The following is a 57671-nucleotide window of genomic DNA, read 5'->3' on the forward strand; positions in this document are numbered from 1 at the left end:
ACCTTTTTTCGAATTTTCTTATTTTTAGAAAAATATAGTTAATTCTGCATATTCAGTATTTTATCTGACTATTTCTTTTTTTACTCCATCATCAAAATCTTTTTCGGCTGATATCGTACAATCTGGTATACCATAACCATAGAAGAAGCCAGCACAACCCCCATTCCACAAAGATACAATATTATAATCTGCTGTGTCTTAATTGCAGCCTGCACACCGTTCGAAAGATCTACAGCTATTTTTATCACATTCGCCAAAGGATAAGAAAAAATTACCCCCGCTGTAATTGCCAGCAATACCGGGCAAAAAGATTCCATCAACATCTGCAGCATAATCCGCATCTTTGTTTCTCCAACAGAAAGAAGAATGCCAATCTCAAACATGCGATCCCGCAAATTCATAAGAATCAAAAAACTTAATGTGATAGTTCCAAGGATTACGGAAACTATCACCATGAGATTCGAAATCCCTGCCAGGCTCTTCAGGCTGTCGGCCACCGCTTTATAAGCTGAAACATTTACCGTATAGTCCATATCATATTCTTCTTTGATATATTCCGGCATTTTTTTCGCATCTTCAGCAAACGCTCTTCCTTCTTCCGGGTCCTTCAACTGCAATGTAATTTCTTTTACATTATCATTTTCATTCATCTCATAAACTGGTGTATCCAGGGTATAGATAGCATTTGCTGGGTTATTATATACCACATTTCCACTGTAAGCTGCCTCGTTCGTACTGTAAATACCACTGATTTTAAATGTATACCGCTCCTTTGTGTATGGTGAAAGAACAGCTATGGTATCTCCTATTCCCAGTCCATTCCGTTCCGCAATCCCATCACTGACTACCGCTTCTTCTGCATTCTGCGGTACATGTCCCGAAATCAGTGTAACTACAGAAGAAACAGAACTAAAATACTCGACAGGATCAGATGATCCCTCCACATAAATATTTTCTGTTCCATTTTCTTCCTGTCCGTCCATAATTTCAGCTGTAAAGTTATCCGCCAGAGCAGCTGTCACCGTATTACAGCTGCCAAACCGAATTCTTTCATCAGCGCAGAGTTCCAAATATTTTTGATGTGAAATCGAATTCACACCGCGCGGCTCTTCACTGTATATCTGACGCTCATTCGATACAAGCACGCTTCCTCCGATGCTCGTCCGAATCTCCCATATCCGTTCCCGACTTGCCGCGCGGATACATAAGCCAAACAGGATCAGGATGGATAAAATCAGGAAACTTAAAAACATCAGAATTGTATTTTTTTTATGATAAGAAATACTGCGAAATGCTCTTTTGATCCAGTTCATAAAAACTTTCCCTCCCCCTCATGTTTAATCCTGCAATTTTTTCTTTTCCAGCCGTACCACCACATCTGCCTCCGCGGCAAATGCTTCCGAATGTGTAACTGCTATTACACATTTCTTATCTTCATGAGCCAGCTCTTTGAAAATTTTCACAATGCCAGCCGCCGTATCAACGTCCAGATTTCCCGTCGGCTCATCCGCAAGAATCACCTCTGCATTTGTCGAAATCGCACGCGCAATCGCTACGCGCTGCTGTTCGCCTCCTGAAAGTTTATTGATATTGCGGTTCATCTGATCTTCTGTAATTCCCATTCGTGTCAGAAGTTCCCGCGCCCGTTCTTTTTTGTTTTTAATCGGATTTGACGTAATTTCCATTGCCGCCAGCACATTCTCCAGCGGGGTCAGATAAGGCAGCAGATTATACGCCTGAAACACAATTCCAATCTTGCTGTTTCGATATCTTGTATAGCCAATTTCCCGGATATCTTTTCCTTCAAAGCACACGCAGCCGCTCTTAGGTTCTTCCAGCGCACCCGCCAAAGTCAGCGTCGTTGTTTTCCCCGATCCAGAAGGACCAACAATCGTGTAAAGAGTACCCTTCTCAAATGAATAGCTGGCTTTATCCAAAATATCAATTCTCTTTCCGCCGCTCTCGTAAAAATAGCTTACCTCTTTTAATTCCAGTTCTGCCATATTGTTCCTTTCTACTATAATCTAGTCGCCTCTACATTTTTCCAGTTCTCACTTCCGTAAGAAACCCATCTTTTACCAAATATACTTTATCAAATTTTTCCAGTTTATCATAATGATGTGTAATAAAAATCACAGATTTTTCCGGCATTTCTTCTGTTATAATTTTATAAAGATATTCATTGGCTTCTACATCAAATCCACTGGACGCTTCATCAAAAAGCATAACCGGCGCATCTTTCAATAGTGCCCGTGCAACCACAAGCTTTTGTCTTTCTCCTCCTGAAAGAAATGCTCCATCATCTCCTATTTGTGTTTTTTCTTTTTCTGGAAAACGTTGCAAGTATTTTTTCACGCCACTTTTCCTTAGTACCTCATTCAGTTTTTGTCTGTCTGCTTTCCCCTCCAAATCTATATTCTGCACAATGTCCCCCAAAAACAACGCTGATTTCTGACTCACAACAGAAAAAAGGCTTCGGTATTCTGATAATTTTAGCACTTTTATATTTTCACCATTACATAAAATTTCTCCTTCTTCCGGTTCATAAAATCGTAATAGTAATTCCAAAATTGTTGATTTTCCACTTCCATTTTTTCCAATAATAGCCACTTTTTCTCCCGGCTCAAGTTTAAAAGATACTTTCTTTAACACTTCCCTATCCTTTGTATACTGAAATCTCACATTTTTAAATTCTAATATTGGCGAAATCTCTTTTTCCACTCTTTTACTTCCACTTCGTTCCTCTTCCATATTCAAAAATGTATAAAGTCGTTCAGCGGACGGTTTGACACTTGCAAAATGCATACGCAGATCAATTAAACTATTTACCGGTCTTGTAACATAACTAGAATAAGAAACAAAAGCAAAAACTGAACCTATGGAAATTTTTCCCACGAACACCAAATATCCACCAACTAAATAAATAAGAATTGTTACACCCCACTCTAAAACAGCATCCCCAAAAATATTCCATGTCTCAATCATGGTTCCTTTCATTTCAACCGCTAACGATTTACAAATCTGTTTTAAAAATTCGCATTTTCTTAATTCATATAGATTCCACAATTTAATTTCTTCCACAGTATTAATTGTATCGCCAAGCCATCCTCCAAATTGTTGCTCAACTTGAATATACATTTTCATGTTTTTCTCACGCTTTTTAGCAAGACATTTTACTAACACGTATTTCACTGGAATTACTATCACTACAATGCATAACAGTTCAGGACTCAACAGCATAAGTCCAGCAATTCCACTAATTACACGAAAAACATACGAAAAGCTCATCACTACATATCTATCTGTCATAGACGCAACCTGAGATACATCGCATTGTAACATTTGCACTATTTCCATACTATTTTTCATTTGAAAATAATGTTTTTTTAAATGCAATAATTTTCGAAATACATTGCAATACAAGTTCTTATAGAATGAATTATGTATTTCTGCAAAAGTTTTTGCCTGCACAACTTCAATCATTAAATATACCAGCACACAAACAAATAAACCGGCTACTCCATTAACAATTTGGGGCATATTTTTTTCGAGTATTCCGATGTCTGTGATCTGTTTTATCAATAATGGTTGCAGAAATACAGTTACTGTAGAAACAATAGTGCTTATACTCAAAATACCTATTTCTTTTTTATATTTGAGTAACTCTTTTAAAAAATATAAACATTTATTATTCTCTATTATTTTCTTCATTGTTCACAAATATAATATTTTTAATCCTTTAAGCAAACACTGATTCCTATTAGTCCAACCATACACACCCCAAGAAATATGTCCATCCAGACTATTTTCCCACTTTGCTTTTCTCCACTCGAAGGAGCCTTAAAAAATACTTTTTCAAAGCCTGTATCATTTTTATCAAAATATTTTTGTCCTATAACCTCTTCTTTCGTTTCATTCCCCTTCTTCTCAAGCCAATACTGGATCGAAATTTCCTGCATTTCTTCACCACCATATTCGGCTCTTTGATTATCTTTTGCAAGTTCTTCCGCTATTTTTCCGCCAAAAATCTTCATCGCACTATCTTGACTTTCTTCATAGGGTTTTCCAGCTCCCAAAAATAAAAATTGTCCTACTTTCTCCACGCTATCTGGAATCCGTATTTTTGACAAAGAAGAGCAATACATAAAGGCATTATCACCAATGCTCTCTAAACCATCATAAAAATAAATCTGTGTGATTCTAGTTCCCTGAAATGCGCTTTTTCCTACCTTTTTTAGTGTTTTTGGCATTACAATGCTGATAAACCCAGCAGTTGTATCACTGTACTGACCATCTTCCGCAAAGGCAGATTCCCCGATTTCAACAATGCCTTCGGATATCTGCACTGCCCGAAGATCCGTTTTTCTCAAAAAGCAGGAATCTCCGATTCTCGTCACTTCTTTCCCACCTACTTCTTTCGGTGTGACAATCACGCTTTCCGTCCCGATATAGTTTCGTAAAGTTACAGTTTCATCTTCTTCCACGCTATACTGGTAATCTCCCTCTTGGAGCCAGTCTGCCTGTAGCGAAACCTGTGTCGTTCCAGATTCCACTGCAAAAACGTCTTCCCGCCATACCAGCACCAGAACCATCGCTACGATCATTATCATTCTTTTTTTCTTCATGAACACCTACTTTCTGTCCAGCAATATAGATGCCGGGCTTTCTCTAGTTATTTTGCCGACTTGCAGAATTAATATCAAAAGGAAAAGATCTAAAATACCAAGAATCATCCCCGTCATGATTTTCCAGTTCCACTCAATGGACAAATCCGTATCAACAGTTACTCCCGTTGATTCATACGCAGCTATTTCGCTTGTCGGGAGCGCGTTTTTAATATTTCCCGACAGATCTTCATTTTCCTGCTCCACTTTCTCAGCCTGATTCGAAATCATCCGATCTGCGAAATACTCTGCTGTTGGTGTCGCACACAGCGCCGCAAAAACCAGGGCAATCAAAACCGGAACCAAATTCTCCAAAACGAACTGTCCTAAAATCCTTTTTCTGTGTTCCCCCATCGAAAGTAAAATTCCAATCTCACGTTTTCGCCCTTTGACTGACAGGCTGGTCAGAATGCCGAACAGTAAAATTCCGGCAGTCACAAATCCTACGATCATATATCCTATCAGACGATTCAATTTTTCAACAGGTTTCGCAACCATCTCATACCATTCCTTGTTTCGAATCAACTGATAGGACCATTCTCCAGATTCCAAATCCTGCTGTGATATTACCATTGGCTTTACGCTGGAACGTATTCCATTTTCATCGGTCTGTACAACATCATCCACACTTCCTATTTTTATTTTGTTTTTTGTTTCTTCTATGAATGGTTCAACTGATTTTGTATCTTTCAAATAGACCGTAACTGTATTAAATCCCACATTTTGAATTTTTAATGCTTTCATAGAATACTCGCAGAAAATATCCAGTGGAATAAAAATTAAATTATTGTGCCAGTCATTCACAACGGAATCGGACTGATAAACCTCTGGAGTTCTGTAAATGCCTCGAATTTTGAAACTAATTTCTTCCGGGGCACTTACTTTATAGTATTCGATCGTTCCCTGCTCCATTTTATATTTAACAGTATCGCCCACATGGAGATGATTTTTTTCGGCGTATTTTTCTCCTACCACAGCTTCGTATTTGCCCCGTTCTCCGTAGCTCAGTCCGCTTCCTTCCACAATCCTGTAACCCTTTGCCAGAAAATAGGTATCGTATGCGCAGTCCAGTGTTCCAACAGCCGTCATCGTATACATGCCTGAATCTTTCAGATAACCTTTTAGGCGCTGTTGTGTCTCCTCGCTGATATATGTTTCCGTATCCACCGGATCAAGCCAATATGTTCCCGCTTCCATGGTGTACCCCTGAACATAATTGCTGTCAATGAACTTTTCTACGATTGCGGACGGGATCGCATATACAGTACATGATTTTCCAGCTTCTCCCTCGGCCGGCCCGCGCAGAGTAATAGAGTTGGCCAATGTTTCCTGTGCTCTTTTCACTTTATTTCCACTTGCAATTCCAATCATCAGCATAGAAAATATCGCCAGGAAAAGTACTAAAAACAGTATGATATACATCAATGTTTTCGCAGGAGTACTTCTTAATTTTCTGCTTGCTCTTTTCAACATATTCTTTCTTCCCCCTATATATTTCAAAATGCGACAAGCTTATGTTTAATTTTCAAGTGTCCAAATAATCCTATCGCTCAATTTTTCTATTTGAGAATCACTTTTAATATCAACAACTGATATTTTTTTCAAATGCTCAAAATCCCTTTCCTTGTCAATTAATTTTAAAAAACACATCTTTTTTTGTTCAAAACTCGCATCCATATCAATTGCAAATTCTGATATTCCAATATCATTAATTGTAATATCATATCTTTTTTGAACCTCATCTTTAACATGACTAATAAACGCTTCTTCATAGCGCATATATGGTAGCATCAAAACACTATAATCTGGTTCTATTGCACACATAAACAATTGTGTAGTAATGCCAAAATCATTAGAATATTGTGGATTAAACGAGAGACATGCTCCTGGTATCCCAACAATTACAATATCATAATCTTGTTCTAACCGCTTTACAGCCGCATTTATATTTATAATTATCTCTTCATTCCTATTTTTCCCATTTAAATATTTCTTTTCAAAGCAAAATGTATCTTTCCCAATTAATCCATTTAATCCAGAAACAATTGCTGCAACTTTATATCCTTTTTGTTTCAAACATTTTTGCAGTTCTAATTCCATTTTCAATTTTCCACTATTTTGTGTCAAACCCAAAACGCAAATAACCGGAATATTTATCTTTCTTACTCTTAAATCGTCACACTTTTTTTGAATTTTTAATTTTTTAGCAACAACGACATTTTCATAATGCTGATCTATCTCTAAACTGTTCCTGATATTATTAATAGAAACTATCGTTATGGATTTCTGCTTTGCTGTTTTCACCACGCTCTTTATATATTCAGGCGATGCATCGTGCCAACTTTCAAGAAGAATTAACACTTCACATTCTTTTATAATATTACCTATTCCCTCCTCTATTATTATCTCACTACCATCACAACGTTGAATTTTTTTCCCGCAAAGTCCCCATGCTTTTATTGAAGCAATATGTATAATTTCACCATATCTACATTCATGTATGTTCTCAAATAGTGTTATACTTTCTTGATCTACCGGAAATATACCTACTCTTTTTAACATTTTCCTTCATACTCCTCAAATTTATAACCAAGTTCTTTTAAAGTACAGTAATTTTTCATTGCCTCTTCAAATCCCCCTCTAACCTTCCAGCAATGTTTTTCTATTTCTTTATTTGAAATATTTTTAGTGTCATCTGCACATGCTATACAAATTGTGCAATGTTGATATGCCCAACAATCCTTACACCGGTCTTGCGAATATCGTTCTATATTTAGCAAATTTAACACTTTGTTTTTATCTATTCCTTTTTTTATATCACCTATTTTGGAAACTTCTGATATTTCACTCACTCGCTCACACGGATATATATTTCCTTCTGCTGTTACAAAAATTTTTTTCGCGCCTGGAATACAGGGACCACTATGATGATTTACCTTTGAAATCTCTTCTTGCATTTTTTCCTCATGTTGTTTAATTTCTCTCATTTCATTATCAAATTCTTCTTTTACTGCTCTAGCCACAAATTTTTCATTAATTCGTTTTAATTTTGAAAGAAAACATTTAAAATATTCATATTCCTGTTCTTCAACAAATTCTCCGCTAAATTCACATTGTTTATCCGTATAATTATCATTCAAAACAGATATTCTACTCAAATTTTTCGAAATCAGCCTATCTTTATCCAAAAACTCATATATTGTTCTTAACTCATTTTGGGGATCTAACACTGTGTTGAAAGACACATTTTTTTTATAATATTTTCTGTCCATACTATATATCATTTTCATGCTATCTCTCAATTTTTCAAATGATCCTCTATTACTTCCTGCAAATATTCTATTTTTATCGTGCACTTCTTTAGGTCCATCCAAACTAAACATAATTTGTATATTATTTTTAATAAAATACTGAACAATTTCTGGTGTAAACAACGTTCCATTAGTGGTCAAATTAAAATGTACCGTTCTTTGGCAATATTCTCTCTTCACATACTCAACTACTTCTTTTATCAATCTGAACATTAATAATGGCTCTCCGCCATAAAATGATATATATATGTCTTCGCTAGACATCGAATGCCCATACAAATAATCTACTGCTTCTTTTGCAGTTTCCCAGCTCATTTCTTTTTGACTATGATTTCTATTTTTGTAATCACCAGAATAAACACAATAACTGCAACGCAAATTACATTTTTGTGTCACTTGCAAAACTAACTGATTCATTCTATTTTCTAAATAAGATTCTAAAAAGTCCGTAGCAAAATGTTTTACCTCTTCTACCCGCGTTCTTTTCAAATATCCTTCATTTATTAGCTTTTCTATTTCTCTTTCCGCTTTTTCATCCCAAATATTGTTTTCCAAAAAATTATATGTTTCGAAAGACACCTGAATAATTTTATCAGTATTCACATCATATACATAATATTCTTTTGCAGTTTTGAAACAATGAATAAATGGTTTATGCATGTTCTTTTCCTCTTGTTTTATATGCTATTTCTTTGTTAATCAATTTTATTATGTCATCAAATGTATCAAATTTTCCAGCCACAATATCTTTTTCCTTAAAATGAATATCAAATTCTTTTTCTAACTCCACATATACATTTATCAAATCTCTTGCGCTGAATTTTAGATCATTTCCTAAAAGCTTTTGATTTTTCCAGTCTTTTTTCTGTTCTAAATTTCTATATTTCTTTAATATATCTTTCACTTTTTCTTCTATCATTTCTATTCTCTTTCATCAAATCTACTATTGTCAGCATTTTTACTCTACAACAAACATATCAACATTTTAACAAACGCTATTTCAAAGGATCTATAATACTTCTAGCCATATTCTTAAACGATTTTTTATAATGCTTAAATCAACTTTTAAACTTATCCTCTAAGTCAAGCGGATATTCGCAATCCGCTTCGCTACTTGCTCATAACCGAATAGCTGCTCCGCAGCTTATCAGAAGGAGCTTGCACTCCTCCTGATACAAGCAAGTCCCCACCCACTGCTTATTGCTTTTCGCAATGGAAGCAGGGGACTTACTTGATTCGGTTAAAATGAGGACTACCACTAATTAACACTGTAGCAGCTCTCATCTTTCTTACATTTTAGTGATTAGCATTAGATCCAAATACACTTGTGTATAACTGATTCTGCGCCTGAGCTTTCTGAACATAGGCAGACCCACACGTAGAAAAGCATGTGCATGAACACGGTCCATTTGCATAAACACTCACATTATTTCTTCCCTTATGTTCTTTCTTTTTAAGCGTTTTCTTCATTTGAATACCTCCCTTCGAGCATAATTTTATTACCCATTGCGATCGCAAAAGTAATCCAGTAAATTTTAGTCGTCTAAAAGTTGCATTATTATCCATTTATATGCGTTATAACAATTTTCAAACTGCATTTGCTCCATCCTTGTTTTCACATTCCATCCTTTTTTATCAAAAACCTCAAAATCTATCAAACTATTACTTTCAAATATATTTTTATCCGTTTGAATAATAAGCACATCTGGATTGTATATTGTATTTACTGCCATTATTAACGTCTCTGTCACATTCCCATGCGTATAAAATTCTAATGGAATTTCTGCCACGCAAGACTCTTTTAGGTTCTTTTCTGATGTTAATACTATACACTCATAGTCTTCCTTCCCAAAACACTCATATAACAACTTTGCCCCAATAACAGTACGTGTTAAAATTATCGGAATTGACCACGCTTTATTATTCACAATCCCATTCCATTCCAATTCTTTTTCATAGATACATTTGTTTATATGATTCATAATAAATTTTTTTGCATCTTGGTATGAACCTTTTTTATTTTTCCTTAAATAACATATCAAAAGCACAGTAATAATCGGAGCTGCAAAACTATTTGATTTGTATTCTTTCCCAACAATCTTCTTTAAAACGTCATCAAAATTTAACTGTATCGAATTCATTTCCGAAAAAGGAAATGATTTAGACACCGAAATTTCTTTTTCCTGCAATTTAGCAATATAATTTCTTACCCCGAAAACCCCATCAAAGCATGCCGGCCATGTAGGAAAGTTTGTATTTGATAGCGCTGCACATAATATCATTTTATTAGAAACCATTTGTTTTATAATATTTTCTATCTTTTTTGCATCTATATAATTTGTTGTTCCAACACTCATATGCACAAGTTTTATCTTTTCTTTTAAGCACCATTCTAACGCCGCTTTGAATGAATCAATGCTACCTCTTTCCCCTGTTTCCATAATTTTTATAGAGATAAATTCTACCTCTGGGCAAAAATATTTGATGATACTATAACACTTATCGCCATGTGTTAGTTTATATCTCTTTCTAAACAGATTATCTTTTTTTTCAGAATTGCACAAAACAACTTTTTTATTCTCATCAACATAGTATTCATTCTCACTCAGAAACAGCCCCCCTGCTGTCCCGTCATCTATAATTACATATTTTCCATCGTTTTTTTTATTTTTCATATGCAAATAGTCTTGTTCAGCTTTTCTTTTTCGTCTACATACTTACATTATATCTATATTTCTTCTTTTTTCAATGTGCTTTTTGTACATATTTTCAGTTTTTATTCATTATAAATTCACATAAATATTTTTTTCACAAAAACATGTAATTTTTTTTATATAAATACGTATATTTATAGATATTTCTTTTCATATCAGTTCAACCCCCATATTTTCCACAACTCTCAACTTTTTCCACTAATATCCTATTTGTTCTTTCATTTCCATTCTTATCCCCTTCTATCTAGCAGATTCTTCCGCTCTCAACTTCAGAGAAAAAGCGGTCGGCGTGTGGGCGGCGGATGCGGTGGGAGGGGAGAAACGTGCCGGGGCGCGGGGCATTGATTTGGGTGGGAGCGGAACCTGACGCGGACGGGACGGAACGGGGGAGATGAAATCCGGCTCACAAAGCCGGATTTCAAGAGACACTGAGTCGGGAAAACATCAGTTTTCCTGACGAATTGTCTCGGTGCTCCCCCGTTCCGTCCCATCCACGCCAAGGTCTCCGCCCCACCCAAATCACAGCCCCGCACCCCGGCACGTTTCTCCCCTCCCACCGCATCCGCCGCCCACACGACGTCCGCTTTTCCTCGTCCCCCCTCCCACCAAAAAACGGCCCCACAAGGAACCGTTTTTTCTCATCTTATAATACATTCTTCAACAGCATCAGCACCGGATTATTCTCCCGAATCCATGCCAGCGCCATATCGCCCTGGATCTGCTTCATGCATACATTCCCCCAGTGTGTCGCCTGAAAGCAGTACACCACCGCAAAGAAAATCCAGATCCACAGCACCGCACGCACGACACCAAGTCCTGCTCCTCCCATGCGGTTCAAAAAGCTGATCCCCGGAATCTCCGCAATCAATTCCACAATTTTCACCGCAATCGTCACGAAACCAACGGCCAGCACCAGTGTCAGAAAGAAAGCGATTCCTTTCATAATCTTTTCCGATACCGCCTTCGCCGCGTAGGATGCCAGACTGTGCAGCTGTTCCTCCTGGTACTCCCGCACCGCGCCGCTTCCGAGGATCTGGTTCACCAGCTCCTCCGGCACGCCCATGCTCTCCAGCCATTTCTTCTGCACATCCTGGTTTTCCCCCGACGGAAATTCATTGTTTTCAAATGTCTCTAAACATTTCTTCTCCACATACTGCGGCAGCGTTGTCCGCTCATTCAGCACATCCGTTACATACGGATTCATCCAGATCGCCAGTCCTGTCACCAGAATCAGGGACACCATGGACAGCACTGTCCGGACCAGCCCCTTTCGATATCCAGCCAGTGCGGAAAGAATACACACCGCAAGTAATACGTATCTCAGCCAATTCATGTTTTTCTTCTCCTATTTCAGCCGGATCATCGAAACGCCGTCCTCCTCCGCGAGCAGATACCGGTTCTGCCCCATGCCGAGGATCTCGTGAATCTGTGTTTCGCTGACCACGCCGCTGTACTTCTTTCTTCCATTTAAGGTATATACACACAGTTCCTGCCGGTTCGTCAGCAGAATCTGTTTTTCTTCTATCTGAAGGTTCTGGTAATAGAAATCCAGATTTTCATCCGCAAGCTGTTTTCCTTTCAGATTGTAGATTTTCATCCGGTACGGATGATCGTCACTCTCCCCGCGCAGAATCAGAACCACGCGGTCGTCTGCATACGCGCAGCTTAAAATTTCTCCATCTTCTGATACGCTCACTGTCTCTTTCGGCTTGTTCGTTCCTTCATAGATGCGGAAGCCGTTGTCAAAGAAGGCAACCCATGAGGATGTTCCCGCGGTTTCGATCTGCGGGCACAGCATATCGGTATAGCTCGATGAACTTGCAAGGTTGTCCACCAGATCCTCGCCCCTGCTCCCGAAATTGTAGAAAGCGACCTGTGATTTCATCTTGCCGCCGTCTTCGTAAGCGTAGGAAACCGCCATCCAGAGTCCGTCCGAAGAAAGCGAGAGATCCATCGGATAGCCCGGACTGTCCATATTCGGGTGGGAGGAGGCGATCTCCGTTCCATCGGTATTATAGTATTTGATCCAGCTCTCCCCGTTGTTTTCCAGAATCGCCGCAACGACGCCCTGGCCTGCAACGGATGCTTTCACGATCGGATACGACGCGGTAATTTCGCCGGCCTTTCCATCGGCATCGTATACAACAATTTTCGTTCCGTTTTTATCATAAATGGCAATTGCATCGCCGCAGGATATCATCTGCGGATTTTCCATGGTATAATGATCGCTCCAGAGGGTCTGATTTTTCCGGTCGCGCAGTTCGATGCCGTCGATGCCGTAGCGCACGATCTTATTTCCGGATTTCTGAAACATATACGTATCGGTGTCTTCGGTCTCTGTTGCCTGCAGCGTGTCGTATCCCTGAAAAGTACGCAGCTGAATCCATACCCCTGTACCGATTCCGGCTGCGAGAATGGCTCCCGCAAGGATTCCGACGGTGATCCGGCGTCTGCGTTTTCTTTTTCTGTTTTCTGCTTTATACTCCTCAAGATCCCGGACTTTTGCTCCGTTCTCCTGTTCTTCTCTGTTTTTTCCGTCCATTTTCATTCCCCTTATGTTCTTTTCGGACTTATTTTCTGCCGCCCTTTCGGCCGCAGTTTGATTCCGCTCTAGTGTACCATATTTTTCTCTATTTTGGGAGGTATATTTTCTGCCCCGCATATATGAGATCTTCCACCGCGATCTGGTTCAGTTCGCAGATATCTTTCACTCTGCTCATCGTTCCGTAATATCTCTCACTGATTTTCGAGAGGCTGTCCCCCTTCTGTACGGTGTACTCCTGCCAGACCTGCGCGGCGGTTTCTGCCGTCTCACTGCCGGAAGCAGTTCCCGGGGCGGACGATGGCTCTGCTCCCGGTGCTGGATCTGTCTGCGCCGTACCGGTATTGTTCTCCGCTGCACCAGTCTGCTCCCCGCCGGATGTGCTTTGCGCTCCGCTGCCTGCCGGATCCGTTCCGGATAAATTCTGCTCCTCACTTACTGCCGCGCTCCCGCTCTCATTTTCCGTTTCCAGTTCCGTTCCTGTGCTTTCCGGTGTCGAAGTATTTTCCCCTGTGTTTCCCTCTTCCGCCGCTGATGCTTCCGCTGCACTCTCCGCCGTCTGTGTCTTCTCTCCCTGTACGTTTCCCGCCACTGCTACCGTCTGCTCCTTTGTTTTCCCCGGAAACGGCAGCGCATCTCCGTATTTCTGCGTCACCGTCACAAGAAGCGCCGCAGCCGCGCATGCTGTCATCGCATAGAGGATCGGCTTTCTGTGATCGTGTTCCGGCTCCTCCCCGCTCTTCTCCTCAATCATCTTCCGAAAATCGCTGACAGCGCGGTCGGGCACGCTCTCTCCGTTTTCGATCGACCGGTTCTGATTCTGATCGATCAGATACGACTGCATCGGCTCATTCTTTTCATAATAAATGTAAAAGCCTCCCGTGCTCCGCAGGGTGCCGCCCTCGTACGTATAGAAGGTTTCCTCTTTTTCCTGTCCGTTGACGCGGAACAGCGTCTTGTCATTTCCGCCGAAGTGGTTCAGATGCGCTCGGATGATCTGTTCATTCAGATCCTCCCCGTATCCCGGAAGAGAAAGTGCCCAGCCGAGGATCTGCTGGTTTTTGAAATATTTTTCCATCACATCGTGGACCTCCGTCCATACTGCATCATCGAAGACCAGGTGATCCGGCGCCGGCTCCATCGTATGAATCGCGGCCGCGCTGCGGATAAAAAAGTAGGAAATTCCGTCCGCCCACTTAAATTCGCCGAACAGCATAGCGGCACGTCCCTCCGGTGCGGAAAAATATTTTTTCAGAAAGGTTCCGACATAATCTTCCAGATAAATCCGCTCCCTGCCGTTCGTATCACCGACCTGGCGGATATTTTTCGGCAGATGAAAGTATCCTTCGTTGCCGTTCGCCTGCTCTTTGTTTTCTTTATAGACAATCTCAATCATGCTTTTCACCCCTTTTTGCCTACTTTATCACGGATGTTCCGCGAAAAAGATCGTTTTGGGGCAGGGCTGTCACGGTTTTTTCCGACTGTTTTCCCGTTTTTCTGCACCGGAGGGCATGTCATGTTTTTTTCATTACAGGAATAGTTTATACCATATACGGTTAAACTGTGGATGATTCTTCTGAAAGGCAGGTACCGGTCATGTTTCGAAAAAAAGACGCCGAAGTTTACTACATCAATGAGCGAAGCCGCAGCGCCAGCGAAGAGCTGGCGTCGCTGTTTTCTTACTGCATTCAAAAGGACGGACGCATGTTCCGTGAACTGGTATTTCTCTGCATCGGAAGCGACCGGATCACTGGGGATTCCTTAGGACCGCTGATCGGGTACCAGCTTTCGCCGTACTGCAGCCGCATTTTTCATGTCTACGGAACGCTGGATGACCCGGTGCACGCCCTGAATCTACCGGACCGGATTTCGTACATCCATTCCCGCCACCCGGAGGCACTGCTCGTTGCGATCGATGCTTCGCTTGGTTCGCGGCGTCATCAGGGATACATCACGATCGGAAACGGGGCAATCCGGCCGGGCGCGGGGGCAGGGAAGACGCTGCCCGAGGTCGGAGATATTTTTATCACAGGCATTGTGAATGTATCGGGCAGTTTTGAACAGCTTCTTCTGCAGACAACCCGGCTTGCCACGATTTTCCATATGGCGGAATCCATCTCGCAGGGAATCCTGCTCGCCTGCCGGGAACTTGAGGCGGCCGGGACAAGCGAACTTCTGCTTTAAGAAAAACTGCAGACAACAAAACAGGCAGAGACTGCACCGTTTTCCGGTGTGGCCTCTGCCTGTTTTCTTTTGTCATTTATTTCGAAAAATCTTATTTACAGAACTCTTTTACCTGCTCGTAAACGCCCTCGCCGTCGAGTTTGTATTTTGCAAGAAGAGCGACTGCCGGGCCGGACTCTCCGAAGACGTCCTGTACACCGATTTTCTTCACCGGAACCGGGCATTTCTCTGCCAGTGCGTCGCAGACTGCGCTTCCAAGTCCTCCGATCACCGAGTGCTCTTCTACGGTTACGACTTTGCCGGTCTCTTTTGCTGCTGCAACGATCAGCTCCTCATCCAGCGGTTTGATGGTGTGGATGTTGATGATCTTGGCATCAATGCCGTCTGCTGCAAGTTTCTCTGCTGCTTCCAGAGCGGAGCTTACGCAAAGGCCTGTTGCAACGATGGTGACATCCTTGCCTTCACGGAGAACAACGCCTTTTCCGAGCTCAAATTTGTAATCCGGTCTGTCGTTGATCACCGGCACTGCCAGACGTCCGAAACGAAGGTAAACCGGTCCGTTGTATTCATAAGCTGCTTTCACGCAGGCTTTTGCCTCTACATCATCTGCCGGGTTCAGGATGACCATGCCCGGGATGGTTCTCATCAGGGCGATATCCTCGTTGCACTGATGTGTTGCGCCGTCTTCTCCTACGGAAATTCCGGCATGGGTAGCACCGATTTTTACGTTCAGATGCGGGTATCCGATGGAGTTGCGCACCTGCTCAAACGCACGGCCTGCGGCAAACATTGCGAAGGTGCTTGCGAACGGAACGATGCCTGTGGTGGAAAGGCCGGCAGCGATTCCCATCATATTACATTCTGCGATACCACAGTCGATGTGACGGTCCGGATATGCTTTTTTGAACACACCGGTCTTGGTTGCTGCTGCAAGGTCAGCGTCGAGTACGATCAGATTGTCATGCTCTGCGCCAAGTTCAACCAGTGCATTACCGTAACTTTCTCTTGTTGCGATTTTCTTTACTTCTGACATAACGCTTCACCTGCCTTTTCCAGTTCTGCCATAGCAATTGCGTACTCTTCATCGTTCGGAGCTTTTCCGTGCCAGCCTACCTGGTTCTCCATGAAGGAAACGCCTTTTCCTTTTACGGTCTTTGTGATGATGGCGGTCGGCATGCCTGTTACGGTGCGCGCCTCATCAAATGCAGCTTTCAGCTGATCGAAATCGTTGCCGTCCGCTACGTTGATTACGTGGAAGTTGAATGCCTCGAATTTTTTGTCGATCGGGTACGGGCTGTTGACATCTGCTACGTTTCCGTCGATCTGAAGTCCGTTGTTGTCTACGATCACAACGAGGTTGTCCAGATGTTTTGCTCCGGCAAACATGGCTGCCTCCCAGACCTGACCTTCCTGGATTTCACCATCGCCAAGAAGTGTATAAACACGAAATGCTTTGTTCTGCAGTTTTGCACCGAGTGCCATTCCGACTGCTGCGGAGATTCCCTGTCCGAGGGAACCGCTTGACATATCAATACCCGGGATATGTTTCATATCCGGATGTCCCTGCAGGTAAGAGCCAAGGTGGCGAAGGGTCAGCAGGTCTTCTTTCGGGAAGTAACCTTTTTCAGCCAGTGCTGCGTAGAGTCCCGGCGCTGTGTGGCCTTTCGAAAGTACAAAACGATCGCGGTCCGGATCTTTTGGATTTTTCGGGTCCACGTTCATTTCTTCAAAATACAGATACGTGAAAATATCGGCTGCAGACAGAGATCCGCCCGGATGGCCGGCCTTTGCTGCATGAACGCCGCTGACGATCCCTTTGCGGATCTCATTGGCCGTCTTCTGAAGTTCTAACTTGTTCATGTCTTTTCTCCTTGTTTAGTTGAATCGGAATCAAAAGCTGGAAATATCGCTATTGTTCACTTTGTTCACAATACCATATTTCCAGCTTTTATGCAATCATGTTTAGGTCTTATTCGCCGAATACAGCTTTGTAGTCAGCCTGGAATTTTGCGATTCCGGCGTCGGTCAGAGGATGTTTGGTCATCTGTACGATTACGTTGTATGGAACAGTTGCAATGTCTGCACCAGCCAGTGCGCAGTCGGTTACGTGGATCGGGTTGCGGACGCTTGCTGCGATGATCTCGGTGTCGATGCCGGCTACGTCGAAGATCTCAACGATTTCACGGATCAGATCAACGCCGCGGGTGCTGATGTCATCGAGTCTTCCAAGGAATGGGGAAACATAAGTTGCACCTGCTCTTGCAGCCAGAAGTGCCTGGTTTGCGGAGAAGATCAGGGTTACGTTTGTCTTGATGCCCTCTGCGCTCAGAACTTTAACAGCTTTGAGTCCTTCTACGGTCATCGGGATTTTAACAACCATGTTTGGATGGATGGCTGCGATCTCACGGCCTTCTTTGATCATGCCTTCTGCATCTGTTGTGGTAGCTTTTACCTCGCCGCTGATCGGTCCGTCTACGATCTCGGTGATCTCTTTGATGACCTCTTTGAAGTCACGTCCTTCTTTTGCGATCAGGGACGGGTTGGTGGTAACGCCGCAGATAACGCCCATGTCGTTTGCTTTTTTAATGTCCTCTACTTTTGCTGTGTCGATGAAAAATCTCATGTTGTTTTTCCTCCCATATTCATACTTTCGTAAGGTTTCGGGGCCTGTTGTTTTCCGCAGAACGGCTCCGTTTTTCTGTTATCTCCAGTATAGATATGTTTGGTTTTTCCGTCAAGTCGGCCTCATTTTTATTAATTAATTTTATTATTTATAAATACTATTTTATAAATTACTCTGGCGGATTTTTTCTCATTTTTTCCGGTTTTTCCTTTTCTTTGTGTTTTCCCGGTTTGCGCCGGAGCTGTTTTATTCAAAATTATTAATAATAATTTCAGCCGTCCTATTTATTTTTTAATTTTTCGCTTCTTGCATACGAAGTGCTGCGCCGCACGATCAGTTTCGGCTCATACTCGACATGATACGTGCTTAAGGGTTCATTGCCGTCCTGGCTTTCCCGAAGAGACTGGATTTTCCGCAGGATGATATCGCACGCATCGCGGCCCTTCAATGGCACATAGTGGTCGATCGTCGTCAGGGAAATCGAGCGGAAGCTGGAATAAACGGTGTTGTCACATCCCACTACGGAAATATCCGCCGGAATGCGCAGTTTGCTCTCGAGCACGGCGTCCATGATCCCGAACGCGATCATATCATTCATGCCGACGATTGCCGTAAGGTTCTTGTCCTCCCGCAGCAGTTCCTTCGTCAGATAATAGCCCATCTTGTACTCAGAATCCATGCTCGGGATCACCTCGTCGAGGTCCTCATCCGCCGATTTGACGATCACGCCGTCGCCGTATCCTGCCTCCTCAAACTCGCGCACAAAGCCCTCCACGCGTTTCAGGCGCTGGCCCTGTTTGGAAGTCAGCGGAGGTGAAACAAACGCCACATGCCGGTGTCCCAGTTCCAGCAGGTGGCGTGCCATCAGCCTGCCGGGTTTTGCATTGTTCAGCTCGACCGCATCAATTTCCAGCAGCTCTTCTCGGTTGTTGATGATGACAAGCGGAATCTCCGCGGCCAGCTCCTCCACTTTTTCCTTGCAGTTTCTGCTCGGATTGCAGGTGTAGATAATGCCGCGCGGACGCACACTCTTCATCATCCGAAGATAATTCTCTTCGATTTTCAGGTCCCTCTGCGTATTGCAGACAAATACCCCGTAATTCTTCTCTTTTGCAACTTCTTCGATGCCGTGCAGCAGCATCACATAGTAAGGATTCGTCAGCGTCGGACAGAAGACGACGATCAGCTTGTTGCCGTTCGACTCTCTTCTCATCTTCCGCCGCGGAATCTGGTAGCCCAGCTCTTTTGCCGCCGCCTCCACTTTTTCTACTGTTTCCCGCGAGAACGAAACGTTTTCCCGCCGGTTCAGGATCATGGAGACCGTCGCCTGGGATACGCCTGAGGCTGCTGCGACATCACTGGATGTCACTTTTTTTCTGCCCATAATTACAGCTCCGTTCTGCCCTCTAACGCACGCAGAAGGGTGACTTCATCAATATTTTCCAGATCGCCGCCCACCGGAACGCCGCTTGCAATCCGCGTCACCTTGATGCCGGTCGGCTTGATCAGCTTGCTGATGTACATGGCCGTTGTCTCGCCCTCCAGGCTGGAGTTCGTGGCAACGATAACCTCCGAGACATCGCCCTGGAGGCGCTGCATCAGCTCTTTTAACCGGATGTCGTCCGGCCCAATCCCCAGCATCGGGGAGATGGCCCCGTGCAGGACGTGGTAAACGCCGTCGTATTTTCCGGTTTTTTCATATGCCGCAAGATCCTGCGTCGTCTCCACCACCATGATCACGCTGTGGTCGCGCTTGACATTTGCGCAGATCGGGCACAGCTCTTTGTCGGTCAGGGTCTGGCAGCACTTGCAGTACTGGACGTGGGATTTTGCTTCTGTGATCGAATCGGCCAGCCGTTTTGCCTGGTCGGCCGGCATATTCATAATATGAAAGGCCAGCCGCTGTGCGGTTTTCACACCGATGCCAGGCAGATGGGACAGCTGCTCGATCAACTGATTGATGTATCCGCTGTAGTAATCCATCAGAACGGGAATCCTCCGCCCATGCTGCCGAGTCCGCCGGCAAGTTTGCCCATAGCTTTGGCTGCCTCGTCCTCAACTTTGCGCAGTGCTTCGTTGGTTGCTGCCATGATCAGATCCTCGAGCATTTCTACGTCGTCCGGATCTACGGCATCTTCGCTGATTTTAACTTTGGTTACTTCTTTTTTACCGGAAATGGTTACTTCTACGGCTCCGCCGCCTGCTGTCGCAGTGAACTCTTTCTCCTCCAGTGCTTTCTGGTTCTCTTCCATCTGCTTCTGCATTTTCTGAGCCTGCTTCATCAGATTGTTCATGTTGCCCGGCATTCCTCCCGGGAATCCTCCTCTTTTTGCCATGGGTAATATCCTCCTGAAAAATTTGTTTTTAATCTATTCTTCCCCGTCGTCGAAGTCGCTCTCGTCGTCCTCCTCGACCGGGATTCCATGAATCGCCTGCGTCAGTGCATCATCCACGGAAATCGTGGAGAGCGCGGCGTTTGCATGCTGGTCTGCTAAAATGAGCTGGACCTCTACGGTTTTTCCAGTCATCTGTTCAATAATGGTGCGGATCTCATCGGCTGCCTCCGGCCGCTCAACGTAGATGGATGCGAGCTGGTCTGCAAACTCAACAAACAGTTTGGCGTCGCCCGTCTCGCTGTTGTATTTCGGAACGGCGCCCTGCAGAAACTGGCGGAACATGCCGCTTGTCTGGCCGACAATTGCCTTCCAGGACGCGCTGATGCGCTGTAAATCCGCTGGTGCGGCTTTCACTGGTGCCGGTGCACTCTGCGGTGTTTCTGCCGCCGCATAGCCGTCTCCGGCCGCTCCGGAGCCTCCTGCACTGCCGTTTCCTGCTCCCGGTGCATTTGTCACCATCATCGGGATTCCGCGCTCCATTTTTTCTTCGAGAATCCTAAGACGCTCCAGCACGGATTCGAGGTTCTGCTCCATCTGCGGTTTGCAGAGTTTGACGAGCGCCACCTCAACGAGCACGCGCTTCTGCGCCGCATAGCGGAGCTGGCCGGAGAGCTCGGATAAAACGCGGATATAGTGGATCAGCGTCTCATCGTCTACCATCGTGCTCTCTTCTTTTAAGAGCTTCAGGTTTTCTGTAGAGACGTCGAGCAGTTCTTCGGTTTCATCTGCGCTTTTTACCAACAGCAGATTCCGCAGATACCACGTAAAGTCGGTAACGAACTGTCCCAGCTCTTTTCCGCGGTTTAAAAGGGTTTCCAGCGTGCGGATGCTTCCCGTTACATCCCCGGCGAGGATCGTACGGAGCATCTGGCTGAAGATTTCGGTATCAACAGTTCCGAGAACCTCAAGGACTTTATCGTACGTCAGCTTCTGCCCGAGGTAGAAGGCGATGCACTGGTCCAGGAGGCTTAACGCGTCTCGCATGGAGCCGTCGCCCGCCTTTGCGACGTAGCGGATGGCTTTTTCTTCGACGTCCACGCCCTCTTTTTCCATCAGTTCACTAAGACGCGCCGCGATGGTATCGATCGTGATGCGGCGGAAATCGTACCGCTGGCATCTGGAAAGGATCGTCACCGGGATTTTGTTTGCCTCTGTGGTCGCCAGAATGAAGATGACATAGGACGGCGGCTCCTCCAGGGTTTTTAAGAGTGCATTGAACGCTCCGGTAGAAAGCATATGCACCTCGTCGATGATATAGACTTTATACCGTCCCTGTGTCGGCCGGTAGGCTACCTCCTCACGGATTTCACGGATGTTGTCGACACCGTTGTTCGATGCCGCGTCGATCTCGATGACGTTCGTGGAAACGCCCGCCAGAATCGCCTTACACGTCGGACATTCGTTGCACGGGCTTCCGTCCACGGGATGTTCGCAGTTGACCGAGCGGGCGAGAATCTTGGCGATCGTCGTTTTTCCTGTTCCGCGGGTTCCGCAGAACAGGTACGCATGACCGATGCGGTCCGCGCGGATCTGATTTTTTAATGTTGTTACAATGTGATCCTGTCCTTTTACATCCTCAAAGGTGGAAGGACGGAATTTTCGGTACAGAGCAGTATAGCTCATAAAATTTTTCTCCTTTTATTGCATCGGCATGGAAGCCTGCCGCCGGCAGTTTCTTTTGGACAGCAGTGCAGCAGAAGAACGGAGACCTTGTTCTTCTTGCTTTAAGGCCTCCGTTCTTTTTCCTTGCCTTTTTCGGGAACGCATCAATCGCCGAAGCTGATTCCCATCCGTTTTGCCTGCAGGACTTCCTGTGCATTCGGATCTACGGTCTTTAATTTTCCGGCGCACTCGCCCAGCGGAATTTTCTTTACTTTTCCGTTGACCATTCCGACCATGTAGCCGTACTGTTTGTCCAGAATAAGCTGTGCTGCCTCGGATCCGAGTCTTGTGGAAAGGACACGGTCATACGGACACGGGCTGCCGCCTCGCTGCATGTGGCCCGGTACGGTGACGCGGATTTCCATGCCTGTCTTTGCCTCGATCTCTTCTGCGATCTTGTAGGATACGGACGGGTATTTCTTTGCGATTTCTTCCTGACGTTTTTTCAGCTCTTTCTTCGGAAGTGCTGCGTCTTCTTTTGCAATTGCACCCTCGGCAACGGCAAGAATGGTGAATCCACTTCCGCGCTCTTTTCGTCTGTTGATAGCCTCGCATACTTTTTCAATATCGTATGGAATTTCCGGAATCAGGATAACGTCTGCGCCGCTTGCGATTCCGGCATACAGAGTCAGCCAGCCTACTTTATGACCCATAACCTCTACGATAAAAACTCTCTGGTGAGAGGAGGCTGTTGTATGGATGCAGTCGATCGCATCGGATGCAATATTGACGGCACTGTAGAAACCGAAGGTCATATCCGTTCCGTAGATATCATTATCGATGGTTTTCGGAAGATGGATAATATTCAGTCCTTCCTCTCTCAAGAGGTTTGCTGTTTTCTGGGTTCCGTTTCCGCCAAGAATGACAAGGCAGTCCAGAAGGAGCTTGTGGTAGGTATGCTTCATTGCTTCCACTTTGTCCAGACCGTTTGCATCCGGGGTACGCATCAGCTTAAACGGCTGACGTGAGGTTCCGAGAATAGTTCCTCCCTGTGTTAATATACCGGAAAAATCTTTTGCACTGAGCATGCGGTAATCGCTGTAGATGAGGCCTTTATAGCCGTTCATGAATCCGTATACTTCGAGATCTTTTACATTGTTTGCAAGGCCTTTTACGACTCCGCGCATGGTCGCATTTAATGCCTGGCAGTCTCCGCCGCTTGTTAACAGACCAATTCTTAACATATGACTTTTCCCATCCTGTTCTTTATTAGATTTTCACGACTGCTTCTTGTTTCTTGGCAGTATTATGGAATGTTTACATTATACCCTATTTTTTTCGTTCTCACAATAGTTCGGGGGAAGAAAGCGCGGGAGTTTCTATTTTTTGTACGAAAAAAGGAAGTCTGGGGTTCAGGCTTCCTTGGATTTTCTTTTTTATGCGCGCCGCACTTCGAACTCTCACCACGAACGTTACTCCTACAGCCTACTCGGCCCAGGCACCCTCACGGCACACAGGAGATTCCACTTAGTGCTGCTGCATTCCTGCCCTGACACGGTTCATGGAGTCCTGTTGCGTAAGACCCAGACGTCAACGTCACTTATAGAAGGCAGCTTCGCAATGAAAGAGCCCTCGGATTGGCATCACCCCCGCTGTAGCGGATTGCGGGTACAGGGCACCGCTATCTCCCCGGCTGCGCATTGTTTAGTATACGGGATTTCGGAGGGGATGTCAAGGAATTTGTGAATTGAAATATTGGTATAGCACGAGTATAATTTATAGTAAGGCCAGAAAATAACGCAAAAATTCAGTACCGCAGAGTGTGAACGACTGCTTTTTTCATTATTTTCAAGATTTGCTATCGATAATTTTTTGAAAATGATACATTTTTTTCTTATAGAAGGAGGATGGACGAATGATACGAGTTACGGTCTGGAATGAGTTTCAGCATGAGCGAACGCAGGAGAAAGTGAAAGAGATTTATCCGGACGGGATTCACACCTGTATTGCAAAGTTTCTGAGACAAGAGGAGGAGCTTTCGGTTCGGACGGCTGTGTTTGACGAGAAGGAGCATGGGCTGACGGAAGAAGTGCTGGCAAATACCGATGTGCTGGTGTTCTGGAATCATATGCTGCAGGAGGAGTTCTCGGACGATGTGGCCGAGCGGGTTCGGCGTCATGTGCTGGCCGGAATGGGGCTGGTAGTTCTGCATTCAGGGCATTATTCCAAGATTATGCGGAAGCTTCTCGGAACAAGTATGACGCTTCGGTGGCGGCATGGGGATCGTGAGAGACTGTTCTGTACGTGTCCGACCCATCCGATCGCGCAGGGAATTCCGGCATGGGTGGATATTCCGGAGGAAGAGATGTATGGGGAGTTTTTTGATATTCCCAAACCGGATGATGTGGTATTTACGGGATGGTTTGCAGGCGGTGAGGTGTTCCGCAGCGGATGCACCTTTACACGTGGGCTGGGCAAAATTTTCTATTTTCAGCCGGGACACGAGGAATACCCCATTTACCATATGCCGGTGATTCAGAAGATTATCAAAAATGGGGTACGCTGGTGCGTTCCTGTAGTACGAAGACCGGCACCACTGGATAATGCATGGGTGAATCCATCTACGGAGGAAGTGTATCTTTCTTCACACCAAAAATAGCAGCTGCAGTTTACCGATATCTGTATCCCGTTTGATTTTTTCAAAACAGGGGTCTGATTTCACGATCAAAAATGTTCTGCAATACGCGGATGGAATCTGTGTACACATTGCATAAATCAGGAGGAAATGTTATATGAGAAAGCTTTCCGTTTTTTACGAACACATTCTACAGGCGTGTGAGCAGTCCGGTAAGACGATTCCGGAAGTGCTCGCGTTCTGCAGGGAGCAGGGAATTTCGGCTGTTGAGATGAACTACAGTCTGTTTGCATCAGAAAGAGAGGTCATTGCCCCGATGCTTTCCGATGCGGGGCTGGTGATCAGCTGTATGCATGAAACCTTTGATTTTTCCCATGATACGGATCTTGGCAGAGCACAGCAGATGCTCGATACTGCGGCATCGCAGCAAGTTTCGCGTGTCCTGTTTGTTGCAGGCGCGCTTGAAACTGCCGAAGCGGCAGAGCTTGCAGCCTGCAGCAGCACCTATGAGACAACGAGTACTTTTATGGCCAAAAACAAATCGATTCAAAATATGGTACATGCGCTTTCCTCACTCGCCGAATATGCGGCTTTACGTGGCGTTTCGATTACCTTAGAGGACTTTGACGGTTTTTTACAGCCGTTTGCACGCACATATCCGCTGCTCTGGTTTATGGAGCACGTGCCGGGGCTGCGGTATACGCTTGATATCGGAAATTTTGCTTTCAGTGATGAGGATGTTTCGTATGCTGCCTGGCTTCTGAAGGATTATATTGTCCATGTTCACTGTAAGGATCGTGCCGAAAGTCCGCTCGTTCACGGACGTTTCTGCCGCGGCCTTGGCCAGACACCGGCCGGAACGGGATATCTGCCGATGGCAAAGCTTCTTACAGATTTAGAAGCGTGCGATTACGACGGTTATCTCGCCATCGAGCATTTCGATGCACCGGATCAGTTATCGTTCATCGAACAGTCCGCAGCGTTTCTGCGCCAGTGGGTTTCCGAATAATTCCGCCTCTTTCATAAGCGCTCTGATTTTCGGAAAATTTCGTATTTCCGGGGAGAAATTCAGCAAGGAAAATATGTCGAAAAAATTCTTTACTATCTTTGGTTTTTTCGTATCTTTTCCTTGCTTTCCAGGGAAAACATGGTAAACTAAATTTGAAGCTTTTTGAGAAGGCATGATTCGAAAAGCAAATCTAAAACAAGAGGGTTTTAAAGTAATGGGAGAAATTATTATTCCGCAGGGTTACAAATCTGCATTAAACCTCCACGATACACAGGTGGCAATTAAAACAGTAAAGGATTATTTCCAGCATGAGCTGACACATCGTCTGCATCTGCTCCGTGTAACAGCTCCACTTTTTGTACAGCCGGAAACCGGCTTGAATGACAATCTGAATGGCGTAGAACACCCGGTTTCTTTTGAGTTAAAGGATCAGGGTACCAAGAAAACCGCTGAAATTGTTCAGTCTCTGGCAAAATGGAAACGGTATGCACTTCACAAATACGGCTTCTCTGAGGGAGAAGGCATCTACACCGATATGAACGCCATCCGCCAGGACGAGGTGACCGACAACATTCACTCCGTTTACGTGGATCAGTGGGACTGGGAAAAAATCATGTCCCCGGAAGAACGCAATCTTGATTTCTTAAAGAGTACCGTAAAAGATATCTATGAGGCACTGAAAAACACGGAAAAACATATGGCAGACCAGTACGACTACATCGAAACCATTCTGCCGGATGAAATTTTCTTTATCACTTCCCAGGAACTTGAGGATCGCTATCCGGATCTGACTCCAAAGGAAAGAGAGTATACAATCACCAAAGAAAAAGGTGCTGTCTTTATTATGCAGATCGGCGGCGTGCTTGCTTCCGGAGAGCGTCAGGACGGACGTTCCCCGGACTACGACGACTGGTCCTTAAACGGCGACCTGATCGTTTATTATCCAGTGCTTGACATCGCTCTTGAGCTCTCCTCCATGGGTATCCGCGTCAACGCAGATGCTCTCCGCGCTCAGTTAAAGGAATGCGGATGCCAGTCCCGCGCGAAGCTTCCCTTCCAGAAATCCATTCTGAACGGCACTCTCCCGCAGACAATCGGCGGCGGTATCGGACAGTCCCGTATCTGTATGTTTTTCCTGCGCAAAGCGCACATCGGAGAGGTACAGTGCTCGGTATGGCCGATGGAGACACGAGAGGTGATGGATGTGATGAATATTCAGCTTCTGTAAGATTGGTTTCGAATAGACTATTACTGTAAAAGGGATACGTTTCCTGTCCGCCCGTTTTCAGGGTATGACAGAAACGTATCCCTTTTATATTTTCCTGCATTGCTGCTGCATTTCGTCCTTACATCAAATCTTTTTCTGCTTTTCGCGGTTTCAGAACCGTTCTTCCAAAAGCTCAAGCAGTTCCTCTCTCTGAAAGGATGCTGTCTTAATTTCATCACCGGAGAGGATCTCTTCCGCCAGCTCTTTTTTCATCTGCTGAAGCTTGATGATTTTTTCCTCGATGGTTCCTTTTGCAATCAATTTGTATACCGTCACAACATTTTTCTGCCCAATACGATGTGCACGGTCTGTCGCCTGATTTTCAACAGCAACATTCCACCATGGATCGTAATGGATGACGATATCCGCGCCGGTCAGGTTCAGGCCGGTTCCACCTGCTTTCAGGGAAATACAGAATACAGACGTGTCATCCCGGTTGAACTGTTCCACCATTTGTGCACGCCGCTCTTTTTTCGTGCTTCCCTGCAGGACAAAGCAGCTGATGCTTTCTTCCTGCAGACGCGCGGTCAGGATCTCGATCATCGAAGTGAACTGGGAAAACAGCAGGATTTTGTGGCCGGATTCCACGGCACTCTGAATCAGCTCGATGCAGAGATCGAGTTTTGCCGAACCGCCTTCGTAATTTTCGTAAACAAGCGCAGGATCACAGCAGAGCTGACGCAGCCGCGTCAGTTCAGAGAGCACCTGGAACCTGGAATCGGCAAATTCTTCCTCTGTCTGGTTCTGCAGTATAAGCGCCAGCCGCTGGGCATGTGCATGATACAGCTCCTTCTGCTTCTGTTCCATGCAGGCAGCCATATTTTTCTCAATTTTGTCCGGCAGATCCTTCAGCACTTCCTTCTTCAGACGGCGCAGAATAAACGGACGGATCATCTTTTGCAGACGTTCTAATCTTTCTTCGTCGCCGTTCCGCACAATCGGAAGTTCAAACTGCTCGCGGAATTTCTGATATCCATAGAGAAATCCCGGCATCAGATAATCAAAGATGCTCCATAGTTCACTTAACTGGTTTTCTACCGGTGTTCCGGTTAATGCCAGGCGGAACGATGCATGGATCGTTTTCACGGCTTTTGCTCCCTGCGTTGCGTGATTTTTGATGAACTGCGCCTCATCAATGATCTCGCAGAAGAACGGGAGATCCTGATACAGTTCGATATCGCGGCGGAGCAAATCGTACGAGGTAATCAAAATATCCTGCATACCGGCATTTTGGATCATCTCTTTCCTCTGTTCCTGTGTGCCGGCGACGAGTCTCGTCTGCAGCTCCGGAGCAAAGCGGGCACATTCGCTCTCCCAGTTATAGACGAGAGATGCCGGTGCAACGATCAAAGAGCGACGATTTGCATTTTCGGGTGCTTCCTGCATTTCAGATAAGAGAAAGGCGATGGTCTGCAGCGTCTTTCCAAGTCCCATATCATCCGCCAGAATACCGCCAAAGCCGTTCTGGCATAAGGTTTTCAGCCACCAGAATCCTGTTTTCTGATATTCACGGAGCTGTGCCTGCAGATTGTCCGGAAGTTCAAAATCGTTCTCCTCTGCAGTTTTCATATTTCGGATCAGCATACGGAACTCGCGGTTTTTCTCAACCTGAAGATCATCCTGCTCTTTTAAACGGGTATCGAGGTAGAGTGCTCGGTATTTCGGAATTGTGATCTCGCCTCTCTTCAGCTTTGCCTCGGAGATCTGCAGATTTTCCCGCAGTTCCGAGAGAACGCGGATACCGTCCTCGTCCATATCCATAAATTCACCGGTCCTCAGGCGGTAAAATTTCTTTTTCCGGTCATATTTTGAAAGAATCTCTGCCAGTTCCTCCATGCCAAAATTGCCCGGATTCAAATGAAGTTCCAGTACATTTTCTGCGAGGGATACACCGACAGAAACTTTCGGGGCCGGGATGACACGGATCGCTTTTAACCGGTCAGAAACAAAAATTTCGCCCAGTTTCTGCAGATCTTCCATACCGCTGCTTAAAAACTCATACATCTCATCGGCTCCCTGGAGAAGCATCTGATGTTTCCGCGCATCATAGGCGCTGAAACAGGATCGAACGAGCTGGTTTGCCGCTGCTTCTTTCCGTACATCACGGCCATGGGAAAGCTGATGGATATCGTTTGCATCTGCAAAAACATTGTATTTTTTCTCGCCATAGACAGCCAGAAGTTCGCAGGTAATCATATCATGCTGCGGCGCATCCAGATAAATCTGAAATTCCACCTGCGGCGGAAGATACTGCTGTAATTCCAGCTTTTCTTCTTTTTTTACCTTAAAATGTTCCTCCAACACCGGGAGAAGTCCCTGGCAGAAGGTCGGGATATCTTCTTTTGCAATTTCACAGACTCCGTCCGGACATCGCTCCATATATTCCAGGAATTCGCAGACTTCTGCTATCTCTTCCCTTGGGATTCGGTAAATTGTATTTTTTTCTGAAAGAAAATACAAATATTTTCTGCCATAAAAAATGGGATCCGCGTACATCTGTACCTTTAGGCCATCTGCTTTCCGTAAAAGCTTCATTTCATACTGTGGCATCCCCTCCTGGCAGTGCCACAGTTTTTCTTCTCTCCAGTTCGTACGACAAAAGAACTCCTGGCTGCCAACAGCCTCAAAAAATTCATCCATATTCTGCACAGAAATCATCACATAACGGTCATCAAAGCAGGACGCATAGCTGCCGGTACCTATCTGATAGCATGAGCCGCGTTCCATGGTATATGCGCTCAGAAATTCTACCATCGGACGGCTTTCTTCTTCAAAAGCATCCATACAGTGCAAAAAAGAAAGCTGTGCACCGTAGCTGACCGTTTCCATATTTTTTACAGCTGCTGTCATTTTTGAAACACTTTTTAATACATACATCCTTTTGCTTCCGATTTTAAATTCTGCCCGAAAGGAATCGTCAAACTGGCTCTCCAGATGAATTTCCAGTTTAACCTGACCTGCTTTTGCTTTCGGCAGAAAAGCAACCTGATCCCGCATCGCATAATGTGAAAGCAGTTCAGAAAAACCGGGGCTCGTCTCTGCTTTTGGTGTTGGTTTTACTACTTTTCTGACAATTTTATGTTCTCCCTGGAATTCTTCCATTCCTTTTTTCACGCCGACAGCACGAAGAAGCTGCTCCAGTTCCTGATGTTCTTCGTCATTTCTCACTTTTTCTTCCAGTTTTTTTCTCTCTTTTTTCCGCCATTCAAGATAGTACAGCAAAACAGCGACACAATGTTTGCACAATCCCCAGTACTGCTCATGTGCCGGACAATCACAATCATCTTCCATAATTTCAGACATTTCTTCATCTACAGAAACGCTGACACAATACATATTTTTTCCGCTTCCGTCTACGACAGCTGTAATTTTATGCAGTTGATATCCGAAAATATCCTCCATTTCCTGTACCTGAAAAGCATGCACTTTCTGTTCTTCATAGATCTTTTTTCCACGGTTATATGATACAGAATTCGTCTCCTGTTTGATGTCCGCCTTTGTAATCATGCTGGTAAAATCCTTTCTGTTCTATCTTTTCCCATCATTCACAATTCGTATTTTACAGATTCTGGTTTTGATCACATCCGACAAGCTTCTCGGAAAGCTCTTTTAAAGTATTTTCCTGATATCCCGCTTTTCCTGTTTTCCTTACCAGTTCCGCCGTTTCTCTTAATAACGGGTGCCAAATGTGTTCCAGTTTTTTTCTGCCATTCTCTCCAAATACTTCTTTTGAAAGACTGTTCCGGTAATCCTCTGGTGACATTCCAAAGAATTGGATTCTGTTTCCGAACCGCTGCCAGAGTCTGTCGGCAATTCCAATCCCATCCGGGTCAAGACCTCCACTGTAGTAAATGGGAATCCCACTCTGTACGATCAACGAAATCAGTTTTAATGCTGCATACCGCGGCTGTCCCGACGTACACAGCAGCGACACATTCTTTCCCTGCACCTGTTCCATAAGATAGCTGAATACCATTTCGTTTTCCACAATGTATACACACGTTCCGACAGGCTGTACTTCTGTAATACCCTTCAGATTTTCCATGGTAAGCACATACGGTTCCCTGCATCGGCAAAAGGCTTCATATGCAGGATGCCATATCTCCTGTTTTTTCAAACGAATTCCAAACGCATGTACCAGGGAAGAAATGTTATCCGGTACAATTCCCACGCACTGCAGCAGTTCTCTCCATTGCACTCGGTACTGATAAATAAGAGGTTTCATCAATTGCCTCCAAGTAGTCCATCTTTTTTCCTTTCTTCTTCTCTTTTATTTCAACTAATAAAAATTATATCATATCCTGCTATATATGATAAGTTTCTTTTGGTTAAAAACAGAAAAACCCCGGCCGCCTTACGGCGCCGGGGTCTCTTACGTTTGAGCACAAGTATCTTTCGATACAATTATATTTTATTTCCCGCAGTGCTTTCCTCGATTTCGCTTCGCTCCATCTCGGTCGGGCTGTCGCCCTATAAATTCTCCGACTAATGCCCTTGTGTGAGCAAGCTCCCACCGGTCATTACTCTCCGAATTTGCACTGCTCATAGATAACCGAAATTAGTCGATCAGAGTAGCAACACGGCCTGATCCAACGGTACGGCCACCCTCACGGATAGCGAAGGTAAGACCCTGATCCATAGCGATCGGGTGGATCAGTTCGATGGTCATCTCTACGTTATCGCCAGGCATGCACATCTCAGTTCCTTCCGGAAGAGTGATAACACCTGTTACGTCAGTTGTACGGAAGTAGAACTGCGGACGATAGTTGTTGAAGAATGGAGTATGACGGCCACCCTCGTCTTTTGTCAGAACGTATACCTGAGCGGTAAATTTGGTATGGCAGTGAACGGTACCTGGTTTAGCCAGAACCTGTCCTCTTTCGATCTCTGTTCTCTGAACACCACGAAGCAGAGCACCGATGTTATCACCAGCCTGAGCCTCATCGAGGAGTTTACGGAACATCTCGATACCAGTTACAACAGTTTTCTTGGTCTCTTCTTTCAGACCTGCGATTTCAACTTCCTCATTCAGATGAAGAACACCAGCCTCAACACGGCCAGTAGCAACAGTACCACGACCAGTGATGGTGAATACATCCTCTACAGGCATGATGAAGTCTTTATCTGTGTCACGCTGCGGATCCGGGATCCAGCTATCTACTGCATCCATAAGCTCCATGATTTTATCTCCCCATGGGCCAGCCGGATCTTCCAGAGCTTTCAGAGCAGAACCCTGGATGATCGGAGTGTCATCTCCCGGGAAGTCATACTCGTTCAGCAGCTCACGGATCTCCATGTCTACCAGCTCAAGCAGCTCTTCGTCGTCTACCATATCGCATTTGTTCATGAATACAACGATGTAAGGTACACCTACCTGACGGGACAGAAGGATGTGCTCTTTTGTCTGAGCCATAACACCGTCTGTAGCAGCTACTACAAGGATAGCTCCGTCCATCTGTGCAGCACCAGTGATCATGTTCTTTACATAGTCAGCATGGCCTGGGCAGTCAACGTGTGCATAGTGTCTTTTCTCTGTCTGATACTCAACGTGTGCAGTAGAGATTGTGATACCACGCTCTCTCTCTTCCGGAGCTTTATCGATATCTTCGAAGTTCTCAGCAGTGTTTCCTTCTACTCTGGTAGAAAGTACTTTTGTGATAGCTGCGGTCAGAGTTGTTTTACCATGGTCAACGTGGCCGATGGTACCAATGTTACAATGCGGTTTTGTTCTTTCAAATTTAGCTTTAGCCATTTTAAAATGTCCTCCTTAAAATTGCGCCCAGTGGGCTTTTTTGAGACTAAATTGGTGGCAGGAACCCACCTGAATCGTAAACCTGCTAAGTCTGATTATATTGCATTTCCGTCTTATTTGCAAGGGAAATCTCAGAAAAATAATACTTTTAGGCTGTGCAGCCTTTGACAGCTGCACACCCGATTATTTTTCTTACATTATTTTGCTTTTGCAGACAGAACTTTTTCCTGTACGTTTTTCGGAACCTGCTCGTATTTATCAAAGAACATGGAGTAGTTACCACGTCCCTGAGTTTTAGAACGAAGGTCTGTTGCGTAACCGAACATTTCAGCCAGCGGTACGAATCCACGGATCATCTTTCCGCCGCCGATGTCATCCATACCCTCGATACGACCACGACGGGAGTTGATATCACCGATAACATCACCCATGTAATCTTCCGGAGTGGAAACTTCGACTTTCATGATAGGCTCAAGAAGAACCGGAGCACCCTTCTGCATAGCTTCCTTGAATGCCAGAGAACCAGCAATGTGGAATGCCATCTCAGAAGAATCGACCTCATGATAAGATCCGTCGTATACATTTGCATGAACACCGACTACCGGGAAGCCTCCCAGGATACCGGCTTTCATAGCCTCTTCGATACCTTCGCCTACAGCCGGGATATACTCTTTCGGAATAGCTCCACCGACAACGGTAGACTCGAATTTGTAAATCTCTTCGCCGTTTGCATCCATAGGCTCGAATTTAACTTTACAGTGACCATACTGTCCACGTCCACCAGACTGTTTTGCATATTTGCTGTCGATGTCTGCCGGTTTGGTAATGGTCTCTTTGTATGCAACCTGCGGAGCACCTACGTTAGCCTCTACTTTGAACTCACGAAGCAGACGGTCAACGATGATTTCCAGATGCAGCTCACCCATACCAGCGATGATGGTCTGACCAGTTTCCTGATTGGTGTGTGCACGGAAGGTCGGATCCTCCTCAGCCAGTTTTGCAAGGGACTCGCCCAGTTTGCCCTGGCCTGCTTTTGTCTTAGGCTCGATAGCCAGCTCGATAACCGGCTCCGGGAACTCCATAGACTCAAGGATTACCGGATGCTGCTCGTCGCAGATGGTATCACCTGTTGTGGTGAACTTGAATCCGATTGCAGCTGCAATGTCACCGGAGTAAACTTTATCCAGCTCCATACGTTTGTTTGCATGCATCTGAAGGATACGTCCAACACGCTCTTTTTTATCTTTTGTTGCATTCAGTACGTAAGAACCGGAGTTCATGGTTCCTGAATACACACGGAAGTATGCCAGCTTACCAACGAATGGGTCTGTCATAATCTTGAATGCCAGTGCGGAGAACGGCTCGTCATCGGAAGAATGTCTTACGATCGGGTTTCCGTCCAGATCGGTACCCTCGATTGGCGGGATATCGGTCGGAGCCGGCATGTACTCAAGAATAGCGTCCAGGAGTTTCTGAACACCTTTGTTTCTGTATGCAGAACCGCAGCATACCGGTACAGCTGTACACTCGCAGGTAGCTTTACGCAGAACTGCTTTCATCTCGTCTACAGACGGGATATCATCATCCAGATAACGCATCATCAGCTCATCATCCAGCTCGCAGATTTTCTCTACCAGCTCGGTGTGATACAGCTCAGCGTCGTCTTTCATATCTTCCGGGATATCAACGATGGAGATATCATCGCCCTTATCGTCGTTGTAGATGTAAGCTTTCATCTCGAACAGATCGATAATTCCCTTGAATTCATCTTCCTTACCAATTGGAAGCTGAAGGCAGATAGCATTTTTACCAAGTCTGGTCTTGATCTGATCTACAGCGTTGTAGAAGTCAGCACCAAGGATGTCCATCTTGTTGATGAATGCCATACGCGGTACGTTGTAGGTATCAGCCTGACGCCATACGTTCTCAGACTGAGGCTCTACACCACCTTTTGCACAGAACACGCCGACAGCGCCGTCCAGTACACGAAGAGAACGCTCTACCTCTACGGTAAAGTCAACGTGGCCTGGGGTATCAATGATGTTGATACGGTGCTCAAGAGCGCCCGGTTTCGGCTTGCAGTTCTCTTCCAGAGTCCAGTGGCAGGTTGTAGCAGCTGAAGTAATTGTGATACCACGCTCCTGCTCCTGTTCCATCCAGTCCATGGTAGCAGTTCCTTCGTGAGTATCACCAATCTTGTAGTTAACACCGGTATAGTACAGGATACGCTCGGTCAGGGTTGTTTTACCTGCATCGATGTGAGCCATAATACCAATGTTTCTGGTTCTCTCTAATGGATATTCTCTTCCAGCCAACGGATTTTCCTCCTCTTAGAATCTGTAGTGAGCAAATGCCTTGTTAGCCTCTGCCATCTTATGAACTTCTTCTTTCTTCTTCACAGAAGCACCTGTGTTGTTAGATGCATCCAGAATCTCGTTTGCCAGTCTGTCTTCCATGGTACGCTCGCCTCTCTTACGAGAATAAGCGGTCAGCCAACGAAGGCCAAGAGCCTGACGTCTGTCCGGTCTTACCTCGATCGGTACCTGATAAGTAGCACCACCGATACGTCTTGCTTTTACTTCAAGAACCGGCATGATATTGTTCATTGCTTCTTCAAATACTTCGATTGCTGGTTTTCCAGCTTTTTCTTCTACTTTAGCAAATGCGCCGTATACGATTTTCTGGGCAACGCCTCTCTTACCATCCAGCATGATGTTGTTGATCAGCTTGGTTACCACTTTGTTATTGTATAACGGATCTGCTAAAACATCTCTTTTCTGAGTATGTCCTTTACGTGGCACGTTACTTCCCTCCTTAACCATCATTCGATTAAATCATCGGTACTCACACTTATTTGCAGTATGTCCGCGCGTGTAAATTCTCTATAAATCCGCAGCCGTGGGGATTTATGGAATAACGCACAACATTTCGCTTTTTTGTGATACTAGATATATCTCGAACTCGTTTTACTTAATTATTTCTTTTTCGGTCTCTTAGCACCGTATTTAGAACGGGCCTGTTTTCTGTTAGCAACACCTGCAGTATCAAGTGTACCACGGATGATGTGGTATCTGGTACCTGGCAGGTCCTTAACTCTTCCTCCACGGATCAGAACAACGCTGTGCTCCTGAAGGTTGTGACCTTCTCCTGGGATGTAACTTGTTACTTCGATTCCGTTGGAAAGACGAACTCTGGCGATTTTACGAAGAGCTGAGTTAGGTTTTTTCGGTGTAGCAGTTTTAACAGCTGTGCACACACCTCTCTTCTGAGGAGAAGACATATCTGTGGATTTCTTTCTCAGAGAATTGTAGCTTTTCTGCAGTGCCGGCGCGGTAGATTTCTTTACGGAAGTCTCACGGCCTTTTCTTACTAACTGGTTGAATGTTGGCATTCCATTTCACCTCCTGATAGATTTCTCCGTGTGTCCCACGGGGTTTCATACGGCTGCTTTAGTTCAACATAATTGCTTTGCAGCTTTTGCGCGCACAAAAAACAGTCTTTTACGCACGCTCGTTTATTATAGCGTCTGTCCTTTCAAAAGTCAAGGGGGAAATTCGCAAAAAATCGCGTATTTACGCGGCTTCTGCGGATTTCCCCCATTGATGCATTACTGTGCAAAAGTATTTTTTCTTCCTATTATAATCTCACCAGATTATTTTCTGACATTTTCTGTTTTTCGTTAAAGCGGACGGTTCCTGAAGGCCGGACACGCATCACACCGCTTCGGCTTCTCCTCGCTCTGTGCATTGCCCCAGAGGTCACGCGCTTTCTCTTCGGCACACCCTTTGCACCAGGGAAACATGCGGACATTGCTGATGTAAAAGTTCTCAAAGTTTGTCTCGTCGTTGTTGATGTCAAACTGCTGCTTTCTCGACAGCTCTTCCGTATGTTCTGCAATCCAGGCCTTCTGCCCTTCGGTCGCCGGATACCCCGGTCCGCCGAGGACGTAATCCATATCGGCATGGAGATTTTCCGGTTCGCCTGGTTTGTGGAATCCTACAAATAAAATATAACCGCGACGTAAAAGCTCCTGGATCGGCTCGTCCGTCTGGCCGTCCTGACCTAAAATCGCCCGCGCGGTCTGCGCATGAAAATTTTCTGTTTTGGGATAGAATTTCCCAGTTGGTGCTAAAAATCCATCTGCCATTTTCTTTTCTCCCATGTTCTCATTTGCTGTATGCTTTTCTATACCATAACCGATTTTTTCAAAACAGGCAAGGTTTGTTTTACTGGATTTTTTTTTTTATCTGTGCTATACTCTTTCCCGTGCATTTATGCAATCGGATTTTCCCGTCTTTTTGCGGGTGTCCGGACTGGTTCGTGAACTTCCCAGTATAAAAAACCAAGTATCTCAAAATTTTCATCAAAGGAGATTGGAAAATGAATGCAAGAAAACTGGTCATCGACTGTGATCCGGGCATCGACGATTCTCTCGCCCTGATGCTTGCCGCGGCTTCGAAAGAGCTGGATCTTGTCGGCATCACCACAGTCAGCGGAAATGTACCCGCTTCTATGGGCGCTAAAAATGCCCTCAAAATTCTTTCTATGATTGGAAAACCAGATGTCCCGGTTTATGTCGGCGAGGAGACGCCTCTGGTCCGCGACTACGTGGACGCGATGGACACCCACGGCATGGACGGTCTCGGCGAATCGGGCTGGCCGGATGCCGAAGGCCTTACGCCCAACAAGGACGCTGTTTCTTTCCTGATCGAAACCTTAAAAGCAACCCCTGATGTTACCATTCTTGCCCTCGGACCGATGACGAACCTTGCAAAAGTCATCTCCCGCGCACCGGAGTGCCTGACAAACCTGACGGCTCTTGTCTCCATGGGCGGAAGCTATAAGAGCCATGGAAACTGCTCCCCGGTTGCCGAGTACAATTACTGGTGCGACCCGGATGCCGCAGCCGAAGTATTCCGCGCGTTTTCCGAGCTGCCGCAGCTTGCAGGCAAAAAGCTTCATATGATCGGGCTGGATGTCACACGAAAAATTGTCCTGACGCCGAATCTTGTGGAATATATGAAATGCGTAAATCCAGGAGTCGGAACCCGCATTGAGGAGCTGACACGCTTCTACTTTGATTTCCACTGGAAACAGGAAAAGGTCGTCGGATGCGTGATCAACGATCCGCTCGCGGCCGCTTATCTTGTGGATCCGTCTCTCTGCAGCGGTTTTGATGCGTATACGCAGGTAGAAACCGGAGGCCTCTGCATCGGACAGACGGTTGTGGATGCCATGAATTTTTATCAGAAAGCACCGAACAGCCACATTCTGACGCAGGTCGATGTGCGCCGTTTCTTCCTGATGTTCTTTGAGCGCGTTCTCGGCGTGCCGCAGGAGGAATCCGCACCGGTTCTCGACCAGATTCTCACCGCACCGCCGGTCTTCCCACATGAGACGATGTTTCAGAAGGGAGGCGAGGCATGATGAATACTAACCGTACGTTAAAGCTCACGACACTCGCGCTCTGCGGTGTCATCAATATTCTCGGCGGTACCATTGCTCTGCTGCTGCGTCTTCCGGTTTATCTGGACTCCATCGGAACAGTTCTGGCAGCCGCTCTGTTCGGACCTGCTGCAGGCCTCGTTCCGGGACTGATCTCCGGACTCATTTCCGGCATGACGAGTGATATCTATGCGTTTTACTATATTCCGGTGCAGCTTGTCATCGGTCTCGTTGCCGGCCTTGTATTCCGCAGACTCCGCCCGTCCCATACGGCAGGATCCCGCAGCGAGAGTCTTTCCCTCCGCTCCATGGGCTGGAAGCTGTTTCCGGCAGCGCTTGTGATCTCACTTCCGGGTACTGTGGTAAGTTCCACAATCACCGCGGTTGTTTTCGGTGGAATTACTTCCTCCGGCTCCACTGTGCTGGTGCAGCTGCTTCACAGCCTCGGTATGAATCTGACTCTCTCTGTCTGCGTTGTACAGGCCATGACAGACTTTGTGGATCGAATGATTGTCCTTGCGGTCGTCCTCGTGATTCTGCCCGCCGTTTCTTCTGCTTTCGGCAGTCTTTCTATGAGAAGCAGAAAATAATCTGTACCAATAGCACAAAGAATCCTGCAAAAAATTCACTTTCTTTTTTGCAGGATTCTCATATTTTGGCATAACAAGAACTCCGAAAAAAGGGGAGGCTGCATCAGGAGCCATCCCTTTTCCGGAGTTTTTTATTTCTTCTTTAATAAAATCATTCACATGCGCGGATCCATACCTGCATTTCGCCCTCACCTCGGTTGTTCCACATATAATATGGAATCAGCTTCAGTTTCGTCTTTTCCTCTTCCTCTTTCTGATACAGATGATACAACGGCTGTTTTTCCGCATCGCCCAGCTTCATGCGACGTCCCTCGGCCGTTACGCGCACAAAATGCTCGCCCAGCTCATCGGCTGCTTCTGCGGTTTTTTCACCATTCACACAGAGTTTTGTCAAATGCAGATTCTTTCCGTTGTCTGCTTCTTCCATACAGTAAACAACCGGTCCTCGTTTTACGGCAACACGGCCGGCGTCCTCGCGTACAAGCGGATTGGATGCCAAAAACTGGATTTCCATCGGGAAGTTCAGGCGGATCGTCTCACCCTTCGCCCATACTTTTGTCACATACAGATACCCGTCTTTTTCTTCCACTTCTGCGCCTTTTGGAATCTCTTTTTCATAAGAAGCACACCATCCCGGGATGCGGAATGCAAAGGTGTACGGCTCTTTGGTATCGCTCTCGCAGGTCACGGAAACATGGCCGTCCCACGGGAATTCGGAAGTGATGGATGCTTTTACTTTTTCTCCTTCCACTGTTCCACCCATGTACAAGTGGACAAACAGGGTTGTGTCGTTTTCCGTGTATGCGTAAGATGCAACTGAGCTTACCGTTCTTGCCAGGTTCGGAGGGCAGCAGGCACAGCCGAACCATTTCTGACGGATCGGTTTTACATGGAATTTCCGCTCATCCTTGTGACATGCCTCCGGCAGTACCTCCAGCGGATTGACATAGAAGAAGCTCTTTCCGTCGAGCGCCATTCCGGAGAGAACGCCATTGTAGAGGGCTAATTCCATCACATCCGCGTACTCTGCTTTTGCCTGAATCTCCAGCATGCGGCGAGCAAAGAACACAAGACCGATGGATGCACAGGTCTCTGCGTAAGCGGTATCGTTTGGCAGGTCATAGTTGAAAGAGAATGCCTCTCCTATATGAGTGGCACCGATTCCGCCGGTGACGTACATTTTCTGATGCACCATGTTGTTCCAGAGAGTTTCACAGGCTTTCAGCAGGCTCTCATCCTGCGTTGCCCTTGCCACATCCGCCATGCCGGAATAGAGATATACGGCGCGTACGGAGTGCCCCTGCACCTCATCCTGCTGACGCACCGGGCGGTTTGCCTGATTGTAGCTATATCGTTCCTCGCCCTCCGGGCAGGTCAGACCGCGCTCGATATCGTAATAGTATGGTTTTGTTCCGCGTTCATCGATGAAGTATTTCGCAAGATCAAGATACTTCTGCTCGCCGGTCAGATCATAGAGACGCATCAGAGCCATCTCTGCAATTTCGTGACCAGGATAACCTGCTTTTTTACCCTCGCCGTGACCGAGTTTGCTGGCAATAAAGTCCGCGAAACGCTCTGCTGCTTTTAAGAGATGGTCTTTTCCGGTCGCCTGATAATAGGCTACGGCGCCTTCCGTCAGATGACCGAAGCAGTACAGCTCATGGTTGTCCTTAAGGTTTGTAAAAATCATATCCTGATCGTTGATCAGATAGTAGGTATCGAGGTATCCGTCTTCTCTCTGTGCTGCGCAGACAGCTTCAATTGCTTCATCTGCCGTTTTTTCCAGCTCCGGATCGGGATGCTGTGTCAAGGAGTACGCAACTGCCTCCACCCATTTGGTAAAATCGGTATCCTGGAACAGGAAGCCATAAAATCTTCCGTCCATTTTGCCATCCTTCGGCAGTGTCTCAAAAGTATCCAGCGGATATTTGATCTGAACAAATTTGTCTCCTTTTGCTTTCCGCTCTTTTTCAACTTCACCGGCGCGGCGGTAGTTCCGCATACAGAAGCTCGGTGCTGCTCCCGGAACATTGTCATTTAAGGCATTCCACTGATACGGAATTACTTCGGTGCGGACAAGCTCCATCTCTTTTTTCCAGAATGCATCGGTAACCTGGACTTTTGCCAGGGATAATGGTTTGCTGAAGTTTTTCTGATCCATTTTTTCGGTCTCCTTTTTCATTTTCTTCCGCCGCCTCCTGGTTTGAAAAAGATATTTTCCTTGCTTTCAGATATGGGAAGCGTTACACTTCTTTTGACGGCTGTTTTCCTGTTTTTCTATAGTTTTATTTTAGCAAAACGGACCGCCGTTTAAAATACAAGAATGTTTGAAAAGGTTTGAAAAAGTCATATGATCTCTGTTTTATTTCCAGATGCCGCCTGTTTTACCTACGACCTCTGCGGCAAATTCCAGTCCCCGTCCCCGGAGTGGATGCACCTGACACGGAATCTCGTCAATTTTGAACTGATGGTTGTGACGGAAGGAACGCTTTTTATCGCGGACGAACGCCGCTCTTACGAGGTTCACCCCGGCGAATATCTTCTTTTGCCGCCGACCGTCCATCAGCATGGCTCGAAAAAGGGAAGCTGCTCTTTCTACTGGCTCCATTTTATCCCTGGTATCCCCTCCGCACCGATCATCGCTCCTTCTGACCCGACCGCCGGATCGGTTCTGGATGAGTTTCATGCTGCACCGCCATCCTCCTACCGTCTTGAGGACCTCGCTCCCGCCCAGCTTCCATCCAACTACCCCGAAACGTTATGCATCCCGCGCCAGGGAACGCTTTCCTCCCCGAACCGCGTCATCATCCTCATGAAGCAGCTCCAGGACACTTCCCTGCGTTTCCACAATACGTTCCTCAACAACAGCCTGACTGCCGCTGTTCTCGGCGAAATCAACTGTCAGAGTCCCTTCTACCGCACCTACACTTCCGAAACGCAGCGGACGCAGATCCTGCAGGACATCATCAGCTACATCCAGTACCACAGCAGCGAGTCCCTCAAAGTCACCGAACTCGCCCGTTATTTCGGCTACAACGACAAATACCTCTCTTCCCTCTTCCACGAGGGCACCGGAATGACACTGAAGCAGTTCATCCTGAAATCCAAAATGGACAGCGCTATGGCCGAGCTGACGGACACAAATCACACGGTCTCTCAGATTGCTTATAATGTGGGATTTCAGGATGCGCATAATTTTTCCACGGCTTTCCGAAAACTCACCGGGATGACGCCGGGACAGTACCGGAAGAGTTATGGGAACCGGAAACTTTCTTTTGAATAGGACGGGAGGATACGACCCCCAGGCACAGCGGAGCGTCCGCCCCCCGCGGTGCTGTTTCGGAGGGGAAGAGGCTGTAAGAGGCCGAAAATTTGCTAAAACCGGAACCGGGCTCCGCAAACTCCCTTCGGTCAAACAGTGCTGCGCCCGGTCCCAACGCAAATTTCCGCCCTCTAACATCCTTACCCCTCCTGCAAATGCACCGCGGGGGGGCGGACGCTCCGCTGCGCCTGGGGACCCATCTACGTTTTGGCGGACGGAAGTGATTTACTCAATGGATGGATTCACTTATTCTTTAGAAATTTACTGTTTCTTTTAGAAAATAGACATACTTTGCTCACATTTCTTCCCTATACTATAACTTAGATAGTTGATGAACCACTCAAAACTATCTCCCCCCTCATTATGAAAGAGCAGCCCGCATATCCGCGGGCTGTTCTTATTTTTTGTCTTTTTGCACCCCACGTAACGTAAATGCCGCCTGCGGTCGGGGAAAACATCCCGACCGCAGGCGGCCTCACAATCTACCGTGGAATCACATTACTCTTCCGCAGCTTCAATTGCTGCAGTCTCAATAATAAATTTCACGCTTCCATCCATTCCATTTGCCTTACCACTGTAAGAAGTATAAGCGCATTTATCCGAATTCAGCGCCTGAATCCGATCCAGTACATCTCCCAGATCATCCTCAAAGGTACTCTTCAGCTTGCTGGTACCCTCTTCTTCAAACTTCTTCGTACCGTCAGCCAGTTCTTTCGCACCATCGGACAGCTCGTCAATACCATCAACAACCTTGCTGCTTCCCGATTTCAGATCAGAAGCTCCGTTTGCCAGAGAAGAAGTTCCATTTGCCAGTGTAGAAGCTCCGCTCGCCAGAGTAGATGCTCCGCTTGCCAGCGTAGAAGCTCCGCTGTTCAGTTCAGAAGCTCCGCTTGCCAGGGAAGAAGTTCCGTTTGCCAGTGTGGAGGCTCCGCTTACCAGCTGGGATGCTCCGCTTGCTACCTGAGAAGCACCGCTTCTTAAGCTTCCGCTGTTTGCAGAAAGTTTTGCAGATCCATCGCTTAACTGGCTTCCCAGCTGTCCAAGACCTGCGGTCAGCTGTGTCGTGCCGCCCTGCAGAGTCGTAACACCCTCAACCAGCGCCGGTGCATTTGCTTTCAGCTGGCTTGCGCCGGAAAGCAGCGTATCATTGTAAGCACTCAGCTGAGTAAATCCTGCGTTCAGTGCATTGATGCCTGCTGTTGCTTTTGCAAAACTCTCATTTGTGCTGCTGTACAGCTGGCTCACACCTGCGGACAGAGTACCGACGCCCTTGTACAGAGCGCTTCCGCCTGCATCAAGCTGTGCCACACCTGCGGTCAGTTTCTGCATTGCACCAAGATTCTGCTCAACAACTGCTTTATTATCGGTGATGGTCTGCATCTGTTTCTGCATGGTCTCAAGCTGCGGCATCAGAGCTGCAACCGTCTTCTGCAGATCACTGTACTGACTCTTGATGTCGCTCATCTTCTGCTGCATTGCTGCAAGACCGGAGAGATCCGGGCGCTCGATTTCGAAGTTCAGTTCCGGAAGAGTAATCTGCGGGGCTGTAACCGGAGTAACCGAAACGGTTCCTGCTGAAGCGGAAACGCTGACACTTCCGATCTGGTTTCTTGCTTTACTTAAGGAATCAGCAAGCTCTGTATTTCCAGCGCTCTTAGCTGCGGAAATCTGTGCATCCAGTGCAGCCGCTGCTGCAGAGAGCTGATCATTTGCCTGTTTTGCTGCATCGGCGGATGCCTGGCTTGCTGCTGCATCCGCTGCGCTCTGTGCTGCTGCTGTTGCTTCCTGGTTCAGCTGTGCTGCTGCTCCGTCTGCCCATGCCTGAACCTGTGCTGCCATCTGGGTTCCCATCTGCGTTGCCTGATTCGTGATCTGTGCCTCCAGACCGCTTAAGTAGCTCTCAAGTCCTTTGGACAGCGTATCCATCTGGCTCATCAGCTCGTTGCCGTTTGACATCATGCTGTTGACAGATCCTGCGATTGTGGTGTTCAGAACCTCGGAGAGCGCCTCGGTCTCGGAGATCAGGGTAGAACCGGTGCTGGTCATGCCGTCTACCATCGTCAGAAGGCTCTGTACATCGGTGCTCTGCAGCTGCTCGTTCAAACTGGTCAGTCCCTCGGAGAGTTGTTTTGCTCCTGCTAAAATATCATTCTCATCTTTTCCGTCGAGTGCTGCGTTCAGTGTTGCGATTGCACTGTTTACCTCGGTCAGGCCGTCTGCCAGAGGCTGAAGCTGCTCAGCGCCTGCTGCAAGCTGTTTCTCGCCTGCTACATAAGAAGCAACGCCGTCGGACAGCTGTGTTGTTCCGTCGGTGTACTGTTTTACGCCTGCAACGACTTTATTCACACCGTTTACATACTCGGTTACGCTTCCAGTCAGCACACCGTTCTTTCCAAGATACGTCTGGATTGCTTTATTCAGGGTATCAGCGCCCTCGGTGTAAGAGTTTACGCCGCTTGCCAGGGAAGAAGCTCCGCTGCTTAAGGTGGATGCTCCGTTGGACAGGGTAGCTGCTCCGCTGTTTAAGGTAGAAGCTCCGCTGTTCAGAGTAGAAGTTCCGTTTGCCAGAGTCGATGCTCCGCTTGCCAGTGTGCCGGCTCCGCCTGCCAGTGTGCCGGCTCCGCTGTTCAGCTCGTCAGCGCCGTCTTTTAACGTTCCGATACCGTCATCCAGCTCTTTGTAGCTGTCTTTTAAAGTATCCACACCATCGGAGAGTGCCTTGGAACCGTCAACCAGTTCCATTGCAGCATCCTCAAGATCACTCAGTGCATCCTTCAGGTCATCGTATCCGGTGATGTTGTCGGTATCGATGGTGTCGAGAACATCATCAAGTGCAACGGTGAAGGTAGAATCCAGAGAGAAGTTCTCCACATCTGCAGTGATCTCCAGGCTTTCCGGCAGTTCGAAATCGCTGTCACCGGATACCAGATCTTCAAGGGAATCGGAATTTAATCCCAGGCTTTCCTGCAGGCCCGGCATACCAAATCCGATTACGATGTTTCTGCTTCCATCGGAAATGACTTTACCATTGTCGATCTTGACATTGGAGAAAGTATCCTGCGGAAGAATCATTCCGGTCATCAGGACGAATGGGGTGTACATCGTCTCTTTCTTGCCGTTGATGTCAACCGTTGTCTTTGTGTTGTTTGTATAGTCAACTTTGATTTTCAGTTTTCCGCTCTTTCCGGCCAGGTCATCCGGTTTGATTTCCTTGCCGTCCAGATAATAGGTGAACTTCACGGAAACCGGAGGCTCTTTTGTGGTTGTTCCCTGATAATAGATATCCTCGCCGTCTGTCTGCCAGGTCAGCTTGTTTCCGCTCTGGGTGAACTCCTCGTCGCCCTTTACGTTTTTGATGTCCTTCAGTTCACTCTCATCTTGCAGGTTCTTTTCCGTTCCTGCGTTCTTCAGCCAGTTGGATACGGTAATCTGATCTTCCGATCCGTCTGCATTTGCATTTACATATACGGTTTCTTCTTTGGAAACCGCTGCGTCCTCTCCTGTCGCTGCATAAACCGGAGCAGCTCCCATAACAGCAGCCATACCAACAGCAAGACCAGACATCATCTGTTTTCTCAGTTTTCTGTTTCTATTCATTGTGATAAACTTCCTTTCTGTGGTTTTTATAATGGTTTTTTATGATGAAATCCAGGATCATAAGAGAAGTAAAACCCGCTCGGAGTAAGATACTGCGGGATACCGTTTCCCTCAGATCGAGGATGTTTTTCCTATGCCTTTCAATCATCTAATGTTATAACGCAAAAATGACTCTTAGTCAACATTAAATACTGCACAAAATTGACGATCGGTCATTTTTTTCTTCGTGCATAGTCACAAAAATGAGAAAATTAGTCATTTTCCCTTTGACAGTTTCCATGTATGATACCTATAATTATAGACAAGATAATGACACACGCTTTTGATATCTTTCATGAAAGGAGACTCTCTGTGGGAAAAATTGATAATAACAAACAAATGAAACGTGAGTCCCTTCTGGACTCTGCTTTCTCGCTCTTTATCGACAACGGCTTTAATAAAACCTCTATTTCGGACATCGTGAACAACGCCGGCGTTGCAAAGGGCACTTTCTATCTTTATTTCAAAGATAAATACGATATTCGAAATCATCTGATTGCGCACAAGGCAAGCCAGATATTCCAGGCAGCCTATGCGGATCTGCTGCGCCATCCGGACATCCAGGATTTTGAGGAGCAGGTGCTTTTCATCACCGACAATATCCTCGATCAGTTTGCTGCCAACCACAGCCTTGTGACGCTGATCTCCAAGCACTTAAGCTGGGGGTTCTTCAAAAATTCGCTTACATTTTCTCCGTTCAGTGACGCACCTGCTATCTACACGATTTACGAATCGCTGCTCTCTCACGCGGCATATACGTACCGCTCACCAGAGCTGATGTTCTATATGATTCTGGAACTCGTAAGCGGCACAAGCTACAATGCCATCCTGTATCAGCAGCCAATCCCGCTTGAGGACTTAAAGCCGGAGCTCTACGACGCCATCCGCGGCATTTTCAAACAGTTCCGGATCCGTAAAAAACGGAATGTAACAGAAAGTACGGAAAAAACAATTTCGTCAGCACAGCAGCCTGATCATCCGGCTCCATTAAGGGCAGCGCAATAAAAAAATACTTTCGCGGAATCTTCCAACCAAAGAAACCACGAAAGTATTTTTTTGTCTTTTTTATGATACCTGCGTTTCCAGATATTCGGCAATCCGCTGCTCCATCACCGGGACGAGCCACTCAGCGTAGCCGGCCTTCATCGGATGGATCGGATCCTGGAGATACAGTTTCCGTTTTTCCGGCGAAATGCTGTTGATCCGTTCGTCATTCCAGAAATCAATCACGCCGATCTGCCATTTTTCCTGAATTTTCAGAAGTGCTTCCACCATCTTTGCGTACGTATCGGAATCATACTGTGGGTTAGTGTAGAACATGACCCGGCAGTGCCACGTTTCTTTTGCATACGCAATGATGTACTCGATCGCACCGCAGACGGTTTTGACATCGAAGCTGTCCAGATCACGGGATTCCGAAATTTCGCCGAGCGGGCTGTTGCGCGTTGCATCGTTCGTGGAAAGCTGGCAGATAAACAGATCCACCTGACGCTCCGGGTCGAGATTGTCGCGCATGCGCTCGATGTAGGAATCCTCACAGTTATCAATCAGCGTTGTTCCATTGACCGCTTCTTTGATGCAGATACAGCTGTCTTTTTTCGCTATGTACTCCGCGAACGCATTGTTGTGGGCCGCAAATCCCTTCGTCACGGAAGATCCCAGGAAGACAACCGTCTTTCCTTTTAACGGACTCGTCTTTTTAAACGGGATCCGGGAAACATCGTACCGGACGGAATTCCCTTTTTTGAAGTAACCAGTTTTCTTATTCATTCTATATACGCCGCCGGCAGCTAAGGCTGCGCCTCCTGCTGCCAGGATTCCGGCTATGATTTTTGCATCCATGGGTAAACCTCCATTATCTGAGTCAGTACAGATTTACAGATCCTTTCGGATCTTTTTTCGAATACCCCTATCTTACATCATTTTTTCGAAAATGCAAGTAAACTTTGTTGTCGATTTTGTTCCGATTTTGTTAACAAAGTTCGGCTTTTCTGTGTTTTGGTCGAATCCGCAGCGGTTCTGGCGAAAGCTTTCACCACTTTTTCCAAAAAAAGATTGACTCTCAAGTGTACTTGAGTGGTATAGTGAGAGTAAGATTTTATTTTATCACAAAGGAGAATTCTGTCATGAAAGAAACGGTTTTAGGCAGTCATCTGAGAAAAGTTCCTTCGATTGCAGTCGGATGCATGCGGCTTTCCGAAAAATCGAAAGACGAGATGAATCATTTCATCCATTCCGCGCTGGAACAGGGCGCATATTTCTTTGATCATGCTGATATTTACGGCAGCGGCATGAGTGAAACAGTTTTCGGTGATGCATTTGCCTCCGATCCTTCCCTGCACCGCGAGGATGTTCTGATCCAGTCCAAATGCGGCATCCGCCAGGGCTGCTATGATCTGTCAAAAGAGCACATTCTGGAATCGGTGGACGGTATTTTAAAACGGCTGCAGACCGATTATCTCGATCTTCTGCTGCTCCACCGCCCGGACGCCCTCGTAGAGCCAGAAGAAGTTGCAGCAGCGTTTGATGTTCTGTTTGAGAGCGGAAAGGTCCGCCATTTCGGTGTTTCCAACCACAAGCCGATGCAGATTGCGCTTTTGCAGAAATATGTCCGCCAGCCGCTCGTTGTCAATCAGGTACAGTTCAGCATTCCGGTTTCCAATCTTGTCGCCAACGGCATGGAAGTTAATATGGAGACACCGGGCTCGGTTGACCACGACGGAAGTCTGCTCGACTACTGCCGGCTCCATGATATTACGCTTCAGGCGTGGTCGCCATTCCAGATGCCGTCATGGAAGGGATGCTTCCTTGGAAGTGACGAGTATCCGGAGCTGAACCAGAAAATCCGCGTGCTGGCCGAAAAATACGGTGTCAGTGATACCACGATTGCAGCGGCGTGGATTCTGCGCCATCCGGCGAATATGCAGCTCGTCACCGGTACGGCAAGTGAAAAACGCCTGAAAGAGATTATCGCGGCATGCAATATTACGCTGACGCGGGAAGAATGGTATGAGCTGTATCTGGCGGCAGGTCATCCGCTTCCGTAAGTTTTTCTGTCCGCCCGTATGCGGAGCAAGGCTAAAATCCGTTTTTCGGATCCGGGATTGATTTATAACATCGGAAAAGCATTCCTTTGGATCTTGTCGATCTTCCGGAATGCTTTTCCCTTTTTCCTTTTCTTTTTTCATACAGCTATCTGCAATCCGCATTTGCTGCCTGCCCATAACCAAACAACTGCTCTGTGATTTATCAGATCTCTCCCACCAGATATCCCTGTTTTCCGTCGCGCAGGAAGATCGGCAGTGTTTCGATCGGTGCCTCGATTTCGTAGGCTTTTCCGCCCTCATAAACATCACCGGTATTTGCCAGTGTCCAGGATGCACCGGCCGGCAGATAAACGGTACGGCTCGTTGCTTTTGCCCGGACAATCGGTGCTACAAGGATGTCGGAGCCGAACATGTAAGCATCGGAGATGTCCCAGCACGCTGCATCCTCCGGGAACTCATAGAACATCGTTCTCATGACCGGTGTTCCTTTTTCGTGCGCTTCTGCCATCAGGCTTCTCGTGTAATCGCGCATTTTTTCGCGGACACCGATGAATTTTGTCAGGATTTCATAATTTTTCTCTCCGAAGCTCCATACCTCGTTGTCAGCTCCGGTTCCCTCACGCACTTCGCCAGCCTTGTTGATGATCTCTTCTCTTGGTCCCCGGTTTCCGTGAATACGCATAACCGGGCAGAAGGTGCCAAACTGGAACCAACGCACAAGCAGCTCCTGGAAGTCCGGATCTTCGGTCACACCGCCGTGGAATCCACCGATATCGGTCGTCCACCACGGAATACCGCAAAGTCCCATATGAAGGCCTGCACAGATCTGTTTGCGGAAATCCTCGTAGGTTGAGAAAATATCCCCGGACCACACGAGCGCACCGTATTTCTGGCTTCCGAGCCATGCACAGCGCACAAGGTTGACAATATCTTCCTGCCCATTCTCTTTTTGTCCTTCGTAGAACATGCGGGAATACTCTCTCGGGTAAATATTTCCGATCTCTTCCACCGGGCCTGCGGCGTAGCGGTAGCACTCATACTCGTACGTCGAAAATTCCGGCTCTGCTTCATCCAGCCAGAACGTACGGATGCCGAGATCTGCATAGTTTTTCTTTACTTTTTCCCAGACATACTTTCTCGTTCTCGGATTCGTTGCATCCAAAAAGACATTATTTCCATGGAACAGCATCTGAACATCAACACCTGCATTACTCTTCACGAGAAGTCCCTGCTGTTTCATTTCTTCGTAATTTTCACTTCTCCAGTCGATCTGCGGCCAGATGGAAACCATCGTCTCAATGCCCATCTCGTGCAGCTCATCGATCATTGCCTTCGGATCCGGGAAGTATTCCTCGTCAAAACGGTAATCACCGCATCTTGGCCAGTGATAGTAGTCGATCACAAAAACATCCAGCGGAATGCCGCGTTTTTTGTACTCGCGCGCCACGTTCAGAACCTGCTCCTGGTTGTAGTAGCGCAGCTTGCACTGCCAGAAGCCAAGGCCGTACTCCGGCATCATCGGAACTTTACCAATGGCATCTGCAAAGTGCTCTTCAATTTCTGCCGGGGTATCGCCTGCGGTTACCCAGTAGTCGAGCTGCTTTGTGGTGCGTGCCAGCCATTCCGTTGTGTTCGTTCCGAAATGAACCTCACCGACCGCTGCATTGTGCCACAGGAAGCCGTAGCCAAGGCTCGATACATAAAACGGAATGCTCGCCTGCGAATTACGGTGCGCCAGTTCCAGGTTGCATCCCTTCAGGTTCATTCTCTCCTGCTGATACTGTCCCATACCGTAAATCTTCTCATCCGGGTTGGAATCGAAGGATACTTTCAGCTGATAAGCGCCTCCCTTTAATGCACGGTAATCGTGTGCGCGCAAGCAGAGCGCTCCGCCGTTTGCGATCTCGGAGAGCAGCACCTCGCCCTTCTGATTCAGGAACGTAATCCGCAGCTTCTGTCCCCACGGCTGAAGCTCGAGAACCGCCTGGATTTTACCGTTTTTGATCGTCGCTTTCAGTTCATCCACCAGCTCAATTTCCGCTTCCACCGGTTCCGGATCAAGCAGTGCAATGCTTCCCTCTTCTATCTCCGAAAGAAGCGTACCTCTCACCCGAAGACTGTCCTTCTGCCACGGCTCCACCCGGACCGTCTCCCCATCCTGCCGGAAAATCAGCGCATTTCCCTGTTTTTCAAAATACTGCATAAAACCCTCCCTTTCCAGAACCCGCCGTTCCAAACGCATGCATGGGCTCTGCTCTTTTCGTTTACTTTCTACTTAGCATTATACTAACATTTCCGGCAAAATACTTGATCTTAATTTTCATGTTCTAACACTATTTTGATCTTTTTCAATTATTTCCCATTGAAATAAAGCTCTTTCTTAAGGAATCGGAATTCACCTTTCCCCTGCGTCCGTTTTTCAACGCAAAGAACCCCCGGAGCCATTACAGCCCCGGGGGTTCTCAGTATTTCATTTATTATGCAAGCTTCAAAGTATTAACCTTAACTCCAGGTCCCATAGTAGGAGCCAGAGTAACGCTCTTCAGGTACTGTCCCTTCAGAGTAGCCGGTTTTGCTTTGTTGATTGCACCGATCAGCGTCTGGAAGTTGTCGCTTAACTGCTCCTCAGTAAAAGAAGCTTTTCCGATTGGCACGTGGATAATGTTTGTTTTGTCAAGACGATACTCAATCTTACCTGCTTTGATCTCTTTAACGGCTTTGGTAACATCCATAGTTACGGTACCAGCCTTCGGGTTTGGCATTAAACCTTTCGGTCCAAGTACACGGCCCAGACGACCAACAACACCCATCATATCCGGTGTAGCAACAACAACGTCGTAATCAAACCAGCCATCGTTCTGGATTCTCGGGATCAGCTCCTCAGCTCCAACGAACTCTGCACCTGCTGCAACAGCCTCATCAGCTTTTGCGCCTTTAGCGAAAACAAGTACACGAACCTGTTTTCCGGTACCGTGCGGCAGAACAACTGCTCCACGGATCTGCTGGTCTGCGTGACGTCCGTCACAACCAGTTTTGATGTGAACTTCGATTGTCTCGTCAAATTTAGCAGTAGCTAATTTCTTAACTGTGGAAATAGCATCTGCCGGATCGTACTGAATGCTACGATCAACTGCTTTTGCAGCCTCTAAATATTTCTTACCATGTTTCATTGTCTAATAACCTCCTGGTGGTAGTTGCGGGAATCTCCCTCCCACGTCAATACGAGAAGATGTAAACTCTTCTTCTAAATTAGTCCTCTACAACGATACCCATACTTCTTGCGGTACCTGCGATCATGCTCATAGCTGCCTCAACAGTTGCTGCATTCAGGTCTGGCATCTTCATCTCTGCGATCTCACGAACTTTGTCCTTAGAGATAGTAGCAACTTTCGTTTTGTTCGGAACGCCGGAACCAGATTTCAGGTTGCAGGCTTTCTTAAGCAGAACTGCTGCCGGAGGAGTTTTGGTTATGAAGCTGAAACTTCTGTCTGCATATACAGTGATAACTACAGGGATGATCAGGTCTCCCTTATCTGCTGTTCTTGCGTTGAACTCTTTGGTAAACTGTACGATGTTTACTCCGTGCTGTCCAAGTGCAGGTCCAACCGGTGGTGCTGGTGTTGCTTTACCAGCAGGAATCTGTAATTTGATATATCCTGTAACTTTCTTTGCCATTTTACGGCACCTCCTAAATAAATGTGGTAATTGCGGGAATTTCCCTCCCACGAAACGCCCCTGGGGCATTTCTTACATCTTCTTGACTTCTGCGAAACTTATTTCTACCGGCGTTTCGCGGCCGAACAGCTCAACATTGATGGTAACCATCTGTTTTGTATCATTGATACTCTGAATCAGTCCGGTTGTATCCTTCCATGCGCCGCCTGTTACAACGACTGCATCGCCGACTTCAAGGTCAAGCTCAACCTTTTCCTCACCACCGGTGATTCCAAGGTTCACCATTTCCTCATCCGTAAGCGGTACCGGCTTGGATCCCGGTCCTACGAAGCCCGTAACACCTCTGGTATTGCGGACAACATACCAGGTATCGTCGTTCATGATCATGTTGATCAAAACGTAGCCCGGAAACAATTTCCGGAGTACCTGTTTCTTGGTTCCGTTCTTGACTTCAACAACTTCTTCCATAGGAACACGTACTTCCAAAATCTGATCCTCAAGATGACGGTTCTCAATTGTTTTCTCAATATTGGCTTTTACTTTGTTTTCATAGCCCGAATAGGTGTGGACTACATACCAGTTTACTTCTGACATTCTGACACCTTTATCCTTATTTGATCAATAAATTGACGAACTCGATTACAGCGCTGTCAACCAGGGTGATTAACCCGCAGGTTACTGCAGAGATCGCTACGACTGCAACGGTCTGCTTGCCCAGCGTTTTGTTGTCAACCCAGATGATTTTTCTGAACTCTGCTTTCAAGCCCTTGAACCAGCTCTTTTTGGATGCTTTTTTTTCAGTTTCTGCCATTGGATCACCTCTTACCAAAGATTATTTGGTTTCTTTGTGCATTGTGTGCTTTTTGCAGAATCTGCAGTACTTCTTTGTCTCCATTCTCTCAGGATGGTTCTTTTTCTCTTTTGTCATGTTGTAATTACGCTGTTTGCATTCAGTACATGCCAATGTGATTTTTACGCGCACGACTTCCACCTCCACTGTGTATTTGCGTTATCGCTTGTGATCCTTGCGGATCAGCGGCGGTCTCTTCATTTCTGCCCTGTTTTTGCTGCTCGTACTTCAGCAATTTCAGGCATAAAAAAAAGACCTTCTTCCATGTCGCTGGTTTATTGTAGCACAGGAACTGCCTGTTGTCAACAAAATTCACCAAAGTACGCTGAGATTTTTTATCAGGATCGTATCGTTTACTGGTTTCCGACGAACTGTAACACCCTGTTTGTTCGAGGCGGTTCCGGACAGGAAATGATTCTGCGCGCAATTTTTCCTGCGCGCAGAACCATTCTCTTATTCTTTCCCCCCAAAAAGCCTTACGCATCCGATCTGGAATACGCGTTTTTCATCTGGTTGCTGAGTTCAAAGAGTACCTTGTGCAGTGTTGCACCCGTCTCCTTTTTCAGCATTTCAGCGATTTTGTTGTTTGCTTCTTCTCTCAATTGTGTCTGTTTTGTTTCGTCTGTCTCCCCTGCAAGCAGCGCATCGTACTGATGGATCAGTGCATGGCCTTTTGCCATCACCTTTTCCTGATACCGCTCAATGTGGAAGATAGAAGACTTATAGGATGCATCTGCCATTGCTGCCACCATGCGGCTTGCCCAGTAGAAGTTATCTGTGGAAACCTCTCCCGTTGTGTTGGAAAGATACTCCGGTGTTGTCGTCACATCGGTGTAGAACGGAACCAGCACATTGAATGCATTTGACGCAAATGCAATCCACTGCAGAATGCCGTTGTCTCCTTTGTGATCCGGGCGCATCTGGATGACAGAAAGGAAATCGGTCCGATTGACACCGATGGAGCGGTATGCCCCTTTCCACGATTTATCGCCGTATGCGGCATACGGGTCGTACGGTGTTCCCTGATAGTGAGAGGACAGTACGTATTTCACATCCTCTACGGTGATCTTCTTCTCCGGAACCATCATCCACGGAATATCGTCAGATACTGGTGTGTAATCGGCATCCGGTCCGTCCCATTTTTTCGTGTGCGGGTTCAAATAGCGCTCCATGAACCAGGCACGCGGTGTATTGTAAACGTGATCGGAATCATCGTGGCTTCCGAAGGCATCGCGCGGATTAAAATTTCCATCCATAGAAAGATCCAGATGATATGTTTCAATAAATTCTTTCAAGTCTGCTGAGCACATATATTCCTTCTGTTCGCCGAGTGCATCCTCCAGATCAAAATGGTCGATGCCAAGCTGGTTCGGCATGGCCACATAATGGTCATCCGGCACTTTCACTGCCATCCAGTGATGGCCGCCGATCGTCTCCAGCCACCAGATCTCATCGTGGTCCTGAAATGCAATGCCGTTCATCTCGTATGTACCGTACTGCTCCAGCAGGCTGCCCAGTCTTTTGACACCTTCTCTGGCGCTTTTAATATAAGGAAGAACAATATAAACGAGATCCTCCTCGCCGATTCCGCCCGGAACCTCTTCTTTTCCGTCTTCCGCCGGCTGATAAACGACAAGCGGATCAGCACCCAGCACACGCGGATTCGATGTGATTGTCTCGGTCGCAGTCATACCGACCTGCGCTGCATTCACGCCGCTTGCCGCCCAGACCCCCTCGCCTTTTTCTGCGTTTGGCACTGCAGTGTACCGCATCGGATTGTCCGGAAGCTCAATGGTCAGATGTGAAATCTCGGTTTTATAGGTTCTCGGCTGCTCCTCCGGTTGAATCACTACAAATTTTTTCGATGTATAATGGCCTGCACCGGAATCGTCGTTTCGCGCGATCATGGTGGAACCGTCATACGATGCTTTCTTTCCAACTAAAATGGTTGTACAAGGCATAGCTATAGCCCTCCTTTTGCTGTCTTATGCTTCCGATTATGACACTATAAACTGCGATTTGCAAGCACCATGTTATCTGTCATTTTTTTCGTTTTCTTCCTTTTTCACAAAATAAACCGTATCAATTCCTTCTCCCCTGTCATCCTTCAGCCGCCTGACAAGACTATATCCCAGCTTGTCCAGGATATGCTCCTGGGCCCCGTTCGTGGACCAGGTACGGAGAGTAATCCGGCTTCCCGGAAATTTTGCCGCGATGTCCTTTTCTGCTTCTGCATACATTACCTCCGAAATTCCCTGTCCGCGGTAATCCGGCCAGACGCAGAGGGTGGTCAGATAGCAGGAATCCGGATATGCTTCCAGATTTTCACAGTTAAAATGATCCTTCCAGGTCATAAAGGCCCGCACGACTCCCTCTTCCTTCCACAGCACCACATGCTGACTGCAGATATTTTCCAGATATTCTGCAATTCCATCCGTCTTTTCTTCTGTCTCGGCCCAGTTCGTCTGGGATGTACTGTTGCGGTGGGAAAGCGGCGGAACGAAGTCCTGATCGCACAGCTCCAGCAGCCGCCGGATTTCCTCTTTCTCTTTTCGGTCCTCTATCCCGTCCCTTACAACGACTCTGCTCTCGCAGCACATCCACGGAAGCCGGCATACGAGTGCTGCGGCTGCACACATGCCATCTTCTACACTGGCGGCATCAAGCCATTCTTCTCTGGTATGCGCTCCCCCGCCCCGGCAGAAACCGACACAGATGGCAGGAATATGCCGCGACAATGGGATATTACAATCTGTAGATGCCTCAGAGCATACCGGCTCTTCCCCGTCGGCTGCCTTCAGCGTTTTCTGCGCACACCGCGTCATACGTGCCATCTGGACAGGATCGGTTTCTCTTGCGCACGGCCGCTTTCCGACGAGCTCACAGGAATACTGTACCTCCTCACTCTGGCGTGCTGCTATGGTCTGCTCCAGATATGTTTCGCAGGCTTCCAGACTCCGGTAATCCTCCGAACGGAATTCAAACAGCATGGAGGCATCCTGCGCAATCGTATTAACAGAGGTTCCTCCCTCTATTTTTCCCACATTGTATGTTGTATGAGATGCTGCATCCGTCTGAAAACGGTAAAGCTCTCCGATCAGACCCGCAAGCTCTGCAATGGCATTTTTTCTTCCGAAATTCAGGAAAGAATGACCGCCCTTTGTTTTTGCCGAAATCCGATACCGGACAGACCCGATGCAGATGGGATACATTTTATCCCGATACAGGTCAAAGGCTGCCATTCCACACAGATTTTTTTCATAATGGTCGACAAGCGCGCGAACTCCGCACAGATTGCCAAGCCCTTCTTCTCCCAGATCCGCTGCAAAAATCAGACCGCATGGAAGCTCCGGCTCTGTCTCATGAACGTATTTTGCCGCCATCAGAAGCATCACGACATTCACGGTATCGTCTGTGATGCCGGGACAACGCCAGATCATTCCGTCTTCTTTAATCTCCAGCGGCTCCTCCAGCGAAAACACGGTGTCCAGATGCGCCGTATACAGAACCTTCTTTTCCTGTTCCGGCCGATACTCCCAGATTACATTTCCAAGCTCATCCGTATGAACTGACTCCATGCCCTGCTGTTTCATCCATTCCATGCAATATGCGATTCTCTGATCCTCTTTTCCCGTTTCCGTCGGGGTCAGTGTCAGCTCCCGCAGCGTCTGCAGCGCAAGTTCTTTGTTGTTCCGGCAAAAGTTTCGGTATTCCTCTTCTATTTCCCATTTTTTACGCATGAAGTACAATCCTTCCTTCTTTGTATTCCCATTCTGTTCCATATCTCTTGCTCACGCGGGTGAGATATTCTGCAATTTTTTCTGCTGTTTTTTCGTCTGCCACGTACGGAATATTTTTTTCTGCGTTTTCCCTGTCCATACCAAGCTCGACCGGCAGAAGCTCCAGATGTGTGCATTTTCCCTGACAGATCTCGAAATACGGCAGCACACTCCGATAGACCTCCGGAATTTCGTAGAGGGAATGTGAGGACTGCTCCTGCCGCCTGGCGATTCCGATGGATGCTGCCGTGTGAATATTCAGGCCATATTTTTCCATGTAGTCCGCAGGCAGAAGGCGTACATACTGATTTTCAAAAATAAAATTTCCGAGGCAATAGAAAATCGGACAGTCACGATACAGTTCGATTCCCTTCAGCTGATGCGTTCCGCCCCCGATCACCGCGCTGGCTCCCGCATCGATACAGGCGCGTGCAAATTCCTCCAGAAAATAATCCGCTTCCTCGTCATTGTCCTTACGGATTTCATGGGAATGTACCATAACCAGGACTGCCTCACATGTCATCTTCGCTTCCCGGATTGCATCGACGGTGCGTTTCACATCGATCGGATTCGGGCTGGAGCTTCTTCCCTCTGTTCCGTCCTTGCTGATTTCAAACATTTTCCCGCC

The 57671-nt window shown here is 46.6% G+C and carries 48 protein-coding genes, 1 other RNA gene and 1 riboswitch (1 of these 50 running past the window's edge); of the genes, 9 read left to right on the top strand and 40 right to left on the bottom strand.

The features are described from left to right. Positions 1–80 precede the first annotated feature (80 nt). The 12 genes from DWX26_RS10330 to DWX26_RS10385 form a co-directional block, all read right to left on the bottom strand. Positions 81–1313 carry an ABC transporter permease gene (locus DWX26_RS10330; protein WP_055226878.1) on the bottom strand — a complete coding sequence of 411 codons (1233 nt, stop codon included), beginning with the start codon at positions 1311–1313 and terminating at the stop codon, positions 81–83. Between the two features lie 24 nt (positions 1314–1337). Beyond that, the gene (locus DWX26_RS10335) at positions 1338–2003 is read right to left on the bottom strand and encodes an ABC transporter ATP-binding protein (RefSeq protein WP_055226876.1); all 666 of its coding nucleotides are present in this window, start codon (positions 2001–2003) and stop codon (positions 1338–1340) included. A 31-nt stretch (positions 2004–2034) separates the two neighbouring features. After that, the gene (locus DWX26_RS10340) at positions 2035–3711 is read right to left on the bottom strand and encodes an ABC transporter ATP-binding protein (RefSeq protein WP_118601380.1); all 1677 of its coding nucleotides are present in this window, start codon (positions 3709–3711) and stop codon (positions 2035–2037) included. A 20-nt stretch (positions 3712–3731) separates the two neighbouring features. Next, entirely contained in the window at positions 3732–4625 is an 894-nt protein-coding gene (locus DWX26_RS10345; protein ID WP_118601381.1) for a leucine-rich repeat domain-containing protein, read from the bottom strand. Positions 4626–4631: 6 nt separating this feature from the next. Next, complete coding sequence (locus DWX26_RS10350; RefSeq protein ID WP_158554998.1) at positions 4632–6041, bottom strand: ABC transporter permease; 1410 nt, start codon at positions 6039–6041, stop codon at positions 4632–4634. A 141-nt stretch (positions 6042–6182) separates the two neighbouring features. Further along, a complete protein-coding gene (locus DWX26_RS10355; RefSeq protein ID WP_118601382.1) occupies positions 6183–7226 on the bottom strand; it encodes a DUF1611 domain-containing protein in 1044 nt (347 codons plus the stop codon). Beyond that, the gene (gene ccpM / locus DWX26_RS10360; protein WP_118601383.1) at positions 7220–8635 is read right to left on the bottom strand and encodes a Cys-rich peptide radical SAM maturase CcpM; all 1416 of its coding nucleotides are present in this window, start codon (positions 8633–8635) and stop codon (positions 7220–7222) included. Before ccpM ends, DWX26_RS10355 begins: the two co-directional genes overlap by 7 nt. Continuing rightward, positions 8628–8894 carry a hypothetical protein gene (locus DWX26_RS10365; protein ID WP_055226866.1) on the bottom strand — a complete coding sequence of 89 codons (267 nt, stop codon included), beginning with the start codon at positions 8892–8894 and terminating at the stop codon, positions 8628–8630. The genes ccpM and DWX26_RS10365 overlap by 8 nt, the downstream gene beginning before the upstream one ends. Positions 8895–9510: 616 nt before the next feature. Next, on the bottom strand, positions 9511–10650 hold the full coding sequence (locus DWX26_RS10370) for a hypothetical protein (RefSeq protein ID WP_055226864.1): 1140 nt from the start codon (positions 10648–10650) through the stop codon (positions 9511–9513). Between the two features lie 682 nt (positions 10651–11332). Beyond that, on the bottom strand, positions 11333–12022 hold the full coding sequence (locus tag DWX26_RS10375; RefSeq protein WP_118601384.1) for a CvpA family protein: 690 nt from the start codon (positions 12020–12022) through the stop codon (positions 11333–11335). A 12-nt stretch (positions 12023–12034) separates the two neighbouring features. Then, positions 12035–13231, bottom strand: coding sequence for a DUF5711 family protein (locus tag DWX26_RS10380; RefSeq protein WP_118601385.1), 1197 nt, complete (start codon positions 13229–13231; stop codon positions 12035–12037). A gap of 88 nt (positions 13232–13319) precedes the next feature. Next, on the bottom strand, positions 13320–14627 hold the full coding sequence (locus tag DWX26_RS10385) for a LysM peptidoglycan-binding domain-containing protein (RefSeq protein WP_243030624.1): 1308 nt from the start codon (positions 14625–14627) through the stop codon (positions 13320–13322). 200 nt (positions 14628–14827) lie between these two features. On the opposite strand from DWX26_RS10385, the gene yyaC reads away from it, so the two are divergent. Then, positions 14828–15415 carry a spore protease YyaC gene (gene yyaC, locus DWX26_RS10390; protein ID WP_055226856.1) on the top strand — a complete coding sequence of 196 codons (588 nt, stop codon included), beginning with the start codon at positions 14828–14830 and terminating at the stop codon, positions 15413–15415. A gap of 91 nt (positions 15416–15506) precedes the next feature. Here yyaC and DWX26_RS10395 read toward each other — a convergent pair whose 3' ends face one another. The 9 genes from DWX26_RS10395 to ffs all read right to left on the bottom strand — a co-directional run bounded on the left by DWX26_RS10395 (position 15507) and on the right by ffs (position 23737). Continuing rightward, positions 15507–16448 (bottom strand): transketolase family protein, encoded by a 942-nt coding sequence (locus DWX26_RS10395; RefSeq protein ID WP_022463274.1) that lies wholly within the window; start codon positions 16446–16448, stop codon positions 15507–15509. Then, positions 16436–17275, bottom strand: coding sequence for a transketolase (locus tag DWX26_RS10400; RefSeq protein WP_022463273.1), 840 nt, complete (start codon positions 17273–17275; stop codon positions 16436–16438). Before DWX26_RS10400 ends, DWX26_RS10395 begins: the two co-directional genes overlap by 13 nt. Before the next feature lie 109 nt (positions 17276–17384). Next, positions 17385–18038: a fructose-6-phosphate aldolase gene (fsa, locus tag DWX26_RS10405; protein ID WP_022463272.1), complete on the bottom strand. Its 654-nt coding sequence runs from the start codon at positions 18036–18038 to the stop codon at positions 17385–17387. Between the two features lie 280 nt (positions 18039–18318). Then, positions 18319–19422: a LacI family DNA-binding transcriptional regulator gene (locus tag DWX26_RS10410; RefSeq protein WP_118601386.1), complete on the bottom strand. Its 1104-nt coding sequence runs from the start codon at positions 19420–19422 to the stop codon at positions 18319–18321. 2 nt (positions 19423–19424) lie between these two features. Further along, the gene (gene recR, locus DWX26_RS10415; protein ID WP_022463270.1) at positions 19425–20021 is read right to left on the bottom strand and encodes a recombination mediator RecR; all 597 of its coding nucleotides are present in this window, start codon (positions 20019–20021) and stop codon (positions 19425–19427) included. After that, positions 20021–20374 (bottom strand): YbaB/EbfC family nucleoid-associated protein, encoded by a 354-nt coding sequence (locus DWX26_RS10420; protein ID WP_022463269.1) that lies wholly within the window; start codon positions 20372–20374, stop codon positions 20021–20023. Before DWX26_RS10420 ends, recR begins: the two co-directional genes overlap by 1 nt. 33 nt (positions 20375–20407) lie before the next feature. Beyond that, complete coding sequence (gene dnaX / locus DWX26_RS10425) at positions 20408–22057, bottom strand: DNA polymerase III subunit gamma/tau (protein ID WP_055226854.1); 1650 nt, start codon at positions 22055–22057, stop codon at positions 20408–20410. A 143-nt stretch (positions 22058–22200) separates the two neighbouring features. Continuing rightward, a complete protein-coding gene (locus DWX26_RS10430; protein ID WP_022463267.1) occupies positions 22201–23280 on the bottom strand; it encodes a 6-phosphofructokinase in 1080 nt (359 codons plus the stop codon). Positions 23281–23474: 194 nt separating this feature from the next. Further along, positions 23475–23737, bottom strand: an RNA gene (gene ffs, locus DWX26_RS10435) — signal recognition particle sRNA large type. Positions 23738–23951: 214 nt separating this feature from the next. On the opposite strand from ffs, the gene DWX26_RS10440 reads away from it, so the two are divergent. The 3 genes from DWX26_RS10440 (at position 23952) to asnA (ending at position 26908) form a co-directional block, all read left to right on the top strand. After that, positions 23952–24695, top strand: a complete 744-nt coding sequence (locus tag DWX26_RS10440) for a ThuA domain-containing protein (RefSeq protein WP_022463266.1) — start codon at positions 23952–23954, stop codon at positions 24693–24695. Between the two features lie 133 nt (positions 24696–24828). Beyond that, positions 24829–25680, top strand: coding sequence for a sugar phosphate isomerase/epimerase family protein (locus tag DWX26_RS10445; protein ID WP_118601387.1), 852 nt, complete (start codon positions 24829–24831; stop codon positions 25678–25680). Between the two features lie 214 nt (positions 25681–25894). Further along, positions 25895–26908 (top strand): aspartate--ammonia ligase, encoded by a 1014-nt coding sequence (gene asnA, locus DWX26_RS10450; protein ID WP_022463264.1) that lies wholly within the window; start codon positions 25895–25897, stop codon positions 26906–26908. Positions 26909–27058: 150 nt separating this feature from the next. Here the strand turns inward: asnA and DWX26_RS10455 are convergent, their stop codons facing one another. The 7 genes from DWX26_RS10455 to DWX26_RS10485 all read right to left on the bottom strand — a co-directional run bounded on the left by DWX26_RS10455 (position 27059) and on the right by DWX26_RS10485 (position 36846). Further along, positions 27059–30454 (bottom strand): DEAD/DEAH box helicase, encoded by a 3396-nt coding sequence (locus DWX26_RS10455; protein WP_118601388.1) that lies wholly within the window; start codon positions 30452–30454, stop codon positions 27059–27061. Positions 30455–30506: 52 nt separating this feature from the next. Then, on the bottom strand, positions 30507–31172 hold the full coding sequence (locus DWX26_RS10460) for a DUF2399 domain-containing protein (RefSeq protein WP_118601389.1): 666 nt from the start codon (positions 31170–31172) through the stop codon (positions 30507–30509). 333 nt (positions 31173–31505) lie between these two features. Then, positions 31506–32699, bottom strand: a complete 1194-nt coding sequence (tuf, locus tag DWX26_RS10465) for an elongation factor Tu (protein ID WP_022463261.1) — start codon at positions 32697–32699, stop codon at positions 31506–31508. Between the two features lie 197 nt (positions 32700–32896). Further along, positions 32897–35014 (bottom strand): elongation factor G, encoded by a 2118-nt coding sequence (fusA, locus tag DWX26_RS10470; protein WP_055219269.1) that lies wholly within the window; start codon positions 35012–35014, stop codon positions 32897–32899. Between the two features lie 15 nt (positions 35015–35029). After that, on the bottom strand, positions 35030–35500 hold the full coding sequence (gene rpsG, locus DWX26_RS10475; RefSeq protein WP_022463259.1) for a 30S ribosomal protein S7: 471 nt from the start codon (positions 35498–35500) through the stop codon (positions 35030–35032). Positions 35501–35673: 173 nt separating this feature from the next. Next, on the bottom strand, positions 35674–36090 hold the full coding sequence (gene rpsL, locus DWX26_RS10480) for a 30S ribosomal protein S12 (protein WP_022463258.1): 417 nt from the start codon (positions 36088–36090) through the stop codon (positions 35674–35676). Between the two features lie 288 nt (positions 36091–36378). Continuing rightward, positions 36379–36846 (bottom strand): hypothetical protein, encoded by a 468-nt coding sequence (locus DWX26_RS10485; protein ID WP_118601390.1) that lies wholly within the window; start codon positions 36844–36846, stop codon positions 36379–36381. Positions 36847–37006: 160 nt separating this feature from the next. After that, positions 37007–37051: riboswitch (PreQ1 riboswitch) on the top strand. A 28-nt stretch (positions 37052–37079) separates the two neighbouring features. Between DWX26_RS10485 and DWX26_RS10490 the strand changes: the two genes are divergently transcribed. Next, the gene (locus DWX26_RS10490; RefSeq protein ID WP_118601391.1) at positions 37080–38126 is read left to right on the top strand and encodes a nucleoside hydrolase; all 1047 of its coding nucleotides are present in this window, start codon (positions 37080–37082) and stop codon (positions 38124–38126) included. After that, positions 38123–38734, top strand: a complete 612-nt coding sequence (locus DWX26_RS10495; RefSeq protein ID WP_243030626.1) for an ECF transporter S component — start codon at positions 38123–38125, stop codon at positions 38732–38734. Before DWX26_RS10490 ends, DWX26_RS10495 begins: the two co-directional genes overlap by 4 nt. Before the next feature lie 151 nt (positions 38735–38885). On the opposite strand, the gene DWX26_RS10500 is transcribed toward DWX26_RS10495, so the two are convergent. Continuing rightward, positions 38886–40916 (bottom strand): glycoside hydrolase family 127 protein, encoded by a 2031-nt coding sequence (locus DWX26_RS10500; RefSeq protein ID WP_330423002.1) that lies wholly within the window; start codon positions 40914–40916, stop codon positions 38886–38888. A 168-nt stretch (positions 40917–41084) separates the two neighbouring features. On the opposite strand from DWX26_RS10500, the gene DWX26_RS10505 reads away from it, so the two are divergent. Continuing rightward, positions 41085–42017, top strand: a complete 933-nt coding sequence (locus DWX26_RS10505; RefSeq protein WP_022463253.1) for an AraC family transcriptional regulator — start codon at positions 41085–41087, stop codon at positions 42015–42017. A 537-nt stretch (positions 42018–42554) separates the two neighbouring features. Here DWX26_RS10505 and DWX26_RS10510 read toward each other — a convergent pair. Continuing rightward, positions 42555–45653: a hypothetical protein gene (locus DWX26_RS10510; protein ID WP_118601392.1), complete on the bottom strand. Its 3099-nt coding sequence runs from the start codon at positions 45651–45653 to the stop codon at positions 42555–42557. 351 nt (positions 45654–46004) lie between these two features. Here DWX26_RS10510 and DWX26_RS10515 point away from each other — a divergent pair, with 351 nt between their 5' ends. Continuing rightward, positions 46005–46697, top strand: coding sequence for a TetR/AcrR family transcriptional regulator (locus DWX26_RS10515; protein ID WP_022463250.1), 693 nt, complete (start codon positions 46005–46007; stop codon positions 46695–46697). 60 nt (positions 46698–46757) lie between these two features. On the opposite strand, the gene DWX26_RS10520 is transcribed toward DWX26_RS10515, so the two are convergent. Next, positions 46758–47534: an SGNH/GDSL hydrolase family protein gene (locus tag DWX26_RS10520; RefSeq protein ID WP_022463249.1), complete on the bottom strand. Its 777-nt coding sequence runs from the start codon at positions 47532–47534 to the stop codon at positions 46758–46760. A gap of 284 nt (positions 47535–47818) precedes the next feature. On the opposite strand from DWX26_RS10520, the gene DWX26_RS10525 reads away from it, so the two are divergent. Continuing rightward, complete coding sequence (locus DWX26_RS10525) at positions 47819–48739, top strand: aldo/keto reductase (protein WP_055226833.1); 921 nt, start codon at positions 47819–47821, stop codon at positions 48737–48739. A gap of 202 nt (positions 48740–48941) precedes the next feature. Here the strand turns inward: DWX26_RS10525 and DWX26_RS10530 are convergent, their stop codons facing one another. From DWX26_RS10530 to DWX26_RS10570, 9 genes are all read right to left on the bottom strand, one after another. Further along, positions 48942–50942 (bottom strand): glycoside hydrolase family 31 protein, encoded by a 2001-nt coding sequence (locus DWX26_RS10530; RefSeq protein WP_055226831.1) that lies wholly within the window; start codon positions 50940–50942, stop codon positions 48942–48944. Between the two features lie 274 nt (positions 50943–51216). After that, a complete protein-coding gene (gene rplA, locus DWX26_RS10535) occupies positions 51217–51909 on the bottom strand; it encodes a 50S ribosomal protein L1 (protein ID WP_022463246.1) in 693 nt (230 codons plus the stop codon). 79 nt (positions 51910–51988) lie between these two features. Then, positions 51989–52414: a 50S ribosomal protein L11 gene (gene rplK, locus DWX26_RS10540; RefSeq protein WP_022463245.1), complete on the bottom strand. Its 426-nt coding sequence runs from the start codon at positions 52412–52414 to the stop codon at positions 51989–51991. Between the two features lie 72 nt (positions 52415–52486). Next, positions 52487–53008 (bottom strand): transcription termination/antitermination protein NusG, encoded by a 522-nt coding sequence (gene nusG, locus DWX26_RS10545; protein WP_022463244.1) that lies wholly within the window; start codon positions 53006–53008, stop codon positions 52487–52489. 16 nt (positions 53009–53024) lie between these two features. After that, positions 53025–53225 carry a preprotein translocase subunit SecE gene (gene secE / locus DWX26_RS10550; RefSeq protein ID WP_022463243.1) on the bottom strand — a complete coding sequence of 67 codons (201 nt, stop codon included), beginning with the start codon at positions 53223–53225 and terminating at the stop codon, positions 53025–53027. Between the two features lie 21 nt (positions 53226–53246). Continuing rightward, a complete protein-coding gene (rpmG, locus tag DWX26_RS10555) occupies positions 53247–53396 on the bottom strand; it encodes a 50S ribosomal protein L33 (RefSeq protein ID WP_055219257.1) in 150 nt (49 codons plus the stop codon). Positions 53397–53740: 344 nt separating this feature from the next. Beyond that, complete coding sequence (locus DWX26_RS10560; RefSeq protein ID WP_118601393.1) at positions 53741–55225, bottom strand: C69 family dipeptidase; 1485 nt, start codon at positions 55223–55225, stop codon at positions 53741–53743. 72 nt (positions 55226–55297) lie between these two features. Further along, positions 55298–57004, bottom strand: coding sequence for a M20/M25/M40 family metallo-hydrolase (locus tag DWX26_RS10565; protein ID WP_158580602.1), 1707 nt, complete (start codon positions 57002–57004; stop codon positions 55298–55300). Beyond that, on the bottom strand, positions 56997–57671 hold the 3' portion of the coding sequence (locus tag DWX26_RS10570; protein WP_158580603.1) for a CapA family protein. Its footprint extends 636 nt past the window's final position; only the last 675 of its 1311 coding nucleotides appear in the window; the start codon falls outside the window, past its right edge; its stop codon occupies positions 56997–56999. Before DWX26_RS10570 ends, DWX26_RS10565 begins: the two co-directional genes overlap by 8 nt.

It is taken from the genome of Blautia sp. AF19-1 (genome assembly GCF_003479155.1).
In the GTDB taxonomy this organism is placed as follows: Bacteria; Bacillota; Clostridia; order Lachnospirales; family Lachnospiraceae; genus Fusicatenibacter; species Fusicatenibacter saccharivorans.

What these genes read in the sequence shown, in the direction of transcription:
- DWX26_RS10330 (WP_055226878.1), bottom strand. Translation starts at nt 1,313, where the DNA reads ATGAACTGGATCAAAAGAGCATTTCGCAGTATTTCTTATCATAAAAAA.
- DWX26_RS10335 (WP_055226876.1), bottom strand. Translation starts at nt 2,003, where the DNA reads ATGGCAGAACTGGAATTAAAAGAGGTAAGCTATTTTTACGAGAGCGGC.
- DWX26_RS10340 (WP_118601380.1), bottom strand. Translation starts at nt 3,711, where the DNA reads ATGAAGAAAATAATAGAGAATAATAAATGTTTATATTTTTTAAAAGAG.
- DWX26_RS10345 (WP_118601381.1), bottom strand. Translation starts at nt 4,625, where the DNA reads ATGAAGAAAAAAAGAATGATAATGATCGTAGCGATGGTTCTGGTGCTG.
- DWX26_RS10350 (WP_158554998.1), bottom strand. Translation starts at nt 6,041, where the DNA reads ATGCTGATGATTGGAATTGCAAGTGGAAATAAAGTGAAAAGAGCACAG.
- DWX26_RS10355 (WP_118601382.1), bottom strand. Translation starts at nt 7,226, where the DNA reads ATGTTAAAAAGAGTAGGTATATTTCCGGTAGATCAAGAAAGTATAACA.
- ccpM (WP_118601383.1), bottom strand. Translation starts at nt 8,635, where the DNA reads ATGCATAAACCATTTATTCATTGTTTCAAAACTGCAAAAGAATATTAT.
- DWX26_RS10365 (WP_055226866.1), bottom strand. Translation starts at nt 8,894, where the DNA reads ATGATAGAAGAAAAAGTGAAAGATATATTAAAGAAATATAGAAATTTA.
- DWX26_RS10370 (WP_055226864.1), bottom strand. Translation starts at nt 10,650, where the DNA reads ATGAAAAATAAAAAAAACGATGGAAAATATGTAATTATAGATGACGGG.
- DWX26_RS10375 (WP_118601384.1), bottom strand. Translation starts at nt 12,022, where the DNA reads ATGAATTGGCTGAGATACGTATTACTTGCGGTGTGTATTCTTTCCGCA.
- DWX26_RS10380 (WP_118601385.1), bottom strand. Translation starts at nt 13,231, where the DNA reads ATGGACGGAAAAAACAGAGAAGAACAGGAGAACGGAGCAAAAGTCCGG.
- DWX26_RS10385 (WP_243030624.1), bottom strand. Translation starts at nt 14,627, where the DNA reads ATGATTGAGATTGTCTATAAAGAAAACAAAGAGCAGGCGAACGGCAAC.
- yyaC (WP_055226856.1), top strand. Translation starts at nt 14,828, where the DNA reads ATGTTTCGAAAAAAAGACGCCGAAGTTTACTACATCAATGAGCGAAGC.
- DWX26_RS10395 (WP_022463274.1), bottom strand. Translation starts at nt 16,448, where the DNA reads ATGTCAGAAGTAAAGAAAATCGCAACAAGAGAAAGTTACGGTAATGCA.
- DWX26_RS10400 (WP_022463273.1), bottom strand. Translation starts at nt 17,275, where the DNA reads ATGAACAAGTTAGAACTTCAGAAGACGGCCAATGAGATCCGCAAAGGG.
- fsa (WP_022463272.1), bottom strand. Translation starts at nt 18,038, where the DNA reads ATGAGATTTTTCATCGACACAGCAAAAGTAGAGGACATTAAAAAAGCA.
- DWX26_RS10410 (WP_118601386.1), bottom strand. Translation starts at nt 19,422, where the DNA reads ATGGGCAGAAAAAAAGTGACATCCAGTGATGTCGCAGCAGCCTCAGGC.
- recR (WP_022463270.1), bottom strand. Translation starts at nt 20,021, where the DNA reads ATGGATTACTACAGCGGATACATCAATCAGTTGATCGAGCAGCTGTCC.
- DWX26_RS10420 (WP_022463269.1), bottom strand. Translation starts at nt 20,374, where the DNA reads ATGGCAAAAAGAGGAGGATTCCCGGGAGGAATGCCGGGCAACATGAAC.
- dnaX (WP_055226854.1), bottom strand. Translation starts at nt 22,057, where the DNA reads ATGAGCTATACTGCTCTGTACCGAAAATTCCGTCCTTCCACCTTTGAG.
- DWX26_RS10430 (WP_022463267.1), bottom strand. Translation starts at nt 23,280, where the DNA reads ATGTTAAGAATTGGTCTGTTAACAAGCGGCGGAGACTGCCAGGCATTA.
- DWX26_RS10440 (WP_022463266.1), top strand. Translation starts at nt 23,952, where the DNA reads ATGATACGAGTTACGGTCTGGAATGAGTTTCAGCATGAGCGAACGCAG.
- DWX26_RS10445 (WP_118601387.1), top strand. Translation starts at nt 24,829, where the DNA reads ATGAGAAAGCTTTCCGTTTTTTACGAACACATTCTACAGGCGTGTGAG.
- asnA (WP_022463264.1), top strand. Translation starts at nt 25,895, where the DNA reads ATGGGAGAAATTATTATTCCGCAGGGTTACAAATCTGCATTAAACCTC.
- DWX26_RS10455 (WP_118601388.1), bottom strand. Translation starts at nt 30,454, where the DNA reads ATGATTACAAAGGCGGACATCAAACAGGAGACGAATTCTGTATCATAT.
- DWX26_RS10460 (WP_118601389.1), bottom strand. Translation starts at nt 31,172, where the DNA reads ATGAAACCTCTTATTTATCAGTACCGAGTGCAATGGAGAGAACTGCTG.
- tuf (WP_022463261.1), bottom strand. Translation starts at nt 32,699, where the DNA reads ATGGCTAAAGCTAAATTTGAAAGAACAAAACCGCATTGTAACATTGGT.
- rpsL (WP_022463258.1), bottom strand. Translation starts at nt 36,090, where the DNA reads ATGCCAACATTCAACCAGTTAGTAAGAAAAGGCCGTGAGACTTCCGTA.
- DWX26_RS10485 (WP_118601390.1), bottom strand. Translation starts at nt 36,846, where the DNA reads ATGGCAGATGGATTTTTAGCACCAACTGGGAAATTCTATCCCAAAACA.
- DWX26_RS10490 (WP_118601391.1), top strand. Translation starts at nt 37,080, where the DNA reads ATGAATGCAAGAAAACTGGTCATCGACTGTGATCCGGGCATCGACGAT.
- DWX26_RS10495 (WP_243030626.1), top strand. Translation starts at nt 38,123, where the DNA reads ATGATGAATACTAACCGTACGTTAAAGCTCACGACACTCGCGCTCTGC.
- DWX26_RS10500 (WP_330423002.1), bottom strand. Translation starts at nt 40,916, where the DNA reads ATGAAAAAGGAGACCGAAAAAATGGATCAGAAAAACTTCAGCAAACCA.
- DWX26_RS10505 (WP_022463253.1), top strand. Translation starts at nt 41,085, where the DNA reads ATGATCTCTGTTTTATTTCCAGATGCCGCCTGTTTTACCTACGACCTC.
- DWX26_RS10510 (WP_118601392.1), bottom strand. Translation starts at nt 45,653, where the DNA reads ATGAATAGAAACAGAAAACTGAGAAAACAGATGATGTCTGGTCTTGCT.
- DWX26_RS10520 (WP_022463249.1), bottom strand. Translation starts at nt 47,534, where the DNA reads ATGGATGCAAAAATCATAGCCGGAATCCTGGCAGCAGGAGGCGCAGCC.
- DWX26_RS10525 (WP_055226833.1), top strand. Translation starts at nt 47,819, where the DNA reads ATGAAAGAAACGGTTTTAGGCAGTCATCTGAGAAAAGTTCCTTCGATT.
- DWX26_RS10530 (WP_055226831.1), bottom strand. Translation starts at nt 50,942, where the DNA reads ATGCAGTATTTTGAAAAACAGGGAAATGCGCTGATTTTCCGGCAGGAT.
- rplA (WP_022463246.1), bottom strand. Translation starts at nt 51,909, where the DNA reads ATGAAACATGGTAAGAAATATTTAGAGGCTGCAAAAGCAGTTGATCGT.
- rplK (WP_022463245.1), bottom strand. Translation starts at nt 52,414, where the DNA reads ATGGCAAAGAAAGTTACAGGATATATCAAATTACAGATTCCTGCTGGT.
- nusG (WP_022463244.1), bottom strand. Translation starts at nt 53,008, where the DNA reads ATGTCAGAAGTAAACTGGTATGTAGTCCACACCTATTCGGGCTATGAA.
- secE (WP_022463243.1), bottom strand. Translation starts at nt 53,225, where the DNA reads ATGGCAGAAACTGAAAAAAAAGCATCCAAAAAGAGCTGGTTCAAGGGC.
- DWX26_RS10560 (WP_118601393.1), bottom strand. Translation starts at nt 55,225, where the DNA reads ATGCCTTGTACAACCATTTTAGTTGGAAAGAAAGCATCGTATGACGGT.
- DWX26_RS10565 (WP_158580602.1), bottom strand. Translation starts at nt 57,004, where the DNA reads ATGCGTAAAAAATGGGAAATAGAAGAGGAATACCGAAACTTTTGCCGG.